Consider the following 57,671-nt stretch of genomic DNA (forward strand, 5'->3'; position numbering starts at 1 on the left):
CGGAGGCGCATTCTATCGCTGATACGCATCGAATCTTCACAGGCTTCACCAAAGCATCCGCCGCGTAACTCACAGCCGAGCGGCGACGGGCCGCTGAAGGCGGCCGCGCTCGGCTGTGAGTTACGGCGGAAAGGGTATCAGGTGGAACAGGCCGGAACAGCCGCGGGCGGAATGGCTTGCTGTGTCCGGTTGTGTGATTGAAGTTACCCATCTTAACACCGGCGACGCTGCGGTTTGGCTGAAATGGCCTTCGCAACCTGAAGAATACTGAACTTCCCAGAACAACATCCTCACAGACCGTCGGGCGCGAGGCATCAAGGCCGGCGCGGGAAATCTCCGAGGCCGCGCATGTCGGGCTATGGACCGCAGCACGCCGCTCGCCATCTTTTTCTTTCCTACCCCAGCCTTGCTCAGCGCTCCCTCTGAAACAGAGCAGTTGAGCAGGGGAACAGGGGAGCAGGGGAGCAGAAGAAAGAGGAGCCGGAAAGGCTTGAGGCCTGAGGCTGGAGGCTGGAGGGGAGAATCTCACGCAGAGGCGCCGAGGCGCGGAGGGACGGAAAAGCCATCAGGGTTGGATACCGTCGTCGGTGATCAGGGGCTTGGGATCAGGGTAGCCGGGTTGGATGCTGGGGGCGGGGACGGGAGCGTTACTGTTCAACGACGACCAAGTGCGCGGCGAAGGGGGAAATGTCGGCCGGGCCTGCCGCGCCGTCGCCATCGAGATCGGCGACGATGCGGCTGCGGAAACCGGCCTGAGCGGGCTGGAGGATCACGTCGATGAAGGGCTGGATGTCCAGGCCGTTGAGGAGACCGTCGGCGTTGAGGTCGCCGAGATCTCCGGGCATCGGGGCGGGCGCAACGATGGCAATCCCTGTGTGCATGGCAGGAGTTTTCGTTATTCGCCGTCGGACTAGTCGCTACGACAAGTTCCTGATAACTACGGAGGGAGTAGTTAGGGCGCCAAGAACGTCTCGATGAAATCGGCAATGTCATCGCCATCTACCTTGGGCGTGCCGTCGGCGTTCACGTCCGCATTCGCATTGGCGGTGTAGGATTCGCAGGTGGTAAGGCCCTCGGGCTGCAATAACGCATCTGCGAAATGAGCCATGTCGACGAGGTCGATGTTTCCATCGCAGTTCATGTCCCCCCGGTCACAGTTCGGACCCCAGCGAGACCAGTTAGACGATGTCATGCCCCCTGCCGTTGAAAACCCACCAGCAGCAATCAACTCGCCGTTGTATTCTCCGAGTGCGTAGACGGTTGGGCTCTGGTCGCCGATTCCGAGCCCCATCGATTGCCATGTAGTACCGTTCCAGCGTGCAATTCGGCTTGCGGGCGACCCATTGGCTGAGGTAAAGGAGCCTGCAGCAAAAAGTTCGCCGTTGTATACACGTAATGCCCTAACCGTATTATTCAGGCCCGCCCCTAGGGATTGCCACGCGGCGCCACTCCATCGCGCAATATTAGTCGCTGGCACTCCACCGGCCATTGTGAACAACCCTCCCGCAATCAATTCACCGTTATACACTGCTAACGCCTGCACATTGCCTGTGATCCCGTCGGCGAGCGGTTGCCAGTTTTCGCCGTCCCAACTAGCAATCTTGTTGGTGGTGGTGCCACTGGCGGTCGTAAACTCTCCGGCAACGATCAAGTTGGCTCCATACACGGTTAACGCATGGACCCAGCCGTTCGTTCCACTTCCCAGTGCCTGCCAGGCCGTGCCATTCCAGCGCGCCACGTTGGCGGCCGAAATACCACCGGCCGTTACAAAATCCCCGCCCGCGATCAGTTCTCCGTCGTAGATTGCCAATGCGGAAACGCCCCAACCCCCGCCCATTCCAGTTCCAAGGGGCGCCCAAGCTTCGCCATCCCAACTTGCAATATTATTTGCGGTCACTCCACCGGCGGACCCAAAGAACCCCCCGACAAACAACTCGTCGTTGAAGGCGATTGACGCGTTTACGTGATCGTCGGTGTTCATTCCTGTCGCCTGCCAGTACGAACCATTCCAGCGCACGGTTGGATCGACAAAATCTCCACTGGCTCCCAGGGGGCTTCCCGCCGCAATCAACTCGCCGTGAAACACAGTTAAGGTCCTAAGAAGCTGGCCTCTGCCCGTACCAAGAGATTCCCACGTCTGGCCATTCCATTGGGCGATAAGATTTACCTCCAGGCCGTTCGCTGTGAAGAACCACCCTCCGGCAACCAACTCACCATCATAAATAGTCAACGCGGTCACATGACCATAATTGGGATCGGTGCCCGCTCCCAGTGCATGCCAGGTGACACCATCCCATCGCGCGATATTACTACACGCTACGCTACCAGCCCCCGCAAATGTACCGCCTATGACCAGGTCGCCTTCGTGCTGCGTCAACGAGTAAACTGACTCTTCCGATCCATAAACTCCGCCGCCAAGCGCTTGCCATGTCGTGCCGTCCCATTGATAGACGCCTACAAACGCCCATCCGCCGATGAGTTCCCCGTTATACACGCTTAGCGCGCGGGCCAATCCGTTGCCTATCATGTGCCAGTTCGCACCATCCCAACGATAAACCCCATCATTTCCGCCGGTGATCAACTCGCCGTTAAAGACAGTCAAAGCGTAATAATCCGACAAACCCGCAGCAGGGAACGATTGCCAGTTAGAACCATTCCAGCGAGCGATACTTTCGGCGGGTATTCCCCCTGCCGTCGAGAAAGTGCCGGCCGCAATGAGTTCAGCGTTGTGTAAGACCAACGCGCGGACCGTTCCATTGATTCCGTTTCCCAACGGCTGCCAGGTTGTTCCATTCCATCGCGCAATCCCATTGGCAGAGACGCCTCCGGCATTCGTGAAGCTGCCGGCTGCGATAAGTTCGCCATTGTAAACGGCCAACGCACGAACCGAAGCATTCATTCCGGTTCCCAGCGTAAGCCAGCCCGATCCGTCCCAAGCCGCAATATTCTTTACCGGAATGTCGCCCGCAAAATCCAAAAGGCCGCCGACGACTAGAAGCTCGGCTTGCGGCCCCGGACCATCTTGGTCCCAGGTGATAAGTGCGTTAACCGGAAGGGGACTCAGCCCTGGCTTAGGATCGCCCGGCCGCCAGTCGTTGGAACATTGAGCGACGGCGCGCGGGGCAAGTAACGTGCTGGCGACGATGATTCCGAATGCGATTGGCCCGAGCCCGCGCTTCATCGAGGAGCCTCCTGTGCCTATCGACCCGCGACCTCCGAATTACATACCTGCTCCGCGGCCCTCCATCATACCAGAATCCAGGGCAGAAATTCAACGCGACGCGGCGCGTCGGCTAATTGGCTCGGCAGGAGCCCCGCCCTCCCGTGCGCTTGCTGAACACTACGCCAGCGCCGGTTGCGGGGCAGGTTGAGCGGGCGAGGACTGGGCATCGAGGAGTTGCTGGTGTGTCGCGCGTTCTTCGCCGAAGCGGACCAAGCGGGCGGAGTTGAAGACGACGACGAAGCTGGAGGCCGTGTGCAGGATTGCGGCCCAGATGGGCGAGATGATGTCGAAGGCGCCGAGGGCCATGACCGTCACGACGAAGATGACGCCGAAGACGAGATTCTGCACGACGACTTTGCGGGTGGCGCGGCTGAGGCGGACGAGGAAGGGGATGCGCGTAAGGTCGTTGTTGAGCAGGGCGATCGAGGCGGAGTTGATGGCTACGTCGCTGCCGGCGGCGCCCATCGCCACGCCGAGGTCGCCCGCGGCCAGGGCCGGGGCGTCGTTGACGCCGTCGCCGATGACCATGACGCGATGGCCCTGTCGGCGCATCGTCTCGACTAGGTCGAGCTTTTCGTGCGGCAGGCAGTCGGCGCGATATTCGGTGCAGCCCATTTCCGCGGCGACGCGCCGGGCCACGGCCTGGCGATCGCCGGTCAGCATGGCCACGCGCTTCATCCCGATCGCCCGCAATTCCTCGACGGCCTCGCGCGCAGCCGGTCGCGTGCGGTCTTCGAGGGCGATCATGCCCAGCAGACGACCGCCCTGGGAGACGAAAAGCTGGCTCATTCCCTCGGCCTGCTGCGCGGCCTCGCCGAGCGCCGATGTGGAGACGCCGCGCTCGTTCAGAAACGTCTCGCGACCGATGAGCACGTCCTGCCCCCCGACTTTCGCGGCCACGCCCTTGCCCGGCACTTCCTCGAACCGCTCCGGCTTTTCGTAGGCAACGCCCGCTTCGCGTGCGACTTCCATCATCGCCCGGGCGGCCGGGTGATTGCTGTTCTGTTCGGCAGCGGCCGCCGTGCGCAGAAGCTCGACGCCGTCCACGCCCTCCGCAGGGATCAAACGCGTTACCGCCAATTGACCGGTCGTAAGCGTACCAGTCTTGTCGAACACCACGGCGGTCAGTCGTCCGGCACTCTCGAGGTGCGCGACGTCTTTAATCAAGATACCGAGCCGTGCGGCGCAGGAGAGACCGGCGACCATCGCCGTCGGCGTGGCCATGATGAGGGCGCAGGGGCAACTGGCGACGAGCATGGAGATTGCGCGTTGGAGGCCGTTGGCGTCCTTGGTGAAGAAAAGCACGAGGGCCGCGAGCATTAAGACCGCGGGGGTGTACCAGATTACGTAGCGATCGATGAGGCGCATGATCGGGATGCGGGTCCGCTCGGCCCGAAGGATCAGGTTCTGCACCTGGCCCAGCGTCGTTTCTCCGCCGACCTTCGTGACTTCGATTTCCATCGCCCCGGTCAGGTTCATCGTGCCCGAAAAGACGGGATCGCCCGCGCGCTTATCCACGGGCAGCGACTCGCCGGTGATGTTCGCTTGATTAACAGTGGAATCGCCGACAAGGACCTTTCCGTCCGCGGGGATGCCATCGCCGGGGCGGACGCGTACGCGCTGACCGGGCTGAAGCGAAGTTGCAGCGACTTCCTGTTCGCCCGTCGGCGTGATAAGGCGTGCCTTCTTCGGCGTAAGCTTCACTAATTCTTCTATGCTCGCCCGCGCGCCGATGGCCGTTCGGGTCTCGATCAGTTCGGAGAGCAGCAGGAAAAAGGCGATGACACCGGCGGCGCGATAGTCCTGCGCCGCGAAGGCGGCGACGATGGCCAGGGCGACAAGTTCGTCCATGTGCATGTCGCCGCGGATCAAATTGCCGATGGCGTGCCAGATGATCCGCATGCCCAAAAGAAGGGCCCCGATCGCCGCGACGAGGTCCATGTGGAATTGGTAGAGATAGTCCTTCTGAATCTCGGTGACGCCCTCGGCGTTCGTGACGGCGGTCTCCGTCACGGGGCTGTAGGCCTCGACGTAGTAGCTTGTGAGAACCAGGAGTCCGCCGGCCAGGGTGATCCCGAGCCAGAAACCCGCCCACCGCGCCGCCTCGGCGGCCTCACCGTGGCCGTGATGGTGGCCGGCATGATCGTGGAAATGCGAGTGGGCGTGATGGGCGTCTTCCGCCTTCTGAACGCCGAAGAATCCGTGTCCTTGAGCCATGCGTTTGATCTGCTCCTACTGCCGACACAGCCACCCACGGCTGATGACGAAAAGAACCCCTCACTACCGATCCTGATTGCTCCGCGAATGATAGACCCGCACCACGTGACTGCCAAGACCAACCGGGGCGATCGACACGTCGCTCGTGCGGGCTTCGCCGCGGCGCGGCGTGCTTTTTCTACGTCGGGCCGAGCATTGATGTTCGTATCGCGGTGCCCCAGACATTGCGGAAAATTCCGCACAAACGCTGAAAATCCCGCACTCCCCGGCGAGAGTCAACAAACGCGACGAAAACGAGGCCAACCCCGGTAATCTCGATTGGAAAGCGGTATTTAGGCAATCCCGACCGCCCTTTCGCCGGCGCGGCACGTGAATTGCCAGTGGGTACGAACGCGTTGGATCGCTTACGCGCCGCCGAGGGGCCAGTCGGTGTACGGGTGGCAGCTGAAATCCCCCGGCGGCACGGGGGAGTTGGGCCCGCGGCATCAGGGTGTTCGATGGAGCTGACCATTTACGCGCGCGGGGGCCAGGGGGGCGTGACGCTGGCCAAGCTGATCGGCACCTGCTACTTCCTGCGCGGGGAGTACAGCCAGGCGTTCGGCGTGTATGCCGCCGAGCGGTCCGGCGCGCCGCTGCAAGCGTTCGTGCGCATCGACAAGAGCGAGATCACCAATCACAACCAGGTCCGGCATCCAGACCATGTTATCGTCCTGGATCGCACGCTGATCGGGCCCAATATCCTCGCGGGGGCCAAGCGCGAGGGATGGATCATTTTGAACACCCCAGAGCCACTCAAGGCTTTTGAGGACCTGTTCCCCGGGCGGTGCGTTGCCGCCATCGACGCTACCGCGGTCGCTGTCGCCAACAAGCTCGGCACGCGGACCGTGCCGATCGTCAACACGACGATGTTCGGGGCGATTGCCCGGGTCTTCGGGCTCCAGTTCTCGGATGTGGAGGCGACGCTGGCGGAATTGAAATTCGAGGATGCGAACATTCTTGCGGCGCGGTCGGCGTTTGAGGCGGTGGAGCAAGCGCTGCTTCCGGGGGAACTTGTCCATGTAGAGCCCCGCGCGGCCGTGGCCGAGCCCGTTGGGCTGCTCGATGGTCGCGCCGGCGCGGCGCCCACGATCCGGACCGGCGCATGGGCGACGCGGCGACCGGAGCGGCGGCGGCTGGTATCGCCGTGCATGACGACCTGTCCGGCGGGAAACGACATTCAACGGTTTGTCGCGGCGCTTTCGAATGATCGCAAGGACGAGGCGCTGGAGATCCTGCTGGAGACGTCTCCCCTGCCGGGCGTTTGCGGTCGGGTGTGTCCGGCGCCGTGCATGGATTCGTGCAACCGGGACCGGCTCGATGAGCCGGTACAGATTCGCGATCTGGAGCGGTATGCGGCCGATCAAGGGCGGCTGCCCCTGCCGACGCCGGTGTGGCGCGAGGAATCGGTAGCCGTCGTCGGGGCGGGGCCGGCGGGGCTTAGTACGGCCTACCAACTCGCCCGGCTGGGATATCCCGTCACGATCTTCGAAGGCGGCGACGAACTTGGCGGCCTGCTGCGCAGCGGGATTCCTGAATATCGATTGCCGCGTGAAGTCCTCGATCGCGAGATCGACTTCATCCTCCGCCACGGGGTTCAGGCGGTCACGAGTCGATTCATCGATCGCAGCCAATTGCTGGCCTTAACGCTGCGGTTCGATGCCGTGTTTGTCGCTACGGGTCTGCAGGAGATGCGCTCGATGAACCTCGGGCACGTCGACTCCGACATCGTCATGCAGGGGATTGATTTTCTCGATCGAGCGCGGCGCGGGGTCGTATCCCTGGAAGGGCAGCGCGTCGTCGTGATCGGCGGCGGTAATACCGCGATCGACACGGCGCGCTCCGCGTTGCGCGTCGGGGCGCGGCGCGTGCGGGTGCTGTATCGGCGGTCGCGCGACGAGATGCCCGCGATCCCCGAAGAGATCGAAGAGGCACTGGAAGAGCGCGTTTCGCTGGAGGAATTGGTCCTGCCGCTTCGGCTGCGGCGCGATGCGACAGGAGCCATACTCACCTGTACCCGGATGCGGCTCGGGGAGCCCGACGAGACCGGTCGGCCCCAGCCGATCATGGAGACCAGCGAGGATCTGCATTTTGATGTGCCCTGCGATTGTGTCATCCTGGCACTGGGCCAGAGCCCGGACCTTACGATTCTGCCGGAAGGGTCGGAAGTTCACGAGGGTCGAGAGCTGCTGGGCCTTAGCCGGGCGCCCATCTTCGTCGGCGGCGATCTGGCGTCGAATGAAGGGACCGTCGCGGCGGCGATCGGCAGCGGACGTCGGGCGGCGATGCAGATTCATCGGACGCTCGCGGATGAAGAACTGGTGCCCAGTGCGCCGAGACCGGTGGCGACACCGGAGGCCATGCACTGGCACGCTTTTACGCCTGCGCCGGCACATCACGCCGCGCGATTAATGCCCGAGCGGCGTCGGCGGCGTTTCACCGAGATTCGGCGGGGGTTTGAAGGAGCGGCGGGCGACAGCGAGGCGCTGGCCGAAGCAGGCCGCTGCCTGAGTTGCGGTGTGTGCAACGAATGCGATCGCTGTGTGACGTATTGTCCGGAGGGCATTCTTCTGCACGACGCGGATGGGTATCGCTTCAACTACGACTACTGCAAGGGGTGCGGCGTCTGCGCGTCCGAGTGCCCGCGCGGCGTCATTTATTTGTCCGAGCTGTAACTGCCGCGAGGTGATTCATGGCCCGAATGCTCCTGACCGGAAACCACGTGGCGGGCCGCGTCCTGGCGATGGCGGGGGAGGCTAATCGCCATGCGCGCGGGTGCGCAGGCGGGGCGTATCCGATCACGCCGCAGACGGAGATCGTCGAGTTTCTCAGCGGCTTTACGTTCTCCAAGGGGCGGATCGTGCCGGTCGAGTCCGAGCACAGCGCGATGGGCGTTTGCATCGGCGCGTCGCTGGCCGGGGCGCGGGCGTTTACCGCGAGTTCGTCCAACGGTCTGGCGTATATGACGGAGAATGTCTTCGCCGCGGGCTATTACCGCCTGCCGATCGTGATGGCCGCCGTCAATCGGACACTGGGCCCGCCGTGGAACATCTGGGTGGATCAGGGCGACACGCTGGCCTTGCGCGACGCGGCGTGGATTCAATTCTATACCGAGTCGCACCAGGACCTGGCGGACACGATCCTCCTCGCGTTCCGCATCGCTGAAGACCCGCGGATTCTGCTTCCCGTCATGGTGGCGCTGGATGGATTTGTCATTTCGCACACGCAGATGGTCGTGGATCTGCCGACGCAGGAGCAGGTCGATCAGTATCTTCCGCCGTGCAATGTTCCGCATCGCCTTCGGACCGACCACGCGGCTACGGTCGGAGGCCTCACCTGGCCGCGCGAGACGGCGCATCATCGCCGGGAGATCGAGGAGGCGATGCAGCGCGTACCGCAGGTGCTCGACGAAGCCATCGAAGCGTTTCAGCAGGTCTTTGACCGCCGGCCCGATGGCGCGATTGCCACGGCGTTGGCCGATGACGCCGACACCGTTCTTCTCGCGTGCAACACGATGGCCCGGACGCTCCGCGGCGTCATCCGCCATCGCCGCGACATCGGCGAGAAGATCGGCATGATCAAATGCAAATTGTTTCGGCCTTTTCCGCGCCAAGCCATCCGCGACGCCGCCCGATCGGCCTCGCGGATCGGCGTTTTTGATCGCAATCACTCGCCCGGCTCCGGCGGCATCTTCTGGCAGGAGGTCGCCGCGACGCTCCGGGACCGCCCCGATCTCGTGCTGCAGGACTACATCGTCGGTCTCGGCGGCGGCGATGTCACGCCCGAAATCCTCAACCATATCATCGACGACCTGACGAGTCGCAAAGAGGAGACTGAGCCGCAGTGGGAGGAGGTCGCGCTATGACCGCCATCGCCCCAACGCCTTGCACGCAGGACTGCGACGCGCTCCTTCGCGCGGGCAACACCAACTGCGCCGGCTGCGGAATGTCCCTCGGCCTGCAACTGCTCGACCAGGCGCTCGCGGGACGGATGCCCGTCGTCGCCATTCCCGCCTGCTGCGGGATCGTGACGGCCGGCGCCTTCCCGACGAGCGCGTACGGCGCCCCCGTCGCCGCCACGACCTTCGCCAGCGCCCCGGCCGTCGCGACCGGCTTGGCGACCATTGCGCGACTGAACGGCGAGGATCACCCGGTCATCTGCTGGGCGGGCGATGGCGGGACGTATGACATCGGCGTCGCCACGCTCTCGGCCGCCGCCGAACGCAACGAAGACCTGATCTACATCTGCTACGACAACGAAATCTACGGCAATACCGGCGGTCAGCGGTCGAGCGCAACCCCCGAAGGTGTTGCCACCAGCACCAGCCCGCGCGGCAAACAAGAACGCAAGAAAGACATGATGGCCATCATGGCCGCACACCACATTCCCTACGCCGCCACCCTCTCGGTCGCGCACCGCGAGGATTTTATTCGCAAATTAGAGACCGCGCTCAACTTCCGCGGATTCCGATTCCTGCTGATGCTTTCCCCCTGTCCCATCGGCTGGAAATCGGAGCCCGATGAAAGCGTCGAGTTGGTTCGATTCGCAGTCGAGTGCGGTCTCTTTCCTCTCTACGAAGTGTTCGAAGGCGATCGGTACCGCATCAATATCCGCCCGACCAGCGATGGGCTGGAGAAATACACGTCCCGCCAGCGCCGCTACGCCTCGCTATCGACCGACGGGGCGCTGATCCGTCGGCGCATTGCGGCGCAGTGGCGCTATCTTGACCACATGGCTAGGGCGTTTCCGGCCGAGCGCAAAATCAACTCGCAATTCGAAGCGGAATGAGGGTGAAGTAAACCGCCCAGATCCCGAACAGGATGCCGATCAGGGCCATCGTTCCCCGTTACCGGATTCGGGAGCCCGGATTCTTCAGACTACACTTGTGGTAAGGTAGAATCGCGCGAAGATCCGCTTCGGGAAGCAGGCGATTGTACCGTTGAAGCCGCCGGAGGCTGGAGAATTCAATGAGTGATCCGCGCCGCCGGTGGTGGGAGCGCCGCTGGGCCCAAGTGCTGATCGCCCTCGCGGTAGTGGCCCTGTTCTTCAAGCTCTATGCAGGCTGGAACTGGCATGTCCAGCGTCGCGCTGGGCGGGGCGTGACATTCTCGCCGACGAGGGCATATATCGCACACTCGTCGGCCTACGCGTTGCTAATGGATGCCATCGCTCCCTACACCAATCTCCGCAGCCGCCTCGATACGATCATTCCCTACGCACTCTGGCGAGGGAGTTTCGTCCTGTTGACCGTGGGGCCCGCCGCCCTGATCGCCGTATGTACGTTTGCGAAGTTGTCGAAGTGCTATCGAAAGGGTCGCGACGACGGCGAGTCGCACTGTCGGCGGTGTGGCTACATTCTTCGCGGTCTGTCCGAACCACGTTGCTCCGAGTGTGGAGAATGGATATGAACACTGCGTCGCGGCCAACCCGCACCGAGTCCGATCGCTCATACGCCGACGAATGCGGTCGCCATTTCCGCACGTGGCCAGCGTGGCTGAGGATCGCGCTGAGTGCGGCGCTGACCACCCTGCTGGCTTGGCCTCTGGGGGGCTATCTCTGGACGCTGTATGACTTGAAGCCATACGATCCGATCACTAACGCCGATCCCGAGTGCGCGTCCGGCCCGACCGGCGATTGGTTGGATTGGATGGCCGCCCATACATGGCGATGGTCGATCGGCCTGCCCGAAGCTCTCTGTGCCGGGCTGGCCGCGATTGCGATCTACAGCCTGCTCACCCATTGGCGCGGTCCACAGACACCGGTTGAGACCCAGTGCCGCCGCTGCCACGCGGTCTTGCGTGCGCTGCCATCACCGCGTTGCCCCGAATGCGGTGAGTCGATTTGAAGGCTCCTAGTGTGCAATCCGTAGCGGGATGATCACGTAGAACAGCGCCCAGAGGGCCAACAATATGGCGATCAGGGCGATGGTTCCGAGGATCGTCACGCGGCGGCCGAGCCGGGTGCTGTCGGCGATGGCGACGGCGTGGGCGTCCTTCGGCGTCGTTGCGAAAGTCAGCCCGTGGAGCTGCTGGTCGGATTGGGCCGGCGTCGCGAGGCTGACGGCGACAAGCACGGCGACGCAGACGGCGAACATCAGGATGGCGAAGTGCAGGAAGTTCATGGTGATGAGCGGCTCGATCGCGCCGAGCTTCCATCCGCCGACGCTCATCGCCAATTCCAGTAGAAAACGAAGCACCCCGATGACGAATCCGGTGTAGAGGGCCGCGAGCGCGCCCCGTCCGTTGAATCGCTTATAGAAAACGCCGAGCAGGAACACGGCGGCGATCGGAGGGCTGATGTAGGCTTGAATTTTTTGAAGGTACTCGAACAGTTTGCTGCCGCCCAGCCTCTCCAGGAAAGGCACGTAAAGGATGGCGACAACCACCATGACCAGCGTCACGGCGCGGCCGACGTTCACCAATTCGCGTTCGGACGCGCGGGGACGACGGGGCTTGTATAAGTCCATGGTAAAAAGCGTGCCGCACGAGTTGAAACACGCCGCCAATGACGACATGATTGCCGCGAAGAGACCGGCGATGACCAGACCCTTGATCCCGACTGGCAGGAGCATCGTAAGCTGCGGGTAAATCGTGTTCGATTTTTCCACGCCGGGGAAGAGCTTGAGCGCGATGATGCCCGGAAAGACCAGTAGGAACATGGGGAGGATTTTGAGGAACCCCGCCAGGATGGCCCCGCCGCGGGCGTGGTCAACATTCTTCGCGCCCAACGCCCGCTGGACGATGTACTGATCCGTACACCAGTACCAGATTCCGAGAATCGGCAGGCCGAAGATCATCCCCGACCATGGATAATCGGGATGACTGGCCGGCTTGAGCATCGACCAGTGTTCTTTGGGGGCGAAATCGATCAAGGCGGAAAGTCCGCCGACCTTGTCCAGCCCGATCCACGTCAGCGCGACGGCCCCGCCGATCAGCACGAAGGCCTGCATCAGCTCTGTGTAGATGACCGCCGCCAGGCCACCGGCGACGGTGTAAATCCCGGTCGCCACGACGAGCATCAGACTCGATGTATACAAGTCCCAGCCGAAAAGCAGATTGAGGAAGAGAGCCCCGGCGTACAGCGTCACGGCGATCTTCGTGATTACGTAGGAGATCAGGCTAATGACCGTCAGGTAGGTGCGACACTGTCGGTTGTAGCGTCGTTCGAGGAACTCCGGCATGGTGAAGACGCCGCTGCGGATGTAAAACGGGAGAAAGACCCATCCCAGGATCATGCAGGCCACGGCCGCGAAGAGTTCATATTGAGAGACGGCGAATCCGCTGTAATAACCCGCGCCGGCGAGACCGACGAAGTGCTCGGAGGAGATGTTGGCGGCGAACATGGCGCTGCCGACGGCGATCCATCCGGCGTGGCGGCTGGCGAGGAAATAGTCGGTCGTGGTCTTGTTCTTGCGGGCGAAGTAGAAGCCGATCCCCATCACAATAAGGAAATACACGCCGACGAAGATCCAATCGAGACCGGCTAGCTGCTGTTGATCGACGGGTGGCATGGCGAAGCTCCTCGGCGAAAGCCTCAGTGGCGAAACGTTTTCGCAAGTCTAATGGTACCCGCCTCCAACGCCTACTGATTTCTCTTAGAATGGTTCCGCTGTTTTCTGGCCCTTACCGGCCGGAGAATTGAGGGGCGAAGATCATGAAAGCGGTGGCAAGACTCGTCGGGTTGTCCCTGGCGCTGCCTCTCGTTGCGGCTTGGGCGGAAACCAGCCCTCCGACGCAGCGCCGGCCTCCTGCGGATTCCGAGAATATCACGGTCCCCAAGATTTGGGATGAAAAACAACTGGCGACCTGGGCGACGCCGGTCGCGGGACTCGGGGTGCGTCCCGGTCATTTCAGCGAGGAGGAATACTACGCCGCACCGGTCGACAATCTTCGCACGTATCCTGTTTATCACCCGAATCGCGAGCCGCCGGGCTACCGCGCGTGGATGAAATCACAGGGACCGCGGCCGCTGATCGAGCCGGAGAAACTCAGGACCAAGGCGGATTGGGTCGAGGCGGGGCGACAGGTGTTCGAGCAACTGGACACGGCCCTTTCACGCACCGACGACCAGAGCGTGATCGAACACTTCAGCAGTGCCGACGCGATCGACAAGTACCGCGATGCTACGCACGACGTCATCTCCAAGGACGGCATCCTCCTGGATTATCGGTGGGTGGTGGACCGTAACGGCGGCCTCAAGATCAGCCTCTCCAGTTGTTCGGGGTGCCATACCCGATTGATGCCCGATGGTTCGCTACTTCCCGGCGCTCCTTCGAACTTCGACTTGTCGGACTCACCCGCGGCAAATGTTCTGCTTTCGAAGCTCGTTCCGACGCCCCGTCCGCCCTTGGGGAAGATGCTCTACGCTGAGTTTGGCGTCCCGTGGCTTACGGACGACACGCATGCCCGATTCAAGTCCATGAGCGATCCCAAGGTCATGAACTTTCGGGCGCTTGAGACCGGCGAACCGCCGGGCACGACATTCAGCCGCCTTAACGGTAGTCCATACTACACGACTCGTATGGCAGACCTGAACGGAGTGAAGGACCGACGCTATCTGGACGCCACGGGAACTCATGCCAATCGCGGCCCTGCGGATATCGCTCGCTATGGGATACTGGTGGAATTCGCCGACATCGCCGTGTTCGGGCCGCATCGAATGATTGCCAAGGAGTATTCGACGCTACGACTCCGACCGCCCGATGAGGCGATGTATGCACTGGGGTTGTATGTTTATTCCCTGGAGCCGCCGAAAAGCCCTTTTCCCTTTGACGAGCAGGCTCAGCGCGGGAAGTCCATCTTCGAGGCCGAGGGCTGCACCGAGTGTCACACGCCGCCGGTGTATACGAACAACAAGTTGGTGGCAGTGTCTGGCTTTGAGCCGCCAGTCGATGACCCCGCGACATTCCGGCTGGACATTTCGACGCGAAGAGTGGGAACGGACCCCGGCTTGGCACTGAAGACGCGCAAGGGGACTGGTTACTACAAGATTCCGTCGCTCCGTGGGCTCTGGTATCGCGGGCTCTATGAGCACTCGGGATCCGTGGCGTCGCTGGAGGATTGGTTCGATCCCAAGCGGCTCCGCGACGACTATGTCCCGAGCGGCTGGAAGGGGCCGGGCGTCAAGACGCGCGCCGTGCCCGGTCACAAGTTCGGGCATGATTTGTCGGACGACGATAAGAAAGCGCTGATCGCATTCTTGAAGACGCTCTAGGCTGTGGGGGTTCATGCCCGTCGATGTGAAGGCCGCACTTCACCATAGATGTGCTAAGATGGTGCATCGAGGTGTTACGGGCGTGGACGTACTCGGAACGACTTTTGCGGGAATTCGAGAGGCCCTTGCGCCGCCGGCGGGGCGCGTGGTGGCCTTGCGCCGGGAATACGCCAACCTTCTCCGAGGGCAGGACGGCAACGGCGAATTGCGGGCCGATCTGCTCCCCGTTGTTCGCGAACATCGCGACGGCGAGTTGATCAAATTCGTCCAGAAGCGGCCCGATGGCCTCGAGACCGAGAGCGTCATCATCCCCATGGCCGGTCGGGGGCGGAAGTGGAATACACTCTGCGTTTCTTCGCAGGTCGGTTGCGCGATGGGCTGCACATTTTGCGAAACGGCGCAGCTGGGCAAGCTGGCGCAGCTTCCGGCCGCAGAGATCGTCGGGCAGGTCGTCGCCGCACGACGCCACTTCGCCGCCGATATTCGCAATGTCGTCTTCATGGGGATGGGCGAGCCGTTCGACAACTTCGACGAGGTGATCCAGGCCGTCCGCGTCCTGACCGACACCTGCGGCCTGTCGATGGGTATGTCGCACATCACGATCTCGACGGTGGGGCGCGTCGAGGGAATTCGCAAGCTGGCGGCCCTCGGCTGGCGACGGATCAACCTCGCCGTCTCGCTTAATGCGCCAAACGACGCGATTCGATCGCGGATCATGCCGATCAACCGCGTGGAGCCGATGGGGATGCTGCGAGAGGCGATGCTGGCGTACCCACTGCGGAAGTGTCAGTTTTTGATGATCGAGTATGTGCTGATCCCCGGCGTGAACGACGCGCGGGACCATGCGGAAGAACTGGCGGAATATCTGCGGCCGATTCAGTGCTGCGTCAATGTCATCCCATACAATCCGCGGCGCGAGTCGCCGTACGAAGCGCCGACGGAGGCGCAAGTGTGGGCGTTCCTTGATCAACTGGAGGCGGCCGGGCAGTTCTGCAAGCGGCGCGTGACCAAGGGACGCGACTTCATGGCGGCGTGCGGACAACTCGGTAATCGGGCGCTGTCGCGGCGGGCCATGCCGGTGGCCCTGAATTGCGAATGACGAATTACGAATTACGAAAGACGAGCGGCCCTCTTCCGAACTCGTCAATCGCGCCTGCTGTCATCGACGAGTTAACCAGGACCGGTTGCGACGCCCGCGGCGACCGGCTTTCGCGGGCGCTGTTCGCCACAGACGCCAGCATTTACCAGATTATCCCCGATGGCGTGGTGTATCCACGAAGTATCGGCGACGTCCAGGCGACGGTCCGCGCCTGTGCCAAGCACGACGTGCCGTTGACCGCGCGGGGGGCGGGCACGGGGCTGGCGGGGGGCTGCGTCAACCGCGGGATTATTCTCGACTGTTCGCGGTATATGAATCGAATCGTTTCGATTGACCCGGCATCGCGGACGGCGATCGTCGAGCCCGGTGTCGTGCTGGATGATCTGAACGCGGCGGCGGCGTCTTACGGGTTGCAGTTCGCGCCGGACGTCGCGACGAGCAGCCGGGCGACGATCGGGGGGATGATCGCGAACAACTCGTGCGGGGCGCACTCGGTGATGTATGGGCGCACGGTGGATTATGTTTTGGCGCTGGAGGTGGTGCTGGCGGATGGGTCGTGCGCCGCGTGGGGCGGCGGAATAGCGAATAGCGAATGGCGAATAGCGAAAGAAGAAAATGCGCTGACGGTTCGATGTGAAGAACTCCTTCGCCGAGCCATGCGCGACGACGCGGGCGAAATCGCTGCCCGTTTTCCGAAGGTGATGCGACGCAATGGCGGGTACGCCCTCGATCGGCTGCGCGAGGCCGACGGCCGGATCAATGTTGAGACGATCATCTGCGGAAGCGAGGGGACGCTGGCGATTGTAGCCGGCGCTGTTCTAAGACTCGTGCCGCTTCCTCAACACAAGGGCCTTGTTGTCGCACACTTTGCCGATTTGCTCGAATCGCTTGCGGCGACCCCCGCGGCGTTGGCGCATAATCCGGCCGCCGTCGAACTGCTGGACAAGACCATCCTCGATGCCGCCCGTCATCACCCCGCACAGATGCGCCGGCCCTGGCTCGTCGAGGGCGATCCTCGCGGCCTGCTCATCATCGAACTCTACGATGACGATGTCGCCGTGCTGCACAACCGACTGCGCGATGTCGTAGCGGACTTGAAAGAACATGGAATGGGCTACGCGTGGCCAATGCTCCTTGACGCCGCGCAGCAATCCGCGCTCTGGGACATTCGCAAGAGCGGACTGGGACTGCTTATGTCCCGACCGGGTCAACGGCATGCGTACGATTTTGTTGAGGATACGGCCGTCGAGCCGGCGCGGCTGCGCGACTACATCGCCCGGTTCATGCGGGTGCTCGACGAGGAGGGCGTTACGGAAGCGAGCTACTACGCCCACGCCAGCGTCGGATGTCTACACGTCAAGCCGGTGCTCAATCTGCGGCAATCGGGCGACGTACAAAAGATGCACCGTATCGCCGACCGGATCAGCTCACTGGCGCTCGAATTCGGCGGGACGATGACCGGCGAGCATGGCGATGGGATCCTGCGGTCGTGCTGGCTGGAGAAGATGTACGGCCCGCGGATCGTCGATGCGTTTCGCAGGATCAAGACGGCGTTCGATCCGCAGGGGATTTTCAATCCCGGCAAGATCGTTGATCCGTTGCCGATGCTGGAGAATCTGCGGTTTGATGCGGGGGAATCCCCCGCGCAGTCCGACCCTCACCCCAGCCCTCTCCCTCGGAGGGAGAGGGACGCGACGACACTCGACTTTTCTCTTTATGGCGGGATGTCCGGCCTCGCCGAGATGTGCAGCGGCGTCGGTCAGTGCCGCCAGAAGCTCGTTGGCGCGATGTGCCCGTCGTACATGGCCACTGGCGACGAGCAGCATACGACGCGCGGTCGGGCGAATGCGCTGCGCATGGCGCTGTCGGATCGCGGTTTGATCGACGGGCTGGCCGATCCCGTGCTCGACGAGGTCATGGACTTGTGCCTGTCGTGCAAGGCGTGCAAGACGGAATGCCCGACGGGCGTGGACATGGCGAAGCTGAAGGCCGAGTGGCAGTTCCAGCGGAATCGCCGCCGCGGCACGCCACTGCGGAGTCGGCTCATCGCGGCGACGCCCACACTGGCGGCGTGGGGCTGCCGCACCGCGCCGTTGAGTAACTGGGCAGCGCAGTCGAAACCCGCCCGTTGGCTGATGGATGCGTTCCTCGAGATCGACCGGCGCGTGCCTCCGCCGAAGTTCGCCCGGCAGACTTTTCGCCAGTGGTTCGAGGAACACCGAAACAATGTCGCCGTCGGTCATTCCGAAATCCGCAATCCGAATTCCGCATTTCCCAGGGTCGTCTACTTCGCCGATACGTGGACCAACTACTTCACGCCGCAGGTTGGCATCGCCGCCGTGCGAGTCCTCGAAGCGCTAGGGTACGAAGTGATTGTCCCGCCGACCGTATGCTGCGGACGACCGGCGATCAGTAAGGGGATGCTCGACGAGGCAAAGCGGCTCGCGGAACGAAACGCGGCGATCCTCGCCCCCTATGCCGAGGCGGGCGTGCCCCTCGTCGGCACAGAGCCGAGTTGCATCCTCACGTTCGCCGACGAATTTCCGCAACTGGTGCGCACCGATGCCGCGCGGCGAATCGCCGAACGCGCGATCATGATCGAAACGCTGCTTGCACAGCACTCCGACATTCCTCAAGCCTCAGGCCTCAGGTCTCAAGCCTTGCTTTACCACGCCCATTGCCACCAGAAGGCCCTCGTTGGCGCGGGAGATGCGATGAAGGTACTGTGCGCGGTCTTCGGCGACGCCGCCCAGGAGATCGGCAGCGGCTGCTGTGGCATGGCCGGTTCCTTCGGTCACGAGCGCGAGCATTACGATGTCGCTAAGGCGATCGGCGAAGAGCGGCTCTTCCCCGCAGTGCGCGACCGGGGCGACGCCGCCATCGCGGTGTCCGGCTTCAGTTGCAGGCACCAGATCGAGCATCATACGGGCGCGCCAGCGCGGCATCTGGTCGAGTATCTGGCAAGCGCATTTGAGGCGAGCGCAACCCGCAGTGCACAAGGGCCGGTATGATTGCCTCGGCGATGACTTCTTTCGACGATCGACGAATCCTCCTGACGCCGATTTTCGCGGCGGTCATGGCATTGACGGCTTCGCATGCACTCGCTCAATCGAGCCAGCCAACGATGCAGGACCAGGTCCTCAACAACCTCCGCCAGTCTCCGGTCGGCGGTCACACGCTTGAGGCGCTGCGACTGCCGGAGGATTACCTGCGACGGGTGGCGGACCGGATTCTGCGCACTTCTTACGAGCAGCAGTTTCGCGTTGTTGTGCCCGATGGTACGGGCGCCGCGCACGCCGCCGAATTGAAACCGCCGGCGATGCCACACCATGAAAGTGCGCCGGCTGCCGGCCGTTCGCCCTGGCCTGCGCTCGTGACCACGGCTTTGGGAATCTGCCTGATGGCCGCCGTTGTGATCGCCGTGCAGGCCGTGAGGGCGCGGCGATGAAGCGGCTGGTTTTCATGTTAGTCATGATCGTCGCGCCGATTGCGCTGGGGCAGGATCGGTCGAATAATGCAACGGCCCCGTCGTCGCCTTCGCCAACTGACGTTCGCGTTGTTACGCCGAGCCTGCCGGACGATGTGCTCGCTTGTCGCCGGGAGCTGCCGGAGGAGCGGCCGCCGCTGCGCGGGTGGCGGGCGCCGATCCTCGGATTCATCGCTCAGAAATGGCCGTTCGATGAGCCCGATGCGAGTGCGCCTCCGGAAATCCGCAAAGCTGCCGACATGGTCGCCCGGCAGCTTGCCCGCGACGGTCTGCTCGCCACGCTGGCGCAGGTGATCGAAGTCCTGGGCCCATCAGAATTCGGAAATGACGCCACCGCCGACGAGGATATGCTCCGGCGTGTCGGTCTGCCTGTTGATCTCCTCCCGTACTTCAAATTGCCGGGCGTTACACCGAATGACTCGAACGTCACCATTCGGCACCTTGCTCAACGCATTACCGCCGGTCTGACCGGTCCGCTTCGCGCGGAGATCGCGGCGGCGAAATTCGAGTTCAAGAAGAGCCATGCCGACTTCCGCGTGGCGACGGAGAGCGGCGAGGAGGACATCGGGCTGGTACGCGTGCAACTTGCCAAGGGTGAGTATTGGCACGGGATCGGCGACGGCGGGGCGCTGGATATCATCCGCCAACTCACTGCCGCGCTGCCGGAAGCGAAGTTCCTCATCAGCACGCAGCAGGGGCAGACGACTCCGCTCATCGGGCTCATGCGCTTGTGGCCGCACTTTCGTCCGGAACAGGTCACGGTCATCGCCGAGCCGCTGGCGATCGGCCAGTGGGCGCAGGACAACGGCAAGGCGGGGGTCATCGAATCAGCGGGCCGTCGCCAGATCGGCACACTCGCGCCGCGCTATGCGAGCCGCGGAGATGATGGCACGACGTTTGTGCCCGGCGAGTCCTTCATGGCCGACGGCTGGGTGGCGGCGGGTCACACGGTCATCCAATCGCCGCTCATCTTCCAAGGTGGCAATTTGCTTGCCGTCCGCGATCCGAAGACGGGCGCGAGCATTTTGCTCATCGGTGAAGCGGAGGTCTATCGCAATATCGCGCTCGGGCTGACCCGCGAGCAGACGCTCGAAGCGTTCCGGATCGAGATGGGCGTGGACCGTTGCGTCGTCCTGCCGGCGGTCTCGTACCATCTCGATTACGAAGTCACCGTCCGGACGGCCGGAGACGGCGTCGTCGCCTTCGTCAACGATTCCAGCGCGGCCGCCAAGTCCATCCTCGAAATCGGTCTCGACGCGCTGAAAGAGGCGGGTCAGTTGACCAATGAAGACGTGTTATTCATTCGTGAGTCTTTCGCGCAGGGGCATGTACGGAGAGTCATCGAACGGCTCGATCAAAAGGTCTTCATCGGCGCGAGGCAACGAGGACAATTTCCTGAATCGTTGACGCGCATCTTTAGCAAGAGCCTGGTCGATTCCGGGGCGGGGAATTTTCAGCGATTCCTGCTGGCGTTGGATTTACTGATGGCGGAGGCCGCTGACGCCTTGGCGCCGGACCCCAATCTCGCCGAGTACCTTGCGGCCATCCGCCGTCGCAATGAGGATCGCAGGCTGCTTCATCAACAACTTGTGGAACTCGGCTGGCGGGTGGCGCCGATCCCCAGCCTTGCCGAGGCGGAGCGCGGGATCAATTACCTCAACGGAGTCCATGCCAAGGGCCTGTACCTCATGCCCGCGTATGGCGGCATCTTTGCTCGGCTGGACGCCGCTGTCGCGCGGGCCTTTCAAGATATCCTCGGCCCGGACATCCGCGTAGTTCCCATTCTCAGCGCCGAGAGCCAGCGCCGAAACGGGGCCATTCATTGCGCCGCCAGCGTTTACCCTCGCGTCGAATAGCTGGGCACTCATGCGGCATCGACGATCGTCGGCAAGATCGGCCGATCGGCGATATCTAAGACTTGCTTGAGGAAAGGCTTAGATCGCACTCCTTCCGATAAAGTCGAACTCGAAATGTGGCCGATAACGTGGTAGCCGTCGGGCCCCGATGGCGCCCGTCGTAGTCTCGCCGCGGGAAGTGATCATGAAGGACGACCGCATTTCGAATTGGTTCACGACCGGCAGCGCCGCTGCGCAGCCCAAGGAAGGCACGCTCTTTTACGAGGCGGTTATTGAGCCGCGGCGGAATCCCGTTGAAGCGGGAAACGACATCGCTCCGCTGGAGCCGCGACCGAGCCTGACGCTCGTCCACGAAGAGGACGAAGACATCGAGGAGGCGATCCTTCGGGATCATTCCGAGCCGCTCGACACGATCGTGCCGACGATCGCCGAACTGGCCGCGCTGCCGGACGAGGACGAGCACGACGCCTGGCCCTGGGAGGATGAGGTCGAGTCGTCGAAGGACATTGCGGTTCAGGAGGAAGGAACACCGGAATCCGACACTGTTGCACATCGCCCCGCTCCACTATGCCGCGAAGACGACCATAGCGCTTCCGAGGATGTGATCCTCTGCGAACCGACCGCCGTACTGGGCGATGAATCGACCGTTGAGTTGGAGGAGAGCACCGATACGGCAATGATCGACGACGTTGCGGCGGCTGCTCCCGCCTATGCGCTGAAGACCGTGAATACGCCGAAGCGGATCGGGAGCGGTCAGTTGGTTCCGGCGCGCTTAACGTGGCGGCCGGGCGATCCCTTTGGCAGCGACGCCAGGGGAAAGTCCCGGTTCCGCTGGGAACTGATGCTGACGTCGGCATGTGTCACGGCGGCCTGCGGGCTCGGCTGCATCTGGCTGCTGCGAACGCTTCTGGCATAAGCCTCGTCAATTCGGACCCTCACCCCGGCCCTCTCCCTAGGAGGGAGAGGGAGCATGGCATGAAAATCCTCCTCGACAATGAGCCGTTGGTGGCCGCCGACCTCCACGGCACGGCGCTGGTCGTTCATTATCTCGAGGCGGCGAAGAAGTCGCTTGGCGGGACGGAGCGCATGATCCTCGGGCTTCGGTTGGACGGGGCCGACGTGTCGGCGGCGCATCTCGAAGCAGCGCTGACTCGGCCCGTCGCGCAACTGACGACGCTGGAGTTCATTACGGCCAGCGCGCCGCAAGTGGTGGCCGACGCGCTGCAGGAGACGCTCAAGGCGCTGACCGACAGTTTCGTGACGGTACGCGAGGCGTCGGAAGCGCTGTCGAAGGGGCGGCTGGCCGAGGCGATGGAGCGCCTGACGGACTGCATCGGCGTGTGGAGCCGGACGCACGAGGCGCTGATTCATGGGGGCTCGCTGCTGCGGCTGGATTTCGAGCGCGTGGCGATCGCCGGTCGGCCGATGCTGGACTGGCTGGCTGATCTGGCCAACCGCCTGCGCGAGATCCGCGATGCGATCGAGGCCCGCGACCACGTCCTGCTCAGCGATATCCTGCACTACGAACTGGATGAAACGCTCTCGGGCTGGGAGCAGATGCTGGGGGGCGTCATTCAACACATTACCGAAACCCATGAAGACGCCGCGCGACCGATGGCTGTCGCTGGATGACGCCGGGTTGCTGGCGGACTGCGACGTCGATACCTATCGCGCGAGCGGGCCCGGCGGTCAGAAGCGCAACAAGACGAGTTCGGCGGTTCGGCTGCGCCATCGGCCCAGTGGCCTGATCGTGATTGCCGAAGAGAGTCGTTCGCAGCATGAGAACAAGGCGAAGGCCGTGCGGCGATTGCGGATGGCCATCGCACTGAGTATCCGGATCGAGCCGGGAGGCGACTCGCGCGCAACTCTATCGAATTACAAGACGCGGACGGGGCGCATTGAAGTTTCCACGCGAAATTCGGATTACCCTCTCGTCGTCGCGGCGGTGTTGGACGAGATTACGGCCTGCGCCGGCCGCATGCAGGAAGCGGCGGCGAACCTGGGTCACTCCACGGCGCAGCTTGCACGCTTTGTAACGGACGATGGTAAGGTCCTGGATATCGTGAATCGCCAGCGGCGCGAGTTGGGATTGAAGCCGTTGACCCCCTCAAAGTAGATGCCATGTTGCGGAAGAAGGGTTGGCGGACTACGTTTTCCCTTATATGGCGTTTTCATTCTCGGATGTTTTCAAGGCTTTCGGGTATACCCTGAGCCTGCCGGAGCGGCTGGTGCGGTCCACGGCGGCCGCCGTCGGCGGCGTGAGCAAACTGCTGACCGACACGATCATCCCTGAGCCGCTGCGCAAGACGACGGCGTACACGGCGATGGTGGGGAACATGCAGCGGTTTCTCATCGAGAAAGTCGCCGAGGTGCAAGGGGCTTATGAGAAGGGGGCGGAGGGAGACCTGCCCGATAAGTACATCCCGCGCGTGATCGCCGGCAACGTCATCAGCGCCGCCGGTCTCTTCGCCATGCGTCTTTCGCCGCTGTGGGTGTTCGCCTTCCTGAGCGATGCTGCCCACGGCTCACAAATCTACCTTAATCGTCTTGTCGGAGAGTTGAAGGAGAGCGGCGTCATTCCCCCCAACTCCGACATCAAGGGGATCGACGAACTCCTGACCGTCCTGGGCAAGGCGGGCAAGGACACGGCGCAGGTTTTTGACCTCCCGCCCGTCGATGTGGATTCGCTGAAAAGACTTCGCGACGAGATTTCGACCGGCTACACCGGCGTCTTTAAGGAAGCGACGGACTTGATGCCGCGGATGGACACGCTGTGGGGCAAGATGCAGACGCTGGCGACGCGCGACGGTGTCGCCGTGGAGTCGATCGTGGGTCTGATGACGCTGGACCTGGGCAAAACGGCGGGCAAGGCCGTGGACACCGCGTTCGCGGTCGGCAACGTCACGGCCGATCTGCTCAATGAGACGATTTTTCAATCGTATGGCGAGACGATCGAGCGGATTCAGAGACAGGGCGCCGTGGCCTGTCTGGAGGAAGCCGGCAAGCCATATGTTGAGGCGATTGCTTCGCACTGGAGCGTGGGGAAAAAAACGTTGACGGAACGAGCCTGGGATTGTGTGACGGGTGCGTTGACGTCGAAGGACTCGCCCGCAGAAGAAGTCACAAACTCGATTCCGCCAGCTGACAATAGCGGAAAGAGCGCAACCCAGGATTAGCGATAGACAATATCTCAATCACTCTCGGCTAGTTGTTATCCGCAATCCAACAAAGGTAAAACATTTTACCGCGCCCCGGTTGACACTCTATCGGTCAACACCGATACTTGCCCCGGCCTCGGCAAGGTGCTGCCCTTTTTTTTCAACCGCTTGCCGAGCGTCGGTTGGCGGCAGGGCAGCGGCAATAACTGAGACCAGATCTCGGCGATTGCAATTCCGGCCGCCAAAAAATTCCAAAAGGGGCGGAGAGAATCCCACGGCGGATTCGCGGGGGCGGTCGCAACGGACTGGCGGCCCGTTATTTCCATTGGGAACGGAATCCCAAGACCGCGCGAGTGCGACGGCTCGGACGCGGCGAGAGCGCTCTAATTCTGTCGCGGCGCGGCGAAAATCGGCGCGGGCGATGTTGTCGGCCGAATGGCATGCACGACCATGAGAATTTTCATGCTGGGTTGGGAGTTTCCACCGTTCATCAGCGGCGGTCTGGGCACCGCCTGCTACGGACTGACCCGCGCGCTGAGTGACCTGGGCCATCATGTCATTTTTCTACTTCCGCAGCCGGTCGCGACGGAATTTGCGACGCACGTTCAACTGAAGACGCCCGCTTCGGCGTCGCCGGAGCTGTTGGCGGAGGTGTACAAGGCGTACACGCTTTCGGAATTCAAGAACGTTGAATTCCGCGCGATCCCCGCGATGCTTCAGCCCTATCGCTCGCCTGACGACACCAGTTATGAGCGGACCGAGTCGGTCACGCAGTCCATGGATGTTCACGATTATCAGCCCCAGGGCGGCGGTGCGGCCGGGGCAGCGCCTCCGCCGTCGGTCGTGGCCGAGGCGATTCGCGCGGCAGGGGCTTCGGCGCATTATGGCGGGGACATGTTTGCGGAGGCCCAGCGCTATGCGCGGATCGCCGTTCTCCTGGCGCGCGATGAAAACTTCGACGTGGTCCACGCGCACGATTGGATGACCTATCCGGCGGGGATGGCCGTGGCGCGGGCCCGCGGCAAACCGCTTGTCGTCCATGTCCACTCGACCGAGTTCGACCGCAGCGGCGAAAACGTTAATCAGAAGATCTACGACATCGAGCGCGAGGGTGTCCACGCGGCCGATCGAACGATTGCCGTGAGCCATCTGACGCGAAATATTCTGGTGGCCCGGTACGCGGCGCGGAGCGAAAAGGTCGAGGTGGTCTACAACGCGATCGATTACAACGGCAACGGCGACAAGGTCGAGCTGCCGCCGGCGATTCAGCGCGACGAGAAGATCGTGCTGTTCCTCGGCCGGATCACGATGCAGAAAGGACCGGAGTATTTTCTGGCGGCGGCCAAGAAGGTGCTGGGGCATGTCAAGAACGTCCGCTTCGTGATGGCCGGCAGCGGCGACATGACGCGGCGCTCGATCGAACTGGCGGCGGAACTGGGGATTGGCCACAAAGTCGTGTTCACGGGCTTTCTCCGGGGCGATGACGTGGCGCGTATTTTCAAAATGGCGGACTTGTATGTCATGCCCAGTGTGAGCGAGCCTTTTGGCATCGCCCCGTTGGAGGCACTTTCGCACGATGTACCGGTTCTGATCTCCAAGCAATCCGGCGTGTCGGAGATTCTGACGCACGTGCTCAAGGTGGATTTCTGGGACATCGACGAGATGGCCAACAAGATCATTGCGGTCCTGCGCCATCCGCCGCTGCAGAATACGCTGCGAGAACACGGCAGCTTCGAAATTCAGAAACTTACCTGGCGGGATTCGGCCGCCCAATGTGTCCGCGTGTACGGCGACGCGATCGCCGCGCGGCCGGGAACTCGTTGATGGCTTCGGTCTGTTTCTATTTTCAAGTCCACCAGCCCTACCGGCTGCGGCGCTATTCCATCTTCGACGTCGAGCAAAATTATTTCGACGACCACAAGAACGCCGAGATTTGCAACAAGGTCGCGAACAAATGCTATCTGCCCGCCAATCAATGCATCCTCGACCTGATTCGCGTTCACGAGGGGCGGTTTAGGGTCTCCTATTCCATTACCGGCGTCGTCCTGGACCAGTTTATCTATTACCGGCCGGAGGTGATTGACAGCTTCAAACGGTTGGCCGATACCGGTTGCGTCGAATTTCTCGCGGAGACTTTTTACCACAGCCTCTCTTTTATCTACTCGCCGACGGAATTCGCCGCGCAGATTGCCGCGCAGCAGGCCAAGATCAAGGAACTGTTCGGCCAGACGAGCCAGGTCTTCCGCAACACGGAACTGATATACAACAACTCCGTCGCCAAGGCGGCCGAGGCCCTGGGGTTCAAAGCCGTGATCGCCGAGGGGGCGGACAAGTATCTGGGCCACCGCTCGCCGACCTACGTCTATCGCCCGCCCAACAGCAAGATCAGCGTCCTGCTCAAGAACTACCGGCTCTCGGACGACATTGCCTTTCGCTTTTCGAATCGCGGCTGGACGGAATGGCCGCTCACGGCGGAGAAGTTTGCGAAATGGGTCGATCAGGTGAACGGCAACGGTTACACGGTCAATCTGTTCATGGACTACGAGACCTTCGGCGAGCACCAGTGGACCGAGACCGGCATCTTTGATTTTCTGTACCACATGCCCGGCGAGGTGATGAAAAACGGCAAGAACGACTTTAAGACGCCGAGCGAGGTCGTAGCGGCGTATCCGCCATCGGGCGATTTCAATGCGCCGGATCTCATCAGTTGGGCGGACACGGAGCGGGACTTGTCGGCGTGGCTCGGCAACGCGATGCAGTCCAATGCCCTGCAGGAGATTTACGCCCTGGAGAAGGCGGTCAAGGCGACGGAGGACCCGCAGCTTCTGCACGACTGGCGGCGGCTGCAGACCTCGGATCATTTCTATTACATGTGCACCAAGTATTTCGCCGACGGCGACGTACACAAGTACTTCAACCCGTACGAATCGCCCTATGACAGCTACATCAACTTCATGAACGTATTGGATAATATCGCGTCGCGGACGAAATAACGGCGCGTCAGGCCCTCGCCCATCCAATTTGTGCCAGGGCGGGGATGCGGAGGACCTTGTCGCGGCGGAAAGGTTCGACGGCCGCGATGACTTCGGCGGCGACGGCGTCGCGCTGGGCGGGCGTGAGGCTGTCGTAGACGGTTCGCAGGCTGCTGCCCATCTCGTAGGTCATCTCCCAATACTCGCGGCCGTCGCGGACGACGGTGGCCAGCGGCACCGGCTCGACGTGGATGCCCTCGAACCCCGCGGCGGCGAGGGCCGCTTCGAGCTGACCGGGGTCGGAGAGTTGCAACATGCAGGGCTTGGTGGAGTCCAGCGGCGGAAGTTGCACCTGACGATTCAGAGCGGCGTTGACGGCGGCGAAACCGGGGCTGCCTTTTTGCGGGGTCCAGGTGGACATGGCGAATCGACCGCCCGGCTTGAGCCAGGTGCGGACGCGGCGAAGTACGTTGACGACGTCGGGGCAGAAAATGAACGACCATCGTCCGCAGGCGGCGTCAAATGAGTGTGGCGCGGCCTCGAAATCCTCCACGCCGACCACTTTGAAACCAATGTTGGTGAGGCCGAGGCTTGTCGCTCGGGCCGAGGCCGTTTCCACCATCTCGGCCGCGGGGTCGATGGCCGTAACCCGGCCCGTCGGGCCTACTTTTTGGGCGATCGCGACAGCCGGGTCGCCGATGCCACAACCGACGTCCAGGACGCAATCTCCCGGCGACAGCTCCAAGGCATCGACGAGCCGGAGCGTCATCGGCCAACTGAAGGCGACGATGTGGGGTTCCCATTTGCGCCAGCCTGCCGTGGCGGCGGACCAGTCGTTAATGATACGTTGGCGGAGGGCATCGGCGTCGGACATGCCCTAAGCCTACCACCAATCCGGCGCGGCATAAAAAACGCCGCGGAGTTCGCCGTAAGTCCCCGATTCCGCCGATATCACAGGGTTGGCGCGTCGGTGTTGGGAGCGCCGAAACCCGATCCCGTTGCCTTGACTTACGCGCGCTGAATTTTGTGGCCCGAACCTCTTGCGATGGCGGCGCGTAAATGGGTAGGATGCAGGGGGGACGGCGCGGCGTCAGGGTTCCTATTCTGCTGTCACCGCGGGTGTTACGGGCGACCGCTTGAGGAGAGGGCGATTGCGGGTCGTGCCGCGGTCTCGCCAGGTTCGGCTTCACATGGAGGTGAGCCTCATGTCCAGCTATCTTGATTCCCAGGACCTTGGATTTACGGCGGATTCCCTCCGAAATAGCCGTCGTCTGCGCTCCGACCAGCGGCAGCACTGGTCCAGCCCCTATGCGGCCAAGCGGGTGCATCTGGTCGGCGTCGGCGGCTGTGGGATGAGCGGTCTGGCCGGCGTCCTCCTTCGCTGCGGAGCGCTGGTGACCGGCTCGGATCGGTCGTCGTTCAAGACGCAGGCGCGGCTGGAGGAGATGGGGGCGTCGATCACGATCGGTCATGCCCCGCTCAACGTCCCGTCCGATTGCGATCTGGTGGTGTATTCGGCGGCGATCCGGGATGACAACCCGGAGATGGCGGAGGCGAAGCGGCGCGGGACGGCACGGATGAAGTACGCCCAGATGCTGGGGGAAGTCATGCGGCTGCGCGCCGGAATTGCCATTGCCGGGACGCACGGTAAGAGCACGACGACGGCGCTGGTGACGTTTATTCTGCGGCAGGCGAAGGCGGACCCGTCGTTCGTGGTTGGCGCGGACGTTGAGCAGCTCGACGGCGGCTCGGGAGTTGGCGACGGCCCGCACTTCGTTGTCGAGGCCTGCGAGTTTGACCGCTCGTTTTTGAATTTGCTGCCGCGCTACGCGGCGATCCTGAACATCGAGGAAGATCACCTCGACTGTTTTCCCGATCTGCACTCGATCACCGAGGCGTTCAAGGCGTTTGCGGCGCTGGTCCCGCCCGACGGCGTGGTCATCGCCAACGGCGAGGATGCGACGGTCCAAAAGGCGGTGCGCAACGCCCGCGGCAAGGTGGAGCGGTTTGGAACTACGAATGGATTGATGTGGCAGGCGGTGAACATCGAGCACACCCTGGGGTGTTACCAGTTCGACATTCTGCACGACGGCGAATTCCACCTGCACGCGTCGCTGAATCACCTGCCTGGACGGCACCACGTGATGAACGCGTTATCGGCGGTCGCGCTGGCGCACCATGCGGGCATTCCGGCCGATTCCGTTGCGGCGTCGCTCTCGAAATTCGCGGGGGCCGAGCGGCGCTTTGCACGGCGCGGCGAGGTGGGCGGGGTCCTGCTTCTTGACGATTACGGCCACCATCCGACGGAGATTCAGGCGACGCTGCGGGCCGTCCGCGAGCATTATCCCGGGCGGCGGCTGTGGCTCATCTTCCAGCCGCATCAGCACTCACGGACGCGGTTCCTGCTGGAGGATTTCGCCAGGAGCTTCGGTCAGGCCGATCACCTGCTCGTGCCGGATATTTATTTTGTGCGGGACAGCGCCGCCGAGCGCAATGCCATTTCGAGCAGCCATCTGGTGGATCGCGTCCGCGCCAACGGCGGCGACGCGCTATACCTGCCGAGTCACGAGCAGATCGTGGAGCACATCGTTGCGCATGCGTCGGATGGGGACATTGTTTTGACCATGGGAGCGGGAGACGTCTGGAAGATCGCCGATGAACTTGTTCGACGACTGGGGTGACGGCGTCTGCCGGCGGGGGGTGCCGCTGGCGCCGTTGACGTGGTTCCGCCTGGGTGGACCGGCGGAGTATCTGCTTGCGCCGGAATCCGAAGAACAATTGGCGACCATGATCCGCCGATGCCGAGAGAGCGGCCTCGTCGTGCGATTTCTGGGGCTGGGGGCGAACGTGATCGTGCCGGACGCGGGCGTGAGCGGGGCCGTTGTGCGGCTGGACGCTCCGGCCTTTACAACGATCACCAACGAGGGCTCGCGAATGACTGCCGGGGCGGGTGTAGACCTGACCAAGCTCGTGCGCAAGGCGGTGAGGGATGGCCTGGCGGGGTTGGAGAATATCGCGGGAATCCCCGGGACCGTCGGCGGCGGCATCTGCATGAACTGTGGCGGGCGCTATGGCGAAATCGGGACGGCCGTGAAGCGGATTCGCGTGATTGGATCGGACGGCCGGCGGTACGAGCGGGACCACGACGATCTGGAGTTCGGATACCGGCACTGTGCGCTGGGGAGCGACTGCATCGTGTCGGCGGAATTTGATCTCGAGCCGATGGACCGCGCAGAACTGGAGATGCGTTTCCGAGAAATCTACCTCTACAAGCAGAACACCCAGCCGCCCCTCGGGGCGCAGAGCGTCGGGTGCATCTTCCGTAACCCGTCGGGCCGCTCGGCGGGGGAAATCATCGATCGGGCGGGGCTTAAGGGGCTGCGGCTCGGAAGCGCCTATGTCTCGGAGCGGCATGCGAATTTCGTCCTGGCCGATCCGGGCGGCCGGGCGACGGATGTGATCGAGTTGATCCGGCTGGTCGGCCAGCGGGTGGAAGACCACTGCGGCATCCGGCTGGAGCCCGAGGTCAAGATATGGTGACGGGGTGACGAAGTATCAAGAGCGGGATTAGCGGTCCTTGGAGAGGACTGACCGGGACGCCGGTGCTCGTCTGATCCCGCAGTCCATAAGGAGGTGTTTGGTGGTGCTTACAACTTCAACGCGTTTTGATGCCAGTCGGATGGTCCTGCCGACCGTCCGGGAGAAGCTTGCACTGACGGTGCTGTCCGGAGGGCCGAGTCACGAGCGGGCGATCAGCCTGCAGAGCGGACAGTCCGTGGCCGAGGCGCTGCGCGGCTTGGGGCATGATGTCGTCGTGGCGGACGCAAGCCCGACGGATTTCAAGGGGCTGGCGCGGCAGGTGGACTGCGTATTCGTGGCGCTGCACGGGCAGTTCGGTGAGGATGGCGAGGTGCAGAAGGTGTTGGAGCGTCGCGGCCTGGCCTATTGCGGCTCGGGGCCGGAGGCGTGCGCGACGGCGATGAACAAGTACCTTTCCAAACGGAAGTTCATGGAGCTGGGCCTGCCGACGCCGCGCTACAGCGTCGCCACGAAGAGCGAGATTTCCATTCGCGAAGCGATGGCGGCGTGGACCCTGCCGGTTGTCGTGAAGCCGATCAAAGAGGGCAGCAGCCTGAATTGCCACATCGTGCGGGAGTATGGGCAGTTCCGACCAGCGATTGAATCGGTGCTGGCGGCCTATGGCGACTGCATCATTGAGGAATACATTCCGGGCAAGGAGATCACCGTCGGCATCCTGGGGGACAAGGTGCTGCCGCCAATCGAGATTCGGACGAAACGGGAGTTTTACGACTACGACGCGAAGTACAACGACAGCGACACGCAATACCTGTTCGACATTGACCTGCCGGCGGACTTGCTCGGGCGGATTGAAGAGATGAGCCTCAAGGCGCACGAGGGCCTGGGCTGCCGGGATTTTTCGCGCGTCGACTGGCGGGTCGATCCCGAGACGGGCGAGGGGTATATCCTCGAAGTCAATGTGATTCCCGGCATGACGTCGCACTCGCTGGTGCCCAAGGCGGCGGCGAAAGCCGGGTTGGCCATGCCGGCACTGTGCCAATACATCGTCGATTCGGCCATTAAGCGGAAGTTCGCACGGCCGTAACGTAATTTGAGATCTCCGATGCGAGATCAGGATCGTGACCAGGAATCGCCGTCGTGCTGAAGCGCAAGGATAAGTCCAAGTCCAAGACCGAATCCGTCTTCGGCATCTGGGCCGGGCAGTTGAGCCGCGCCGCCGCGGAGTATTTTCGCGCGCGCCGGCGAACGGTCTGGCAGGGCGTCATCGCCGGCTTGACGTTTTCCGCGGTCGTCTATGGGCTCGTTCGTCTGAACGACTACGTTCATCGTATGGACGCATATGACGGAGCACTGGCGCTGGAATGGGTCGATCTGCCGGATTGGCTGACGCTTCCGGACAATCAACATGTCCTGGACGATCTCGTCCGCGCCGTAGATCTGCAATCGACGGACCGGATGTTGGATGCGCAACTCGCGACGCGGATCGGGACGGCCCTGGCCGCGCCGGAGGTCGGCTGGGTGCACGCGGTGGACCGCGTGCGAATCGAGCCGACCGGCGTGGTAGCGATCAAGTGCCGGTTCCGGCGGCCGGCGGCGTGGGTGCGCCACGGACGATACTGTTATCTTGTGGATGGCGAGGGCGTGCGTCTGCCGGGGACGTATGAAGTGGATGATTGCCGCGTCAATGCGCTGCTGATGGTGGACGGCGTGTCCGCCGCCCCGCCGAACATCGGGCAGCCCTGGCCGGGGGCTGATCTGGCGTCGGGGTTGCGTCTCTCCGCGCTGCTCGCCGACCAGCCCTTTCGCCATCAGATCGGCAGCATCAGCGTCGCCAACCACCGGGGTCGCCGCGATCGGAGCCGGCCGCATATTGAGCTGGCGACGGATCGCAAGGGCTCGCGGATCTGGTGGGGCCGGCCGCCGGAGGACGACTTTGGAACGGAGATTACGGCCTCGCAGAAGCTGCTGCTGCTGGAGACGCTCTATCGCCAGTGGGGGCGGATCGACATGAACCGGTCGTACGTGAACATCATGACGTGGCCGGATCGGGTGGCCATGCCCGCGGTGATGCAATCCTCGGCCCAGGGCAGGCTGCTGCGCGGATGAGGCCGCGAATGGCGAATTACAAATAGCGAATAGCGAAAAGGGCCGAAGAGGGCTATCCTTTATTTCGTTCTAAGTAATTGGCGAACGGTGGGCATCCTGCGTTCGGTATTTCGCTATTCGCCATTCGCTATTTCGCCATTATGCCCCCGACCGATCCCCAACCCTGGCTCGACACCTTCCGCGACCTGCTCCATTTTTACGTTCCGCCGCTGGAGCCGACGCCGACGCTGGTTTTCGGCAGCCTGGCCGTCGCCATGGCTGGACTTTTCCTTGCCTTTCGCAGCGCGAAGTTTGAGCGGTTGGTGGTATGCGTGTTTGCGCTGCTGCTCGGCGCCTGGATCGGTTGGCGGATTTCGCTGCTCGTCGGGACGCCGGGGCCGATCTCGATGGCCGTCGTGGGCGTGCTGCTGACGGCGCTGGCTTATCGCACGTACAAGTTCTGGCTGGCCGCCGGGTCGGTCGTCGTGCTGTTTTGTCTGGCGATGACCTTTCAACTGGGGCGCGGCGATCTGACGCGCTATATCCCCACGGGCACGCCGCAGGAAGAGCGGATTAAGGACGGCATCATCCAGCGGTTGAACACGGAGGAAGAGCAGCAACGGCAGTTGCACCCGCAGGCGGTCGATCAACTTGCCAAGATCAAGGAGCGATTGGCGGCGGAAATGCAGTCGCTGGGACCAATGGGCTGGCTGATGCCGATCGCGGGGGCGATTGTCGGCGGGCTGCTGGCGTACTGGGCGTTGCGGCTGTTTGTCGTGGTGTGGCTCGGTCTGGTGGGCGCGTTGATGACGGTCCTCGGGGCGTCGGCGTTTCTGACGGCGCAGTGGCCGGGCTTGCGCACTACAGTTCTCGACGAGCCACGGATCGCGCTGGGTGTTGTGGTGGGCCTATGGCTCCTCGGCTTGGTCTTCCAGGCAAAGGAGGCGCGACTGCCGGCACGGAAGGAAAAGGCCGCGCCGGCGGGGAAGCCGGCGGCGCAGGAGTGACGTCCTGCGTCAGGCGCCACATGGCAACCAATCGGGAAGAGAAAGGCGTTTTCGATGTCGATGGGCGGTAAGGAATCCAAAAAGGTAAAGAGCACTCGAGGTTGGTTCAGGAATGACGGCGATCCAGCCTTCACTTCGTCCGTTATGTGATCCCTGGCCCACGATGGCCAGGCCATTGCCAGAAACCGCCGTTGCAGATTTAAGATCCCAACCTGTCAGGTCGATGCCCAATTCGTTTACAAGCACATCTTGCAAGGAGCGCATTCCATTCAATTGGTCCCATACGAATGCTCGAGGGTTGTACGATGGTCCCGTTGAGTAACGTCCCACAATAATGCTGCCGTCGTAGGATGAAGCGAATGCGTTACTATGGTGGTCTCCGGTAGAGTTGGGGACATTTCCAAGAAATTCTATGCCTTCGTCCTCCGACCAACGGATTGCCCTTGTTAGTGTTCCGGGGGACGGGACATCGTAACCGACCACAACGTTTCCGTTTCCTGAAACTCCATTGGCCGTACTTTCCAAACTCGCCCAGGGGCTGTTTATTGCTACCAGTCCATCATTATTAGTCCAGCGAAACGCCTGAAATGTTTCAGGGCTGTTTGTACCAAAACCCACGACCACCGAGCCATCTGAGGAAACGCCAGTGGCTTCACTATAAAGGTCGCCACCAGGCAAGTCTCCAAGCAGCGCCATTCCGGTAGCATTTGTCCAGCGATACGCCTGCGTGCCAAACGCGTTTGTACGACTCCCGACAATCACCGAGCCATTGGCCGATGCTGCATAGGCCCTGCTGGGATTACCCGCACCCGGATTGGACGACAAAGGCATGACTCCGCCCGCAGTGGTCCAACGGACCGCCTCCAAGATACTGTAAGTCGAGCCGGTTCCGACTACGACAGCGCCGTCGTCGGAGACTCCGCTCGCGATACTGTACGGCCCTCCCCCGGGAATGAATCCCAATCCCACGATGCCGGTCTCGATGGTCCAACGGAATCCCTCATCGAAATAGCCGACACCCGGAACATAGCGTTCGCTAAGTCCCACTACGACTGAGCCGTCGGCGGAAACACCAAGTGCTCCGCTGTAATGGGCATCTGACAGGTGGCCTAGCCCGAGAAAACTCGGAGTCACGCCTAGGCTTTGTGCGATTGAAGATGCGGAAATGGAGCAAAACACAAAGATATACACGCCCAAAAAACGACCTGGAGTACCCATGTCGCGCTTCCTTATTTGGCGAGTAAATCAAACTGCGAGCCTAAACGGTCAGCGTTCTTATTACAAGTGGTCAACCCCGTATTCGCTTGATAATGTCGGTCGTGCTCCGGCCTTCTAGCAGCGGGGCCAGCAGTACTTTCCCACCATATTTCTCGACGAACTCCTGACCCGCGACCGTCTTGCCGGACCAGTCGGCGCCTTTGAGGAGGATGTCGGGGCGGACGGCTTCGATCAGTTTCGCGGGCGTGTCGTCGTCGAAGAGGACGACGTAGTCGACGTCGGCGAGAGCGGCCAGCACCGCGGCGCGGTCGTCCTGGGCGACGATGGGGCGGCCGTCGCCTTTGCCGAGGCGGCGGACGGAGGCGTCGGAGTTGAGACCGACGACGAGCAGGTCGGCGTGCTGTTTGCAGAAGGCGAAGTTGGCGACGTGACCGGCGTGGAGGAGGTCGAAGCAGCCGTTGGTGAAGGCGATTTTCTCATGCCGCGCGCGGCGGCGGGCGAGTTCCGGGAGGAGGTGGTCGAGGGTGCGGACTTTGCCGAGCGTTTTGTGGTGTTCGAGGAGGATCTCCCCGACGACTTCTTCGCGCGTGATGGGGACGCAGCCGAATTTTTCGACTTCGAGGCCGCCGGCGACATTGGCGAGGGCGACGGCCTCGCGCCAGTCGGCGCCAGCCGCGACGGCGACGGCGAGAGCAGCGAGGACTTCATCGCCCGCGCCGGTCACGTCGTACACATCGCGGGATTTGGTCGGAATATGCTCGAAGGCCCCGCCGGGGCCGATCAGGGCGGCGCCCTCGGCGTCGAGCGTGACACATGCGTAGCCGGTCTGGCAGGCGGCGATGATCTTTGACGCGGCGCCCTTGACGGCGGCGACGCTGCGCAGGCGGGCGCCGATCAGCTTCTCTGTTTCCGTGCGGTTCGGCGTGACGATCGTCGCCCCAGAGTATCGACTGTAGTCGGTGAGGTTGGCGGGGTCGACGAGAACGGGGAGCTTGCGCTTTTTCGCGGCGGCGATGACGGCTTGCGCGGTCTTCGGCGTGATTACGCCCTTGTGATAGTCTTCGATGCAGACGGCCCCGCAGCCGGTGAGCCGTTCTTCGAGGCGGGCGAGAAGCAAATCGGCGGTCGTGTCGTCCAGTGGGTCGGAGTTCTCATCGTCGATGCGGATGAGCTGTTGGCGGTGGCGATGCTGCGCGAGACCGACGAGGCGCGTCTTGCGCGTGGTGGGGCGATCTTTGATACGGACGAGACCGGATGCGTCCGCGCCGGCCTTCGTCAGCAGCGCGCTGAGCAGTTCAGAATCCGCGTCTTCGCCGGCGATGCCGAGACAATTCGCCGTCGCGCCGAGCGCGGCGATGTCCGCGGCGACGGAACCGGCGCCGCCCAGCGCATCCTCCTGGCGAACGACGCGCAAGACCGGGACGGGCGCTTCGGGGCTGATCCGCTCGGCGTCGCCGTAGAGATAGCGGTCGATCATGAAGTCGCCGACGACAAGGATGCGGCGGCCGGCGGCTCGGTCGAGGATTTCACAGAGTCGTTCCCACATATATCTGCGTGTCATTATCAGGGCGGAGGGTCCGATTCAAAACCCCCGCATCGTTCGAAACGATCCGAGTCAACGGTTTGGGATGCCCGGCGCGAATAACTGGCCGACTGCATGAACATCATAATTGGCAACAGGTTATGAACCAAACGAATCGCCGGCTTTGGCTTCGGTGAGCGCGGAAATTGCCGACTGCTTCGTTACTGTGCGTCGGAAATAGCCGGAGACCGGCATTTTTAATACTGCCAACGCCCTTCGTCTCATAAGAACTCAAGGAATCGAGGCTGATAAGCCGATTCCGGACTTATCGGATGCGCAAAACCCGCCGGAATGCCGCCGAGGGGTATCGGCTGGCGGCCGGTCGGCTGCTCGATCATTCGTCACCAAGGGTTCGAAGATGCGGATCATCGCCGTTGCCAACCAAAAGGGAGGCTGTGGAAAGACGACCATCGTCATCAATCTGGCAGCGTGTCTGGCCCGCGAGGGGCAGCGGACGCTGGCGGTTGATCTCGATCCGCAGGGGCATTGCGCGCTCGGTCTTCTCGTTCCCGAGGAACAGATCGAAGTGAACATCGCCGACGTGCTGCTCGCCGACGGTGCGGAGGGCGCGCCGGACATGTCGCGGGTGACGTGGCAGATCTCCAGCCAATTCGACCTGATTCCGGCGAAGACGGATTTGTCGCGGCTCGAACAAAAACTTGCCGGCGTCGAGGGGCGCGAGCAGCGCCTGGCGCGGGCGCTCGAGAGCGTCCGGGATAAGTACGACTTCGTCCTGATTGACACGCCGCCGACGATCGGCTTCCTGACGCAGAGCGCGCTGGCGGCGGCGGGCGAGATTGTTGTGCCCGTGGATACGGGCTATTTCGCGCTGCACGGCCTGTCGAAACAGCTCGATACCATCCGTGAGCTTCGGGAGTACACCGGCAAGGCGCTGACGGTCCGCATCCTGGCGAACCTCTATGATGTGCGGACCAAGCTGGCCCGGGAGATCCTCGCGGAGCTGCGAAAACGGCATGGCGACGCGATGTTCAAGAGCTTTATCAACTTCAACACCAAGCTCAAGGAGAGCACCAGCCTGGGCCAACCGATCACCGAATACGACGCGGCGTCGAGCGGGTGTCGCGACTTCGTGCGCTTTGCGCGCGAATTGATTGCGCTGGAATCCTCGCCGGTCCTCTCCACGTCGGCGGCGATCCGGGACATGGTCGCCGAGCCGGTCTCCGTTTCCGCGCCGGCGATGTCCGTCGGGATTGCGTCCGGCGCACAGGAGGACATTCTGGCGCGGGCCGATGAGCTGGCGGCCAATGCGACGCGGCTTCTGGCGACGAGCCGGACACTTCTCGGCCCCTCGCCGGGAGAACAAAAAATGCGCGGGCCCGCCACGCCGCGCGAGACGGAACAGAAGATTGAGTTGATCTACGGCGCGCGGGCCGTGGATCATGGCGCGGTCTTCGTGGTCGCCGCAGCGGGTGCAAGGAACGTGCGGCTGGCGGGCTCATTCAACGATTGGAACCCGGAGCGGACGCCGATGTTTCCTGTCCGGGACGGGATCTTCCAGGCACGGCTTCCGCTTCCACCGGGCAAGTACAGCTATCGCTACGTGGTGGACGGCTACTGGCAGCGCGACCCGGCGAACGAGCGCTTTGAGGCGAACCCGTACGGGGAACTCAATAGCGTAGTGATCGTGCAATAGTCATAGCGCGTCACCAACAGTTCATAAATATAGTAACATCAGCATTTTACAATTGAGTTGAGGGCTGGACTTCAACATTGAATTGCCAGGATCGTGGCATTACAATTCATTGAACAAGCGCTTGTTTGGAGCTGGTTGATGTCTGGACTCGCCCTCGACAAGAAGGATCAGATTCATCGCGTTGCGTGCCGGCTCTTTCGGGAGCAGGGCTTTCACGGCGCGAGTGTCCGCGACATCGCTGAGGAAGTTGGCCTCGTTGGAGGCAGCCTGTACGCGCACATCGAGAGCAAGGATGACGTCTTGTGGGAGATTGTCGATGCCGCGGCGGATCGTTTTTTCGCGGCGCTGCGGCCGATCGTCGAGGCCAACCTTGCCATTGTTCAAAAGCTCCGCCAGGCGATCGTCGCGCACGTCGAAGTGATCGCGGGCGATCTGGATGCGGCGGCGGTGTACACGGTGGAGTGGCGGCACCTGGCTCCCGAACGGCGCAAGGTCTTTACGAAGCGGCGCGACGAATACGAGGCCCTGTTTCGCCGGCTGGTTCGCGAGGCGATGCAGCAGGGGTTCATTGCGACGGCCGACGAGGCGATGGCCACGCGATTCATCCTCTCGTCGCTGAATTACCTGTTTACCTGGTACAAGCCGGATGGCCGGATGACGCCGGACGAGGTGGGGCGGATGATGGCGGATTACATACTGGATGGGTTGAAGCGGAGGACGGCGTGACATGGTTGCAATGAACCCGAACCTCATGAATGACCGACCGGGTGATCCGGGGTATGAGGAGCATCTGGCGGCGTTCGAGGCGCGGATCGCGCAGGGCGACAAGGTGGAGCCCGGCGACTGGATGCCGCGGGACTATAGAGATCAACTGATACGCCTCATCCACGTCCACGCGAACAGCGAAATCTGCGGGGCGCTCCCGGAAGGGACGTGGATTCCGCACGCGCCGAGCCTGAAGCGCAAGCTGGCCCTCGTGGCGAAGGTGCAGGATGAGGTGGGGCACGGCCAACTCCTCTATCGTGCCGCCGAGACGCTGGGCAAGCCGCGCGAGGAGATGATCGATGAACTGATCTCCGGCAAGGCGAAATATTCCAACGTGTTTCACTATCCGGCGGAGACGTGGGCGGATGTCTGCGTGATCGCGTGGCTGATCGACGCGGCGGCGATTGTGAATCAGGCCATGATGGCCGAGGGGTCGTACGGGCCCTACGCCCGGGCACTGAAGCGCATCTGTTATGAAGAGGCGTTTCATCTGACGCACGGTTACGACATGTGCATCTCGCTGGCGACGGGTACGAAGCTCCAGCGGGAGATGCTCCAGGACGCGGTCAATCGCTGGTGGAAGCCGATCATGATGTTCCACGGGCCGGCGGATAAGGAATCGACGCACACGGCGCAGCTTATGCGCTGGAAGATCAAGCTCAAAACCAACGACGAGCAGCGGCAGGAGTTTCTGCGCAAGTACGTGCCGAAGATGATCAACCTGGGGATCAAGATCCCGGCGGAGTGGGAGATGCGCTACGACGAAAAGGCGCGGGCGTGGCGGTACAAGGAGCCGGATTGGGAAGAGTTCAAGACGGTCGTGCGGGGCAACGGACCGGTCAGCGCGAAGCGGCTGGAGACGCGGCGGCTGGCGCATGAGCATGGGCGGTGGATACGGGAGGCGCTGACGGCGGCCGCCGAAGGGCGACGCGTGCCGATGCCGGGAGTGAATTAAGAATGGCGAATAGCGAATAGCGAAATCAGAATAGGCGTGGCGTACGCACTCTTCTTTTCGCTATTCGCTATTCATAATTCGCTATTATCATGGATACCCAATGGCCGGTCTTTGAAGTCTTCCACCAGACGTCGCGCGGGGAGCCGCACGTGCACGTCGGGTCGATCCATGCGCCGGATGCGGAGACGGCGCTGATGCTGGCCAAGGAGCAGTTCGGCCGGCGGCAGGCGTGCGTGAATCTGTGGGTCGTGCCGGTGGAGGCCGTGGTCAGCACCGACTACGCGGACGCCGACCTGTTTCAGCCGGGGACGGACAAGAGCTATCGCGAGGCGTTCGGGTATGAGACGACGAAGCGGGCGAAAGCGGTAGGCGATGCTTCGGAGATTTGATTTTCAGATTTGAGATGAGCCATGGCAACGACGATTGAAAAACCGCAGCTTCGCGGCGAGACCAAGGCGGCCGTCGTCGATCTGCTTTATCGCCTCGCGGACGACGCGCTCTTCATCGGTCATCGCAATTCGGAGTGGACGGGGATCGGGCCGATTCTGGAGGAGGACATCGCGTTTTCGTCGATGGCGCAGGACAAGATGGGGCATGCGACGGTGCTGTACGGGATGCTGCACGAATTGGGCGAGGCCGAACCCAACGCGCTGGCATTCGGGCGGAAGGCCGAGCAGTATCGGTGCTCAAGCCTTGTGGTGCTGGAGTGTCTGGCGGAGGGCGGCGCGGCGGCGGAGCTTTCCAACAATCCGGTGCGCGATGAACTGCTTTCGCGGGGCGATTGGGCCGTCAGTCTCGTGCGGCAGTTTCTCTTTTCGGAGGCGGACGCCCTGCGCTGGGCGGCGCTGGAAGGCAGTGCGTACGAACCGCTCGCGCAGTTTGCCAAAAAACTGCGCGGCGAGATCAAGTATCACACCATGCACGGGCGGATCATGATGGAAAAGCTGGGCCGGGCCGCGGAGAGCAAGGGGCGCTTGCAGACCTCACTGGATTCGCTGTATCCCCACGCGCTGGGGCTGTTTGAGCCGACGAAGCATGATGCGGCGCTGACCGAGGCAGGCATCTGCCCGCGCGAGGCGGAGCTTTGCAAGGCTTGGGAGGCGCAGGTTGTGGCGATCCTCGAGCGCTGCGGGTTGAAAGCCCCGCGCAATGCGAAGCCCGTGTACGGCGGTCGGCAGGGCAAGCACCCGCCGGAGATGCGCGAGGTTCTGGATGCGCTGCAGAAGGTGTACCGGCTCGATCCGGCGGCACAATGGTAAATGACGTGAACGACGTGCAGGTCCAACCCGCGATCGATTTGAGCCCCGTCTGGGAGGCGCTGGCCAATGTCAGCGACCCCGAGATACCGGTCTTGAATGTGCTGGAGATGGGCATGATTCCCGCCGTGCGCCTCGAGGGCGAGACGGTCGTTGTGCAGATGACGCCGACGTTCGCGGGCTGCCCGGCGCTGGACCTGATCCGCGAGAACATTCGCCATGCCGTGCGGGCCGCGGGGTTTGAGGACGTTCGCGTCGATGTCGTTTTCGATCCACCGTGGACGAGCGACCGGATCACGCCGGAGGGGCTGCGCAAGCTGAAGGAGTTCGGGCTCGCGCCACCGTTGCGGTGTGGGACGACGGGGGCGACGTTTCAGGCGCTGCAAAAAGTGGCCTGTCCTTATTGCAACTCGACAGAGACGACGCTGGAATCGATCTTCGGCCCGACGCTCTGCCGGGCGATTCACTACTGCAATGCGTGCCGGCAGTCGTTTGAGCAATTCAAGCCGGTTTGAGGCGAACCGGCTCATCCCTGCCGTCGTAGTATCCGCAAAGCCGACTCTCTTGAAAGGAGCATGCATGGCCCATTACTACGATTCGATTCCAGAGTCGATACGCAAATTAACCAACCAGCAGGCCATTGATCGCTACGTCGCCGGGGCGGAGGTGCCCGCCAGGGCGATTGCCGGTCTGACGACCGAGCAGCTTCTGGCCGTTCCGGTGCCTGGGACGTGGAGCATCCAGCAGATCGTCGTGCACCTGGCGGACAGCGATCTGACCGCGGCGTATCGGATGAAGCGGATGATCGCGGAGGAGCGGCCGCTGCTGGATGCGTTGGATGAAACCGCGTTTGCGGCCCGATTGGGTTACGAGGAACAGCCCATCCGCGAGGTCTGTGAGATTTTCCGACTTAACCGGAAACTCCTCACCCCTATCCTGCGACGGCAGCCGGAGTCGGCGTTTGAGCGGACGGCGGAGCATCCGGAAGTCGGAACCGTCACGCTCGGGCAGGTATTGCGAACCTATGCTTACCACGTCGACCACCACATGGAGTTTCTGAAGAAAAAGCGCGAAATGCTCGGCGCGCCGTTATGATCATGCCCACCCTGCACCTGAGAGCGGCTATTTCGGAAGGGAACACTCATGGCGCATTACTACGATTCGATTCCTGAGCCGGTACGCAAATTAACCAACGGGCAGGCCATCGAGCGCTACGCCGCCGGGGCGGAAGTGCCGGGCAAGGCGATTGCGGGTCTGACGTCCGAGCAGCTTCGGGCGTTTCCCGTGCCGGGGACGTGGAGCATTCAGCAGATCGTCGCGCATCTGACGGACAGCGATCTGATCGCGGCCTATCGGATGAAGCGGATCATCGCGGAGGATCAGCCGAAGCTGGACTTGTGGGACGAGAACGCTTTTGTGGCGGGACTGCGGTACCAGGACTTGCCCGCGCGAGAGGTGTGCGAACTCTTCCGGCTCAACCGCACGGTCCTGGCGCACGTACTCCGCGGATTGCCGGACGCGGCGTTTGAACGCACGGCGCTCCACCAGGAGATGGGGCCGATGACGCTGGGCCAGTTTCTGCGGATTTATGTGAATCACCTGGATCATCACCTGGGGTTCCTGAAGAAGAAGCGCGAGATGCTGGGCGCGCCGTTATGATAAACCCCACCCCGGCCCTCGCCTTCGTAAGGGGAGGGGATTAGGCCATGAATCACTACGAGATCTGGGTCAATCTGAAGGATTCGCACAAGGACCTTGAGTTCGCTGAGAACCTCAGGGGGTATCTCGGTCATTTGCAACGGCTCGGCAAGATCGCGGACTATCGTCTTACGCGGCGCAAGCTCGGGTTCGGCCCGCCGGAGCTGGGCGAGTTTCACGTCTCCATCCAAACGGAGAGCCTCGCCCAACTGGACGAGGCCTTTGGCGCGGCGGCAGCGCGGGCCGGCGAGATTGAGCCGCTTCATGCCAGGGTTTACTCGATGGTGACGGACTTCCGCTCGGCGCTCTATCGCGACTTTCCCGATCCCGAACGGGCCGCGCGCAACAAGCCGGGCGGACCGTAACATTTTTCCGGTCTCGATTAAAAAAAAAGCGTGGCCTCTCCCGGAAGGCCCTTGCCCTCCGCGAGTTCCGCGCTAAAATCTCGTGGTCGGACTTATTGTGGCCCGCGATTCCGGTAGTTCCCACGCCCATCGCGGGCGCCGGTGATCTTGCGTTCGATCGCCATCATCCGGGGCCTGAGTGCCCCCTTGAATTGCAGACCTGCCGCGTGAGCGCGGCGACTTTTTTAGCGCTCTCGACTCGTTCGAGAGAGGAGCAGAACCAGGCTCCAGCCATGGAGCGGATCAACCAGACCCCTCAAAACCGGAGGCGGACCATGACGAATATCACCTTACCTCAGACCGGTCCGGTCGCGGCGACGCCTCGTCGCGTCAGGTATGTCAAGGACATCGACAAGATCCCGAACCTCCCTCCTGCCGAGCGGGAAAAACTCAAGCAGGTCGCTGAACGCTACGTATTCCGGGCCAACGATTACTATCTCAGTCTCATCAACTGGAACGATCCTCACGATCCCATCAAACAACTGATCATTCCACGAGCCGAAGAATTGAACGACTGGGGCAAGCTGGATGCCAGCAACGAGGCCGCCGTGACGGTCGCGCGCGGGGTACAGCACAAGTACCCGCATACCGTGCTGCTGCTGTGTAACGAGGTCTGCGGGGCGTATTGCCGCTATTGCTTCCGCAAGCGGCTGTTCATGAATGACAATGACGAAGTGACGAACGACGTCTCGGCCGGCATCCAGTACATCGCCGGGAACCCCAACGTCACCAACGTTCTTCTCACGGGCGGCGATCCGCTCCTGATGAGCACGCGACGCCTCACGGAGATCATCGAGGCGTTGCGGGCGATCGACCACGTCAAGATCATCCGCATCGGTTCGAAGATGCCGGCGTTCGATCCGTGGCGACTGCTCAATGACGCGGCGCTGCAGAACGTCCTTAGAAAATACTCGACCGCCCGGAAGCGCATCTATCTCATGGCGCACTTCGATCATCCGCGCGAACTGACGGACGAAGCGGTCGACGGCATCGACTGCTTTATCAAGTGCGGCGTCATCTGTGTGAACCAGTGTCCGCTGATCAAGGGCATCAACGACGACCCCGCGGTGTTGTCCGACATGTATCGCCAGCTCTCGTGGATCGGGTGCCCGCCTTATTACCTGTTCCAGGGGCGGCCGACGGCGGGCAATGAGCCGTACGAAGTTCCAATCGTTCGCGGTTGGAATATTTTCCGCGAGGCCCTGCGGCACGGGTCCGGGTTGGCGCGGCGCGCGAAGTATTGCATGTCGCACGAGACGGGCAAGATCGAAATCCTCGCGGTGGATGACCTGCACATCTATCTGAGATATCACCGCGCCAAGGACGAAAAAAACCGCGGCAGATTCATGATTTACAAGCGGAAGGATGACGCGTACTGGATGGACCAACTCGAGCCCGCCGATTGGTCCGACGCGCCGAAATTCCCGCCGCCGGAAGTATCCTACGGGCTGGACGGTCCGGAATAGCCGTCGCGCCATTTCTTGTTATGCGGACGGCCGGAGAACGCGTATCATGGGCAGGGGGAGTCACCAGCGCGCCATGGACGCCGACAAGCCGGTCAGCCTCAATTTGAACGTCCGCGGGATGGGCCAATCCGCGACTTTGGCGATCAAGGACAAGTGCCGGGAGCTGCGCCGTCGGGGGCGCATGATCTATGATTTCGGGTTGGGCCAGTCGCCGTTTCCCGTCCCCACATCGATCGTTGAGGCACTCCGGCTCGCAGCGCCGGAGAAGGACTATCAGCCGGTCAAAGGGTTGCCGGCGCTGCGCGAGGCGGTGGCGGAGTATCACCGACGGAAGGACCAGATCGACGCGCACCCGGACGGCGTTATTGTCGGGCCCGGCTCAAAAGAGCTGATGTTCATTCTCCAGATCGTCTATTACGGCGAGATTCTCCTCGTCCCGCCGTGCTGGGTTTCGTACTGGCCGCAGGCGCGGATCGTCGGGCGGCGCATCAGTTTGATTCACACGACGCATGATGCGGGTTGGAAGTTGTCGGCCGAGCGGCTGCACGAATCCCTGGAGATCGTGGGAGACGATCATCGGCCGCGGCTGCTCGTGCTGAATTATCCCAGCAATCCGACCGGTCAGACGTTCACGATGGACGAACTTCGGGAGATCGCCGAGGTCTGCCGCAAGTTCAACCTGATCGTCCTGTCGGACGAGATTTACGGACAGCTTCATTTTCACGGCGAGCACGCCTCGATTGGGCGGTATTATCCCGAGGGCACGATCGTCAGTTCCGGTCTGTCCAAATGGTGCGGAGCGGGCGGTTGGCGGCTGGGAACGTTCACGTTTCCCCGCGAGTTGGACTGGCTCATCACCGCCATGGCGGCCGTGGCCAGCGAAACGTACACGTCGGTCAGCGCGCCGATCCAGCACGCCGCGATCACGGCGTTTCATTGCGGCGTGGAGATTGAGCGGTATCTGTGGCATGCCCGCCGCGTACTGGATGAGATCGCGCGACGGAGCGTCGCGATCCTGCAGGAATCCGGCATTCGCGTGCTTGCACCGGCCGGAGGTTTCTATCTGTGGCTGGACTTTTCGGCACGGTCGGCCGAACTCGCGGCGCGCGGCATAAAGACGGGAGTGGCGCTGTGCGATCATATATTGCAGGAGACGGGCGTGGCGATTCTGCCGGGGGCGGCGTTTGGGCGGTCCCGGTCGGAACTCACGGCAAGGCTGGCGTTCGTCGATTTTGACGGGGCCAAGGCGCTGGCGGCCTCGGAGACGACCCCGCTCGATCAGGGGCTTCCGGGAGGGATGATTGAGCAGCACGCCGAGCATCTCCTCGAGGGCATGCACCGGTTGGCGGCATGGGCCCGTCAAGAGGCCGTGGTGGCAACGACGCACGCTGCATCTTGAAGCGTTGGATGCGAATAGCCGCGACCCGCTTAGAGCAGTTGCTCAAACCCTATCCCCGACGTACAACGATGCCTTATGAAGAGGCGGCTTGTCCTGGGGTTCGCGCTCATGGTCTCGGGCTGCACTTACGAATCACGAACGATCTACGTCGAAAAGAATTCCGCGCAGCAGTCTCCGCGGCGGTACGCGTGCCCTCGCGCCGGCAGTCCCATTGACGTCGACGGCTCGATGGATGAGCGCGCCTGGTCGGGCGCACGCTGGAGCGAGCCGTTCGTGGACATTGAGGGCGGTTCGAAGTCGCCGCGCTATCGCACGCGGATGAAGTTGTTGTGGGACGCGGAGAATCTGTATATCGGCGCGCGGCTGGAGGAGCCGCACGTGTGGGCAACCCTGAAGAGGCACGACGAGATCGTCTTCAATGACAACGATTTCGAGGTCTTCATCGATCCCGACGGCGACGCGCGAAATTACTACGAAATCGAGACCAATGCCTTCGGAACGGTCTTCGATCTCCTGCTGGTGAAGACCTATCGGGCCCAGGGACCGGCGGTGCATGAGTGGAATCTGAAGGGACTGCGGTGCGCCGTGGCGGTGGATGGAACGATTAACGACCCGAAGGATGTCGATCGCGCGTGGAGCGTGGAGATGGCCCTGCCGTGGAGGTCGCTTAAGGAACATGCCGGTGAGGCCTCCGCGCCGCCGAAGCCGGGCGATACGTGGCGGATGAACTTTTCGCGCGTCGAGTGGCAGCATGAAATCGTGAACGGCCGTTACGGCCGCGTGCCAAAGGTTCGAGAGGATAACTGGGTGTGGTCGCCGCAGGGGGTGATTGACATGCACCGGCCGGAAAAATGGGGTTTCGTGAGGTTTGTGGGTCCGGCGACGGCACCCTGACAAAGGCCTCGATTGGCGCGGCGCCAGCCGCGTTATAATGAAGAGAGAACTCGCCAGCCCAGGAGTGCGACCATGACCCGCGCCGCGACGATTGAACCGAAGATTTCGTCCGTTCCCGCCACGGTGGATTTTCTGCCGCTGCAGGGGATCGATCACGTCGAGTTCTACGTTGGTAACGCTCATCAGGCGGCGCACTTTTACCGCACGATGTTCGGCTTCGACATCACGGCGTATCGCGGGTTGGAGACGGGCGATCGGCTGCGCGCGAGTTATGTCGTCGAACAGGGCAAGATTCGGTTCGTGCTGACGACGGCGCTGACGCCGGATCACGAGGTCGCCCGGCACTGCCAATTGCACGGCGACGGGGTTAAGGTGATCGCGCTGGCGGTGACCGACGTGGATGCATCGATCGAGGCGGTGAAAGAGCGCGGGGCGACCATCATCGCGGCGCCGCAGACGCTGGAGGACGCGAACGGGAAGTGGCGCTGCGCGACGATCCGTACGTACGGTGAGACGGTGCACACCTTTGTCGATCGGAAGAATTACAAGGGCGTTTTCGCGCCGGGGTTCGTGGCGATGACGGCCCCGAAGGCAAAGTCAACGGGCCTGGCGGCGATCGACCACATGGTCGGAAACGTCGAGCTGGGGGCGATGAACCACTGGGTGAACTTCTACGCGAGCGTCATGGGCTTTTCGCAGCTCGCCCAGTTCACCGACGATGATATCAGCACTGAGTACAGCGCGCTGATGAGCAAGGTGATGCAGAACGGCACCGGTCGGATTAAGTTTCCGATCAATGAGCCAGCCGAGGGAAAGAAGAAGAGCCAGATCGAGGAATATCTGGACTATTATCGCGGGCCGGGCGTGCAGCACATCGCCCTGAACACAGGCGACATCGCGGCGACGGTGCGGGCCCTGCGCGACAACGGAGTGCAGTTTCTTCGCGTGCCGGACACGTATTACGACGCGCTGCCGGCGCGGGTGGGCAAGATCGACGTGGATTACAAGGTGCTGCGCGAGCTGGGCATCCTGGCCGACCGTGACGACGAGGGGTATTTGCTGCAAATCTTCACGAAGCCGGTGGAGGACCGGCCGACGCTGTTCTTCGAGGTGATCGAGCGGCACGGTTCGCGAGGGTTCGGGCTGGGTAACTTCAAGGCGCTGTTCGTATCGATTGAGGAGGAGCAGAAGAAGCGGGGGAATTTGTAGGATGGGTCGTCAATTCACAGGTCCTTGAACAGTTGATTAGCCGCTACTAAGGCCGAGTGATAAAATGCTCCGACGTCGTCCTTGGACAATCGTCGGGCTTCGGCCGGATAAGATATCCGGCTCAATTTGATTGCACGGAGGCATCATTCGTGTCGCATTCCTCGAATAGCCCCTTCGTCCACCTTCACGTCCACACGCACTACAGCCTGCTCGACGGGGCCAATCGCATCGACGAACTGGTCAAGACGGCCAAGAGCATGGGGATGCCGGCGATTGCGATCACCGATCATGGCAACATGTTCGGCGTGATCGAGTTTTACCGCGCGGCGATCGCGGCGGGGGTCAAGCCGATCATCGGGATGGAGGCGTACATCGCGCCGGGTGATCGGCGGGTGAAGGAAAAGGTGCAGGGAGAGGAATCAAACTACCACCTGCTCCTCTTGGCGGCCAGCAACGTTGGATATCACAACCTGCTCAAGCTCTCCACGATTGCCCATCGCGAGGGGTTTTACTCGAAGCCGCGGATCGACCGCGAGACGCTGACGGCGCACCACGAGGGACTGATCTGTACGAGCACATGCCTCGGGGCCGAGATTCCGACGGCGCTGATGAAACAGGATCGCGCCGCCGCGGAGAAGATTGCCGACTGGTATCTGGCGCTTTTCGGTCCGGAGCGGTTCTACATTGAATTGCAGGACCATGGCATCCCGGAGCAGCGGGCCATCAATCCGGAGCTGATCGATATCGCGCGGCGGCGCGGACTGGGCCTCATTGTCACGAACGACGTTCATTATCTTCGCCACGAAGACGCGGACGCGCACGACGTGCTCTGTTGCATCCAGACGCGGAACCTCCAGACCGACGAAAAGCGGCTCAAGTTTCCGACCGACCAGTTCTATCTCAAGACGCCGGAGGAGATGGCGGGGCTGTTCATGGGCCATTCCGAGGCGATTGCCAATACGCTGCGGATCGCCGAGCAGTGCAATGTCGATCTGGACTTCAAGAAGCGGCACACGCCGGTCTATCGGCCGCCGGAGAAAAAATCGCCTGAGGAATTCTTGCGGCAACTCGTTTATGAGGGGGCGCGGGAGCGATACGGCGAGGTCACGCCGGAAATCCGCGAGCGGATCGATTACGAACTCGGGGTCGTTCAAAGCAAGGGCTTTTCCAGTTATTTCCTCATCGTCTGGGACTTCGTGCGTTACGCGAGCGGTCAGGGTATTCCCTGCGCGGCGCGCGGCAGCGGCTGTTCCTCCATCGTCGCCTACTGCCTGTACTTGTCACAGCCCGATCCACTGCGCTACGGCCTCTACTTCGAGCGGTTCATGGACCCTGACCGCGACGAGATGCCGGATATCGACATCGATATCTGTCAGGATGGCCGCGAGCGGGTTATTCAGTATGTCCGCGAGAAGTACGGTCACGTCGCGCAGATCATTACATTCGGGACGCTCAAGGCGCGCGCTGCCATTCGCGATGTCTCGCGCGTCCTCGGCGTGCCGCTGGCGGAGGCCGACCGCGTGGCCAAGCTGATACCCGACGACGACTTGAAGATGACGCTGGACAAGGCCCTGGCCCGCGAGCCGGACTTGAAGAAATCGTACGACGAGAGTCCCCAGATACGGCGCGTGATCGACGTGGCCCGGCGGATCGAGGGCCTCGCGCGGCATTCCGGCGTCCATGCAGCGGGCGTCGTCATCGCCGATCAGCCGCTGGACGAGCTTTTGCCGCTGTGCAAGGCGACTGGCTCGGACGCGATCATCACGCAGTTCGAAGGCCCCACGGTCGAATTAGTGGGCCTGCTCAAGATGGACTTCCTGGGCCTGCGGACGCTCAGCGTGCTGGCGCGGGCGTGCGCGCTCGTCGAAAAGAACCACGGCGTCAAGATCGACCTGGAACGGCTCGATCTCGCGGATCAGAAAGTGTATTCCGTCTTTGCGGCAGGGCAGACCAAGGGGGTGTTCCAATTTGAGTCCGGGGGCATGCGCGACGTGGTGATGAAGATGCGGCCCAATCGCATCGAGGACCTCATTGCCGCCAACGCGCTTTACCGACCGGGTCCGATGATCAATATCGACGCTTATATCGCCCGCAAGCACGGCGAAAAGTGGACCAGTCCGCACAAGATCATGGATGACGTCCTTGCCGAGACGTATGGCATTATTGTGTACCAAGAGCAGGTTGCCCGCCTCGTCAATCAACTCGGCGGCATCGAGCGCAAGCGGGCGTTCCGCCTGGCCAAGGCGATCAGCAAAAAGAAGACGTCGATGATTGAGGCGGAGCGTGAGCCGTTCATCGAGGGCGCTGCGCGCAACGGGCTGAAGAAAAATGTCGCCGAGGACATCTTCAACCAGATTCTGCCGTTCGGCGAGTATGCGTTCAACAAGGCGCATTCGACCGGCTACGCGCTCATTGCATTCCAGACGGCGTACGTCAAGGCGTATTACCCGCTGGAATTCATGGCCGCACTGCTCACCTATGAAATGGGCGACACCGACAAGGTCGTCGAATATATCGAAGAGTGCCGCCGGCTCGATATCGACGTGCGGCCACCGGATATCAACACCAGCGACTCGGACTTTACCACGGTCGAGCGCGACGGTCAGCGGTTCCTTCGTTTCGGCCTTGCGGCGATCAAGGGCGTGGGCGAGAAGGCCGTACAGGCGATTGTCGCGGCGCGCGAAGCCGGGCCCTTTGAGAGTCTGTTCGATTTTTGCGAGCGCATCGACTCGGCCGACGTCAATCGCGGCGTGCTCGACGCCCTGATCAAGGCCGGTGCGTTCGATTCGACTGGGGCGATGCGCAAGGCGCTCATCGCCGTCCTCGACCGGGCCATGCAGCTTGGCGCCGAAACGCAGCGCGACCGCCTCTCCGGTCAGATGAACATGTTCGGGTCGTTCGATGCGGGACCGGCTCCGTCGAGGCCCAAGGTACTCTCGACGGATGAGTGGTCCGAAGCGGAGATGCTCGCGCACGAAAAGTCCGTCCTCGGCTTTTACGTTACGAAGCACCCGCTGTCGAACCACGAGCAGACGCTTCGCCGCTATGCCACGGCGGACTGCGCTTCGCTCGTCGATCTCGACGACGGCGTGGACATCGTGATCGGCGGCATGATCAGCCGCATGCGCACGATGGTCACCAAGTCGGGCCGCAACGCCGGCTCCAAGCTGGGCATCCTCATGGTTGAGGACTTGACCGGTTCGATCGAGGCCGTGGTCTATAGTGAGGAGTTGGAAAAACACCGGGATTTGATCGGGCCGGACCGACTGGTGTTTTTGCGGGGCCGTGTTGATCGCCGGCGCGAGGAACCGTCGCTCAAGGTCTCCGAGGTGATCGCCCTGGAGGACGGGCCGTCACAACTTGCCGAGGCCGTCATTCTCAAGGTGGCGACCAGCGGCCTTGAACCGGCGGCGTTGGCGAATGTTCGTGAGGTGTGCCGGTCTCATCGCGGAGATCGAAATCTTTTCCTCCGGGTCAACTCGCCGGGACAGATGACCACCGTGGTGCGCTGTGGGCAGGATCTTTGCGTCCGCCCCGATGCGGCCTTTGTCGCCGCCATCGAAAGTGTCCTGGGAGCGGGCGCGGTGGACATCGTGGGTCGGCGGCGGGTGGTTCCCAGCCGGTCGCAATCCCCTTCTGCTCCTCCACAGGTCGAGGCCAGCGAGGAGTTGGCGGGGGCTCTGCACTAGTCAGCCATATCAAGGCTTTGTTTATCGCAATTAGGGTTTTCCCCAAGGTATTGAATTCCCCGGAGAGAATTCGTTAACATTTGGTTTAACGATTTATCTCCGTATTTTTTGGAGGTGGAAAATGTCTACTCGATTAGTCGGGATTACTTTTTGCACATTCGTCCTGGTCGGCGTGGCGAACGTTTCCGCGTCGTTGCTCGGTTCCGATAGTGCCGCGGACGTGGCATACAACGGCGGCTGGACCGCAGGCAGCAACGGCGGCACCGGATTCGGTGCGTGGTCGTTTGTGACCAATGCCGGCGGCAACAAAGGCAGCTTCGTCGCGTCGAGTGCGAACAATGGCGACGGCGACGGTAACAGCAGCGGCGACATCAACACCGCCGGGCGTGCATGGGGGACCTTTGCCAATAGCGGCGGCGAGATTTTCGCCGTGCGGCCGTTTACCGGTGGCGGCCTTGCGGTCGGGCAAACGCTCTCCATCGACATGGACAACGGTTTCATCGACAGCGGCGGCGTGGTCGGCGTTCGCCTGACGAGCAGCCTGACGACGCTGACCAACGCCACGCGAGAATTTGAATTTCGCTTTGTCGGCGGCAACAGCTTTTACGACGTTATCTCCAATCCGAACCAGACCAGCACGCTGGGGTTCACTGACGGCGGGTTGAATCTGGTCTTTCAACTGACGAGCGCGACGACTTATTCGCTGAGCGTCACACGCTTTCACGACACGCAGGCGCCGCAAGTCTGGAATACGACGGGCACGCTGGTGAGCGGGAACCCGATCCTTGGCCTGGCGCTTCGCAATCAAAACGCGGGGAGCAATTCTCAGCGGGACGGTTTCTTCAACAGCATTTCGCTGACACCGGAGCCGGCGTCGCTGGGACTGCTGGCGATGGGGCTGCTCATGCTGCGGCGGTGGCGATAATAGGAACGACGGGGCGGCCTGTCGCCGATCGCGCCTACGGGCAACCCTCCAGCAAGAGACAATCGACAAAAAGCGGTATGTCGATGACGGCGTCGAGTTCGCCGCTTGAGTCTACGTCCGCGCCGCACCAGGCCGCCGTGCCCTCGATCGCCCCGCCGAGCAGGGCATCGACGAATAACTGCATGTCCTTGCCGTCCACCAGCGTGTCTTGGTTGGTATCTCCCGGAATACACTTCGTCTCGAACTGCCGCATCATTTCATGCTCTTCATGTTCCAGAATGTGGCAGTGATAAGAGTATTTCCCGGTGAAATTCTCGAACTTGCAGATCACCTTGGTCATCTGGTTGGGATGCACCATGACCGTGTCCTTCCAACCGACTTCATTGGGCTCGGGGGGAAGGGGATCGCCGATGGGCACGATCTCTTCATTAACGACCTCGAAGTTCTGCCGATTGACCACCTGGAACATCACGAGGTGCATGTGCATGGGGTGCGAGACGCCGGAGCGGTTGATGAAATTCCACGTTTCGATCGTCCCCAGGATCGGATATTCCGTAATCGTGTCATAGGGCAGGTCGTTGATCATCCACATCGACCCGGTGCAGGCATCGGCCATCTTGCGAAGGACGAAATCGCGCGCGACCGCGGCATCATTGGGGTTCAGAACGTCCAAGGGTCGCAATGCAGTTGGCAGCGCATCGGTATCGCCGGCCTCCGCCGTCACGATCATTTTCATGACGTTGGGAAGCTCGTGCATGGGATCGCCGTTGGGGTAGGGCGCGGCGGCGGTGTTCAATAATAAAACCTCCGTCCCTGCCGAAAGACCGCCAAAATCGACGACGAGGTCGGCGCGCTCGCCCGGCCCAATCAGGACGTCGCTCATTAAGACCGGCGCCGCAAGCAGACCGCCGTCCGTTCCGATCTGATGGAACGTCATGGCATTGGAGAACGCGAGACGAAGCGTTCGCGAATTGCAGCCGTTCAGCGCCCGCATCCGATACTTGCCCTGTTTGACGTTGAGATAGGGCCAGACTTTGCCGTTGACCAGCATCTTGTCACCGAAGAAATGCTCCTGGTGAGTCGCGGGGTATTTCAGCGAACCGTCGGGGTAGAAGTTGCGGTCCTGAATGATCAGCGGCACATCGAACTCGCCCGACGGAAGATTCAGGGACTGCTCGAACGCGTCAGTGATGACGTAGCCGCCTGCGAGCCCCATGTACACGTTCAGCCGCGTGATTCCCAGCGCGTGGTCGTGGTACCAGATCAGCGACGGCAGTTGGTTGTTCGGATAGAAATAGGATTCTGATTCGCCCGGGTAGTATACGTCGTAGGGATAGCCGTCCGACGCCATTGGCACGTGACCGCCGTGCAGGTGCGTGACTACCTTGGCCGTGTTTTCTGCCCCATGAATGCACAGTTCGACCGGCAGGTAGTGCGTGGTCCGCAAATTGCCCTGCTCGTCCCGCAGGTCATTGATCCAGTTCACGACCACGGGCACGTCGCGGGTCGCCAGGATCGTCGGCCCTGGGTACATCCCCTCAAAGCCCCAGACCGTCGTCGGCGGTAGTTGCTGGTGCAGGGCCTGTTGGAACTGGACAATGTGCATGTCATAAGTGGCCTCGCCGCCGGGCACGCCTGTGGTCGGCGTGGCTAATGGCGGGATCGGGAGAGGATCCAGGTAGGGTGTCAGGATGATGGGGCAGAGATCGGCGGTACACGGCGCGTTATCGCCCTGATATGTACCGCTCTGCGTCGCGCAATCGGCGGCGGTCGTGACCACGCAGTTACCGCTGTTGAGGCAGCATGCGCCGGTGGGCTGCGGACACGGGTTGGGCGTGCAAGTTGTGTTGTCGCCTTGGTAGGTTCCGCCGCAGTTTGATTCGACAACCACCTGGCAGGAGCCGTCGGTGAAGCAGCAGGCTCCCGTTGGCTCGGCGCAGGGGTCCGGGGTACAAACTGTGTCATTGCCCTGGTAGGTTCCACCTTGACTGGTGCAATTGGCCTCCGTCAATACTTGACAGGGATTGACCGGGAAGCAGCAGGCGCCCGTTGGCGGACTGGGGGGTGAATAGGTGACGGCGAGGACCGGGCGATAGCTGGGCGTGGCGCTTTGGCGGCTTTCGAAGCGCTTAGCCGTTTTGTCTGTGATCTCATTACCGATAATGACCCAGCCGTTGTTCGAGCCCGGCGTGTTCACCCAGCCCTGCACGTCAGCATTCAGTCCGGCCGACGACCATGAATAGTATTGATTCTGGTTGTTCACCGAAGTCGTGGCGCTGGCGGTCGCCACGTAATCGCCGCCGGATGCGGCCCACGACGTGAGGGGATAGAAGCGATAGGTCCAGGTGGCGTCTCCGGAAGCGGCGCTTGCGCCGCTGCCCTCCTCCCCCGGCGCATGGGACGTGCCCTCGCCCCAGGAGGCATTGAGGCGGTGCAATCTGATGTTCTCGGCGCCCGATCGCTCCCGGGAACAATACAGCGTCAAAGTTGCGCCGGTTATCGTCGAGCCCGTCGGAACGGCGCTCAGGTCGAAGCGAATCAATGCGCGACGTAGCTCTCCGGCGTCGGTGCGGCCGGCGAAGAACGAATTGCCGGCACCGTTGCTCTGGTTTCCGTCCTCGTTGTACATCGTGTTGTCAGCCGCGGCCCCGACCGTCAACGTGACCGCCTCCGCCCTTACGCCATTGAGCGGGACACACAGCGCGAGTGCTACCCAGAGCCAACGTGAGAAGACCGAGTGACAGGGGAGTTGAGGGGACATGATGCATTCCTCCGAATGAGTCGCCTTTGCGGTCGTCGCGACCGCACCAACAAAAGGACGAACAACCATCCGACGCAGGAAGGTTCAGGAACGAATTCAATGGTCAGGATCGGGCGCAGCGCCGGGTCGGCGGCCTCGCGCGTGGCAAACCGTTTAGAACTGCTGGCTTCGTTCTCGTTGCCGAGCAAGATCCATCCGAAATTACCGGAGGGGTTGTCGAGGAAGCTCTGCACATCGGCGACGAGGGACGCAGTCGACGGCCACGAATAAAAGCCCTCCTCCGCGACAATGGCGAAGGTGCTGGCCGTTGGGGCAAAATCACCGCCCGGCGTCGTCCAGAGATCGGAGCCGTAAAGGCGATGGGTCCAGGTGGCGTCGCCCGGCGCGGCTGGCGCGCCGCTCCCCTGCCCGCCCCCCGCGATGGTCGTGCCTTCGCCCCAGCTTTGGTCTATGCGGTGGAGGGAGATTACCTGTGGCGAAGTATTGGCCGCATCATTGAACAAGGTCAGCGTCACACTCTCGATGGTCGAACCGGTCGGGATCGCCGCCGATACATCGAACGCCAGCAAGGCTCGGCGCGCCGAGTAGGTGCTTGCGGAATTGCGGCCCGCGAACATCGCGCTGCCCCCACCATTGCTCGCGTCGCCTTCGGCATCGTCATACAAGGTATTGTCCATGGAGGGCGCCAGTGTCGCCGACGCGACGGCCTGCCTGCCGAGGCTTGTGCTTGGCGAAAAAAGGTCCGCGGCGATGAGACCGTGAGCCGAACTGATGCTTGGGACGACGGCCCCGAAGATCGTGGCCACCAAGACGGAGACCGGGGAAGGGGCGCGGATCGGTGCAGGACGAAACATGTCTGTTTCTCAGGTACTGCCCGCGAGGCGAATAAACGAAGGTCCCCCGCCGGAGGAAGGCCCCGCGGGCTCGGTTCCGGCAGCCATGGAATAGTTGAAGGGGTTAATAGGCAATCGGCGTGCCAGCGATCCCGAAAAAAGCGCCCGCAGGGAATGAGGAAAAATCGACGATCGAGGGATCGGATAGCGGAAGAATGCGCAGCAATAGCGGACTTTTCCGCAATCGCCTTGTCGGGGGGTTGAGCGAGAAATCCGGCAAGTTCAGGCGATTAGATGCGCCTGCGCCGCGAACGATTCCGTCGCAAGATCCGCCTGCGGCCACCGATCGTCAGCGACAGAGTGAACAGCGCGGCCGGCAGGACGCCCTGCGCACAAACTCCGCACTGCGGTTCGCAGGGATCGATGGTGCCGTTGGCGTCGGAGTCGGGTTGACATTCGTCCGGCACGCCGTTGCCATCGCAATCTTCGCTGGTACCTTCGACGATATCGACGCCGTCGGCGACGAAGTTGGTGTTGCAGTCCGGCAGGCCGAACCGCGCTGTCAGTATGTCGTACTCCATGCTGATGCCGCCGGCGAGGTCGTTGTCCGAATACCAGACGCCCACGAACTGGCCTCGACCGTCGGCGGCAATGCGTGGAACCGCATCATAGCCTTGTCCATCCGTGGAGGCATTGGTGTTGAAGAGGGCGGGCGGCGACCACGTGGTCCCCTGGTCCGTGCTCAGGGAGACGAAGATGTCACCCTCGGTTCCCGTGGTTCCGCCGAGGTCTTCGTAGGACTGCCATACGACGACCCAACCGCGCTGCGGATCGATGGCAATATCGTGGTCGTTATCCCCGTCGGCGTTTGAGTTGAGCGGCGCGGGCGCCGACCAGGTCGCGCCGTTGTCGACGCTGAGCGCGAAGACGAGATCGCCGTCGGTGCCAAGGGACCCGTCCAAACTCGATCTCCATACCGTAATCCAATGGCCCGCGCCATCCGTCGCGACGCGCGGATCACTGTCCCCTCCCATGTCGGTGTCGGCATTCGTATTCAGGGCGGCCGGCAG

Annotated in this window: 46 protein-coding genes (1 of these 46 running past the window's edge); 36 read left to right on the plus strand and 10 right to left on the minus strand. The window is 62.3% G+C overall.

The window, feature by feature from the left end; genetic code table 11:
* Positions 1-647: 647 nt before the first annotated feature.
* The 3 genes from VJZ71_12905 to VJZ71_12915 form a co-directional block, all read right to left on the minus strand.
* Complete coding sequence (locus VJZ71_12905) at positions 648-881, minus strand: hypothetical protein (GenBank protein ID HKQ48963.1); 234 nt, start codon at positions 879-881, stop codon at positions 648-650.
* Between the two features lie 71 nt (positions 882-952).
* On the minus strand, positions 953-3,181 hold the full coding sequence (locus VJZ71_12910; GenBank protein HKQ48964.1) for a dockerin type I repeat-containing protein: 2,229 nt from the start codon (positions 3,179-3,181) through the stop codon (positions 953-955).
* Positions 3,182-3,340: 159 nt separating this feature from the next.
* The gene (locus VJZ71_12915) at positions 3,341-5,440 is read right to left on the minus strand and encodes a cation-translocating P-type ATPase (GenBank protein ID HKQ48965.1); all 2,100 of its coding nucleotides are present in this window, start codon (positions 5,438-5,440) and stop codon (positions 3,341-3,343) included.
* A gap of 497 nt (positions 5,441-5,937) precedes the next feature.
* On the opposite strand from VJZ71_12915, the gene VJZ71_12920 reads away from it, so the two are divergent.
* The 5 genes from VJZ71_12920 (at position 5,938) to VJZ71_12940 (ending at position 11,321) form a co-directional block, all read left to right on the plus strand.
* Positions 5,938-8,151, plus strand: a complete 2,214-nt coding sequence (locus VJZ71_12920) for an FAD-dependent oxidoreductase (GenBank protein HKQ48966.1) — start codon at positions 5,938-5,940, stop codon at positions 8,149-8,151.
* 17 nt (positions 8,152-8,168) lie between these two features.
* Positions 8,169-9,341: a pyruvate ferredoxin oxidoreductase gene (gene porA, locus VJZ71_12925; protein ID HKQ48967.1), complete on the plus strand. Its 1,173-nt coding sequence runs from the start codon at positions 8,169-8,171 to the stop codon at positions 9,339-9,341.
* Positions 9,338-10,264, plus strand: a complete 927-nt coding sequence (locus tag VJZ71_12930; GenBank protein ID HKQ48968.1) for a thiamine pyrophosphate-dependent enzyme — start codon at positions 9,338-9,340, stop codon at positions 10,262-10,264. Before porA ends, VJZ71_12930 begins: the two co-directional genes overlap by 4 nt.
* 179 nt (positions 10,265-10,443) lie before the next feature.
* On the plus strand, positions 10,444-10,884 hold the full coding sequence (locus tag VJZ71_12935; protein HKQ48969.1) for a hypothetical protein: 441 nt from the start codon (positions 10,444-10,446) through the stop codon (positions 10,882-10,884).
* Positions 10,881-11,321: a hypothetical protein gene (locus VJZ71_12940; protein HKQ48970.1), complete on the plus strand. Its 441-nt coding sequence runs from the start codon at positions 10,881-10,883 to the stop codon at positions 11,319-11,321. The genes VJZ71_12935 and VJZ71_12940 overlap by 4 nt, the downstream gene beginning before the upstream one ends.
* A 6-nt stretch (positions 11,322-11,327) precedes the next feature.
* Here VJZ71_12940 and VJZ71_12945 read toward each other — a convergent pair whose 3' ends face one another.
* The gene (locus tag VJZ71_12945) at positions 11,328-12,986 is read right to left on the minus strand and encodes a sodium:solute symporter (GenBank protein ID HKQ48971.1); all 1,659 of its coding nucleotides are present in this window, start codon (positions 12,984-12,986) and stop codon (positions 11,328-11,330) included.
* A gap of 143 nt (positions 12,987-13,129) precedes the next feature.
* On the opposite strand from VJZ71_12945, the gene VJZ71_12950 reads away from it, so the two are divergent.
* The 11 genes from VJZ71_12950 to VJZ71_13000 all read left to right on the plus strand — a co-directional run bounded on the left by VJZ71_12950 (position 13,130) and on the right by VJZ71_13000 (position 27,282).
* On the plus strand, positions 13,130-14,689 hold the full coding sequence (locus tag VJZ71_12950; protein ID HKQ48972.1) for a hypothetical protein: 1,560 nt from the start codon (positions 13,130-13,132) through the stop codon (positions 14,687-14,689).
* Between the two features lie 13 nt (positions 14,690-14,702).
* Positions 14,703-15,788 carry a 23S rRNA (adenine(2503)-C(2))-methyltransferase RlmN gene (gene rlmN / locus VJZ71_12955; protein HKQ48973.1) on the plus strand — a complete coding sequence of 362 codons (1,086 nt, stop codon included), beginning with the start codon at positions 14,703-14,705 and terminating at the stop codon, positions 15,786-15,788.
* A complete protein-coding gene (locus tag VJZ71_12960; protein HKQ48974.1) occupies positions 15,785-18,799 on the plus strand; it encodes an FAD-linked oxidase C-terminal domain-containing protein in 3,015 nt (1,004 codons plus the stop codon). Before rlmN ends, VJZ71_12960 begins: the two co-directional genes overlap by 4 nt.
* A gap of 11 nt (positions 18,800-18,810) precedes the next feature.
* Positions 18,811-19,236, plus strand: coding sequence for a hypothetical protein (locus VJZ71_12965; protein ID HKQ48975.1), 426 nt, complete (start codon positions 18,811-18,813; stop codon positions 19,234-19,236).
* Positions 19,233-21,131, plus strand: coding sequence for a hypothetical protein (locus tag VJZ71_12970; protein HKQ48976.1), 1,899 nt, complete (start codon positions 19,233-19,235; stop codon positions 21,129-21,131). The genes VJZ71_12965 and VJZ71_12970 overlap by 4 nt, the downstream gene beginning before the upstream one ends.
* Positions 21,132-21,315: 184 nt before the next feature.
* Positions 21,316-22,047 carry a hypothetical protein gene (locus VJZ71_12975; protein HKQ48977.1) on the plus strand — a complete coding sequence of 244 codons (732 nt, stop codon included), beginning with the start codon at positions 21,316-21,318 and terminating at the stop codon, positions 22,045-22,047.
* Positions 22,048-22,106: 59 nt separating this feature from the next.
* Positions 22,107-22,763 (plus strand): hypothetical protein, encoded by a 657-nt coding sequence (locus tag VJZ71_12980; protein ID HKQ48978.1) that lies wholly within the window; start codon positions 22,107-22,109, stop codon positions 22,761-22,763.
* Complete coding sequence (locus VJZ71_12985) at positions 22,726-23,247, plus strand: peptide chain release factor-like protein (GenBank protein ID HKQ48979.1); 522 nt, start codon at positions 22,726-22,728, stop codon at positions 23,245-23,247. The genes VJZ71_12980 and VJZ71_12985 overlap by 38 nt, the downstream gene beginning before the upstream one ends.
* Positions 23,248-23,293: 46 nt before the next feature.
* Positions 23,294-24,307: a hypothetical protein gene (locus tag VJZ71_12990; protein HKQ48980.1), complete on the plus strand. Its 1,014-nt coding sequence runs from the start codon at positions 23,294-23,296 to the stop codon at positions 24,305-24,307.
* 432 nt (positions 24,308-24,739) lie between these two features.
* Positions 24,740-26,113 (plus strand): glycosyltransferase, encoded by a 1,374-nt coding sequence (locus VJZ71_12995; protein ID HKQ48981.1) that lies wholly within the window; start codon positions 24,740-24,742, stop codon positions 26,111-26,113.
* A complete protein-coding gene (locus VJZ71_13000) occupies positions 26,113-27,282 on the plus strand; it encodes a glycoside hydrolase family 57 protein (GenBank protein HKQ48982.1) in 1,170 nt (389 codons plus the stop codon). Before VJZ71_12995 ends, VJZ71_13000 begins: the two co-directional genes overlap by 1 nt.
* A gap of 7 nt (positions 27,283-27,289) precedes the next feature.
* Here the strand turns inward: VJZ71_13000 and VJZ71_13005 are convergent, their stop codons facing one another.
* Entirely contained in the window at positions 27,290-28,135 is an 846-nt protein-coding gene (locus VJZ71_13005) for a class I SAM-dependent methyltransferase (GenBank protein ID HKQ48983.1), read from the minus strand.
* 331 nt (positions 28,136-28,466) lie between these two features.
* On the opposite strand from VJZ71_13005, the gene murC reads away from it, so the two are divergent.
* The 5 genes from murC to VJZ71_13030 all read left to right on the plus strand — a co-directional run bounded on the left by murC (position 28,467) and on the right by VJZ71_13030 (position 33,893).
* The gene (murC, locus tag VJZ71_13010; GenBank protein ID HKQ48984.1) at positions 28,467-29,942 is read left to right on the plus strand and encodes a UDP-N-acetylmuramate--L-alanine ligase; all 1,476 of its coding nucleotides are present in this window, start codon (positions 28,467-28,469) and stop codon (positions 29,940-29,942) included.
* Positions 29,917-30,801 (plus strand): UDP-N-acetylmuramate dehydrogenase, encoded by an 885-nt coding sequence (murB, locus tag VJZ71_13015; protein HKQ48985.1) that lies wholly within the window; start codon positions 29,917-29,919, stop codon positions 30,799-30,801. Before murC ends, murB begins: the two co-directional genes overlap by 26 nt.
* Positions 30,802-30,901: 100 nt before the next feature.
* Positions 30,902-31,885, plus strand: a complete 984-nt coding sequence (locus VJZ71_13020; protein ID HKQ48986.1) for a D-alanine--D-alanine ligase — start codon at positions 30,902-30,904, stop codon at positions 31,883-31,885.
* A 53-nt stretch (positions 31,886-31,938) separates the two neighbouring features.
* Positions 31,939-32,907 (plus strand): hypothetical protein, encoded by a 969-nt coding sequence (locus VJZ71_13025; GenBank protein HKQ48987.1) that lies wholly within the window; start codon positions 31,939-31,941, stop codon positions 32,905-32,907.
* A gap of 140 nt (positions 32,908-33,047) precedes the next feature.
* A complete protein-coding gene (locus tag VJZ71_13030; GenBank protein ID HKQ48988.1) occupies positions 33,048-33,893 on the plus strand; it encodes a hypothetical protein in 846 nt (281 codons plus the stop codon).
* Positions 33,894-33,902: 9 nt separating this feature from the next.
* Here the strand turns inward: VJZ71_13030 and VJZ71_13035 are convergent, their stop codons facing one another.
* Positions 33,903-35,111, minus strand: coding sequence for a PEP-CTERM sorting domain-containing protein (locus VJZ71_13035; protein ID HKQ48989.1), 1,209 nt, complete (start codon positions 35,109-35,111; stop codon positions 33,903-33,905).
* A 70-nt stretch (positions 35,112-35,181) separates the two neighbouring features.
* Entirely contained in the window at positions 35,182-36,657 is a 1,476-nt protein-coding gene (gene rfaE2, locus VJZ71_13040; protein ID HKQ48990.1) for a D-glycero-beta-D-manno-heptose 1-phosphate adenylyltransferase, read from the minus strand.
* Between the two features lie 394 nt (positions 36,658-37,051).
* On the opposite strand from rfaE2, the gene VJZ71_13045 reads away from it, so the two are divergent.
* The 15 genes from VJZ71_13045 (at position 37,052) to VJZ71_13115 (ending at position 53,007) form a co-directional block, all read left to right on the plus strand.
* Positions 37,052-38,347, plus strand: a complete 1,296-nt coding sequence (locus tag VJZ71_13045) for an AAA family ATPase (GenBank protein HKQ48991.1) — start codon at positions 37,052-37,054, stop codon at positions 38,345-38,347.
* A 138-nt stretch (positions 38,348-38,485) separates the two neighbouring features.
* Positions 38,486-39,073: a TetR/AcrR family transcriptional regulator gene (locus VJZ71_13050; protein HKQ48992.1), complete on the plus strand. Its 588-nt coding sequence runs from the start codon at positions 38,486-38,488 to the stop codon at positions 39,071-39,073.
* Positions 39,074-39,083: 10 nt separating this feature from the next.
* Positions 39,084-40,067: a 1,2-phenylacetyl-CoA epoxidase subunit PaaA gene (paaA, locus tag VJZ71_13055; GenBank protein ID HKQ48993.1), complete on the plus strand. Its 984-nt coding sequence runs from the start codon at positions 39,084-39,086 to the stop codon at positions 40,065-40,067.
* A gap of 89 nt (positions 40,068-40,156) precedes the next feature.
* Positions 40,157-40,456: a 1,2-phenylacetyl-CoA epoxidase subunit B gene (locus tag VJZ71_13060; GenBank protein ID HKQ48994.1), complete on the plus strand. Its 300-nt coding sequence runs from the start codon at positions 40,157-40,159 to the stop codon at positions 40,454-40,456.
* Positions 40,457-40,477: 21 nt separating this feature from the next.
* On the plus strand, positions 40,478-41,326 hold the full coding sequence (gene paaC / locus VJZ71_13065) for a 1,2-phenylacetyl-CoA epoxidase subunit PaaC (GenBank protein HKQ48995.1): 849 nt from the start codon (positions 40,478-40,480) through the stop codon (positions 41,324-41,326).
* On the plus strand, positions 41,320-41,838 hold the full coding sequence (gene paaD, locus VJZ71_13070; protein ID HKQ48996.1) for a 1,2-phenylacetyl-CoA epoxidase subunit PaaD: 519 nt from the start codon (positions 41,320-41,322) through the stop codon (positions 41,836-41,838). Before paaC ends, paaD begins: the two co-directional genes overlap by 7 nt.
* Positions 41,839-41,902: 64 nt before the next feature.
* Positions 41,903-42,418 (plus strand): DinB family protein, encoded by a 516-nt coding sequence (locus VJZ71_13075; protein ID HKQ48997.1) that lies wholly within the window; start codon positions 41,903-41,905, stop codon positions 42,416-42,418.
* A gap of 48 nt (positions 42,419-42,466) precedes the next feature.
* Entirely contained in the window at positions 42,467-42,982 is a 516-nt protein-coding gene (locus tag VJZ71_13080) for a DinB family protein (GenBank protein HKQ48998.1), read from the plus strand.
* A 47-nt stretch (positions 42,983-43,029) separates the two neighbouring features.
* Positions 43,030-43,386: a DUF6614 family protein gene (locus VJZ71_13085; GenBank protein ID HKQ48999.1), complete on the plus strand. Its 357-nt coding sequence runs from the start codon at positions 43,030-43,032 to the stop codon at positions 43,384-43,386.
* A 314-nt stretch (positions 43,387-43,700) separates the two neighbouring features.
* Entirely contained in the window at positions 43,701-44,891 is a 1,191-nt protein-coding gene (locus VJZ71_13090; protein ID HKQ49000.1) for a radical SAM protein, read from the plus strand.
* Positions 44,892-44,964: 73 nt separating this feature from the next.
* Positions 44,965-46,290 carry an aminotransferase class I/II-fold pyridoxal phosphate-dependent enzyme gene (locus tag VJZ71_13095; GenBank protein ID HKQ49001.1) on the plus strand — a complete coding sequence of 442 codons (1,326 nt, stop codon included), beginning with the start codon at positions 44,965-44,967 and terminating at the stop codon, positions 46,288-46,290.
* 75 nt (positions 46,291-46,365) lie between these two features.
* On the plus strand, positions 46,366-47,184 hold the full coding sequence (locus VJZ71_13100; protein ID HKQ49002.1) for a carbohydrate-binding family 9-like protein: 819 nt from the start codon (positions 46,366-46,368) through the stop codon (positions 47,182-47,184).
* A 72-nt stretch (positions 47,185-47,256) separates the two neighbouring features.
* Positions 47,257-48,393 carry a 4-hydroxyphenylpyruvate dioxygenase gene (gene hppD, locus VJZ71_13105; protein HKQ49003.1) on the plus strand — a complete coding sequence of 379 codons (1,137 nt, stop codon included), beginning with the start codon at positions 47,257-47,259 and terminating at the stop codon, positions 48,391-48,393.
* Positions 48,394-48,542: 149 nt separating this feature from the next.
* Positions 48,543-52,082 (plus strand): DNA polymerase III subunit alpha, encoded by a 3,540-nt coding sequence (locus VJZ71_13110; GenBank protein HKQ49004.1) that lies wholly within the window; start codon positions 48,543-48,545, stop codon positions 52,080-52,082.
* Between the two features lie 121 nt (positions 52,083-52,203).
* On the plus strand, positions 52,204-53,007 hold the full coding sequence (locus VJZ71_13115; protein ID HKQ49005.1) for a hypothetical protein: 804 nt from the start codon (positions 52,204-52,206) through the stop codon (positions 53,005-53,007).
* Positions 53,008-53,041: 34 nt separating this feature from the next.
* On the opposite strand, the gene VJZ71_13120 is transcribed toward VJZ71_13115, so the two are convergent.
* From VJZ71_13120 to VJZ71_13130, 3 genes are all read right to left on the minus strand, one after another.
* Positions 53,042-55,768 (minus strand): multicopper oxidase domain-containing protein, encoded by a 2,727-nt coding sequence (locus VJZ71_13120; protein ID HKQ49006.1) that lies wholly within the window; start codon positions 55,766-55,768, stop codon positions 53,042-53,044.
* Positions 55,717-56,622 carry a DNRLRE domain-containing protein gene (locus tag VJZ71_13125; protein ID HKQ49007.1) on the minus strand — a complete coding sequence of 302 codons (906 nt, stop codon included), beginning with the start codon at positions 56,620-56,622 and terminating at the stop codon, positions 55,717-55,719. The genes VJZ71_13120 and VJZ71_13125 overlap by 52 nt, the downstream gene beginning before the upstream one ends.
* 269 nt (positions 56,623-56,891) lie before the next feature.
* Positions 56,892-57,671 carry the final stretch of a sialidase family protein gene (locus VJZ71_13130; protein ID HKQ49008.1) on the minus strand. The gene runs 831 nt beyond the window's last position, so only the last 780 of its 1,611 coding nucleotides appear in the window; the start codon falls outside the window, past its right edge; it ends in the stop codon at positions 56,892-56,894.

This window comes from Phycisphaerae bacterium, from assembly GCA_035275405.1.
Taxonomy (GTDB): domain Bacteria; phylum Planctomycetota; class Phycisphaerae; order UBA1845; family UTPLA1; genus DATEMU01.

What these genes read in the sequence shown, in the direction of transcription:
- VJZ71_13090 (HKQ49000.1), top strand. Translation starts at nt 43,701, where the DNA reads ATGACGAATATCACCTTACCTCAGACCGGTCCGGTCGCGGCGACGCCT.
- VJZ71_13035 (HKQ48989.1), bottom strand. Translation starts at nt 35,111, where the DNA reads ATGGGTACTCCAGGTCGTTTTTTGGGCGTGTATATCTTTGTGTTTTGC.
- VJZ71_12980 (HKQ48978.1), top strand. Translation starts at nt 22,107, where the DNA reads ATGAAAATCCTCCTCGACAATGAGCCGTTGGTGGCCGCCGACCTCCAC.
- murB (HKQ48985.1), top strand. Translation starts at nt 29,917, where the DNA reads ATGAACTTGTTCGACGACTGGGGTGACGGCGTCTGCCGGCGGGGGGTG.
- paaA (HKQ48993.1), top strand. Translation starts at nt 39,084, where the DNA reads ATGAACCCGAACCTCATGAATGACCGACCGGGTGATCCGGGGTATGAG.
- VJZ71_13080 (HKQ48998.1), top strand. Translation starts at nt 42,467, where the DNA reads ATGGCGCATTACTACGATTCGATTCCTGAGCCGGTACGCAAATTAACC.
- porA (HKQ48967.1), top strand. Translation starts at nt 8,169, where the DNA reads ATGGCCCGAATGCTCCTGACCGGAAACCACGTGGCGGGCCGCGTCCTG.
- VJZ71_12985 (HKQ48979.1), top strand. Translation starts at nt 22,726, where the DNA reads ATGAAGACGCCGCGCGACCGATGGCTGTCGCTGGATGACGCCGGGTTG.
- rfaE2 (HKQ48990.1), bottom strand. Translation starts at nt 36,657, where the DNA reads ATGTGGGAACGACTCTGTGAAATCCTCGACCGAGCCGCCGGCCGCCGC.
- paaD (HKQ48996.1), top strand. Translation starts at nt 41,320, where the DNA reads ATGGTAAATGACGTGAACGACGTGCAGGTCCAACCCGCGATCGATTTG.
- VJZ71_12905 (HKQ48963.1), bottom strand. Translation starts at nt 881, where the DNA reads ATGCACACAGGGATTGCCATCGTTGCGCCCGCCCCGATGCCCGGAGAT.
- VJZ71_13075 (HKQ48997.1), top strand. Translation starts at nt 41,903, where the DNA reads ATGGCCCATTACTACGATTCGATTCCAGAGTCGATACGCAAATTAACC.
- VJZ71_13120 (HKQ49006.1), bottom strand. Translation starts at nt 55,768, where the DNA reads ATGTCCCCTCAACTCCCCTGTCACTCGGTCTTCTCACGTTGGCTCTGG.
- hppD (HKQ49003.1), top strand. Translation starts at nt 47,257, where the DNA reads ATGACCCGCGCCGCGACGATTGAACCGAAGATTTCGTCCGTTCCCGCC.
- VJZ71_12975 (HKQ48977.1), top strand. Translation starts at nt 21,316, where the DNA reads ATGAAGGACGACCGCATTTCGAATTGGTTCACGACCGGCAGCGCCGCT.
- VJZ71_13085 (HKQ48999.1), top strand. Translation starts at nt 43,030, where the DNA reads ATGAATCACTACGAGATCTGGGTCAATCTGAAGGATTCGCACAAGGAC.
- VJZ71_13030 (HKQ48988.1), top strand. Translation starts at nt 33,048, where the DNA reads ATGCCCCCGACCGATCCCCAACCCTGGCTCGACACCTTCCGCGACCTG.
- VJZ71_12935 (HKQ48969.1), top strand. Translation starts at nt 10,444, where the DNA reads ATGAGTGATCCGCGCCGCCGGTGGTGGGAGCGCCGCTGGGCCCAAGTG.
- VJZ71_12940 (HKQ48970.1), top strand. Translation starts at nt 10,881, where the DNA reads ATGAACACTGCGTCGCGGCCAACCCGCACCGAGTCCGATCGCTCATAC.
- VJZ71_13125 (HKQ49007.1), bottom strand. Translation starts at nt 56,622, where the DNA reads ATGTTTCGTCCTGCACCGATCCGCGCCCCTTCCCCGGTCTCCGTCTTG.
- VJZ71_12990 (HKQ48980.1), top strand. Translation starts at nt 23,294, where the DNA reads ATGGCGTTTTCATTCTCGGATGTTTTCAAGGCTTTCGGGTATACCCTG.
- VJZ71_13095 (HKQ49001.1), top strand. Translation starts at nt 44,965, where the DNA reads ATGGACGCCGACAAGCCGGTCAGCCTCAATTTGAACGTCCGCGGGATG.
- VJZ71_12995 (HKQ48981.1), top strand. Translation starts at nt 24,740, where the DNA reads ATGAGAATTTTCATGCTGGGTTGGGAGTTTCCACCGTTCATCAGCGGC.
- VJZ71_13000 (HKQ48982.1), top strand. Translation starts at nt 26,113, where the DNA reads ATGGCTTCGGTCTGTTTCTATTTTCAAGTCCACCAGCCCTACCGGCTG.
- VJZ71_13045 (HKQ48991.1), top strand. Translation starts at nt 37,052, where the DNA reads ATGCGGATCATCGCCGTTGCCAACCAAAAGGGAGGCTGTGGAAAGACG.
- VJZ71_12970 (HKQ48976.1), top strand. Translation starts at nt 19,233, where the DNA reads ATGAAGCGGCTGGTTTTCATGTTAGTCATGATCGTCGCGCCGATTGCG.
- VJZ71_13060 (HKQ48994.1), top strand. Translation starts at nt 40,157, where the DNA reads ATGGATACCCAATGGCCGGTCTTTGAAGTCTTCCACCAGACGTCGCGC.
- VJZ71_12910 (HKQ48964.1), bottom strand. Translation starts at nt 3,181, where the DNA reads ATGAAGCGCGGGCTCGGGCCAATCGCATTCGGAATCATCGTCGCCAGC.
- murC (HKQ48984.1), top strand. Translation starts at nt 28,467, where the DNA reads ATGTCCAGCTATCTTGATTCCCAGGACCTTGGATTTACGGCGGATTCC.
- VJZ71_13005 (HKQ48983.1), bottom strand. Translation starts at nt 28,135, where the DNA reads ATGTCCGACGCCGATGCCCTCCGCCAACGTATCATTAACGACTGGTCC.
- rlmN (HKQ48973.1), top strand. Translation starts at nt 14,703, where the DNA reads ATGCCCGTCGATGTGAAGGCCGCACTTCACCATAGATGTGCTAAGATG.
- VJZ71_12920 (HKQ48966.1), top strand. Translation starts at nt 5,938, where the DNA reads ATGGAGCTGACCATTTACGCGCGCGGGGGCCAGGGGGGCGTGACGCTG.
- VJZ71_12960 (HKQ48974.1), top strand. Translation starts at nt 15,785, where the DNA reads ATGACGAATTACGAATTACGAAAGACGAGCGGCCCTCTTCCGAACTCG.
- VJZ71_13115 (HKQ49005.1), top strand. Translation starts at nt 52,204, where the DNA reads ATGTCTACTCGATTAGTCGGGATTACTTTTTGCACATTCGTCCTGGTC.
- VJZ71_12915 (HKQ48965.1), bottom strand. Translation starts at nt 5,440, where the DNA reads ATGGCTCAAGGACACGGATTCTTCGGCGTTCAGAAGGCGGAAGACGCC.
- VJZ71_12945 (HKQ48971.1), bottom strand. Translation starts at nt 12,986, where the DNA reads ATGCCACCCGTCGATCAACAGCAGCTAGCCGGTCTCGATTGGATCTTC.
- VJZ71_12950 (HKQ48972.1), top strand. Translation starts at nt 13,130, where the DNA reads ATGAAAGCGGTGGCAAGACTCGTCGGGTTGTCCCTGGCGCTGCCTCTC.
- VJZ71_13100 (HKQ49002.1), top strand. Translation starts at nt 46,366, where the DNA reads ATGAAGAGGCGGCTTGTCCTGGGGTTCGCGCTCATGGTCTCGGGCTGC.
- paaC (HKQ48995.1), top strand. Translation starts at nt 40,478, where the DNA reads ATGGCAACGACGATTGAAAAACCGCAGCTTCGCGGCGAGACCAAGGCG.
- VJZ71_13050 (HKQ48992.1), top strand. Translation starts at nt 38,486, where the DNA reads ATGTCTGGACTCGCCCTCGACAAGAAGGATCAGATTCATCGCGTTGCG.
- VJZ71_12930 (HKQ48968.1), top strand. Translation starts at nt 9,338, where the DNA reads ATGACCGCCATCGCCCCAACGCCTTGCACGCAGGACTGCGACGCGCTC.
- VJZ71_12965 (HKQ48975.1), top strand. Translation starts at nt 18,811, where the DNA reads ATGACTTCTTTCGACGATCGACGAATCCTCCTGACGCCGATTTTCGCG.